This window comes from Vibrio sp. Isolate23, assembly GCF_022398095.1.
GTDB lineage: Bacteria > Pseudomonadota > Gammaproteobacteria > Enterobacterales > Vibrionaceae > Vibrio > Vibrio coralliilyticus_A.
Genome location: NZ_JAKEUV010000001.1, coordinates 403,266 through 460,936 on the forward strand (window position 1 = coordinate 403,266; position 57,671 = coordinate 460,936).

The following is a 57,671-nucleotide window of genomic DNA, read 5'->3' on the forward strand; positions in this document are numbered from 1 at the left end:
GTCTTTTGATGGCAGATCGAAGTAACGTAGACCACCTTCAGACTTAAAAATGTCCGCACCTACAATCCAGTCAACCGAGCCTTTCATGTAGAATTCCGCTGCTTCACCTGCGATATCAGAGAAAGCTTCGTTCATACCACCTGACATGTTGGAATACACTAACCCTGAGTTTTGCTCTGTAAAACCGTGGCTCACTTCGTGTGCACTTACGTTAATATCAACCAGCGGGTAGAATGTGTTCTTGCCATCACCAAATGTCATGGATGAACCATTCCAGAAAGCATTTTCGTAGTCAGTTCCATAATGAACACGCATGGTCAACTGGAAAGTTAACGGCGATGTATTCATCCAGTCTTGGTACATATCAAAAACAACTTTACCAAAGTAATGCGCATCATTGAGAGGCGAATACGCACCATTCACATATTTGTGGTCGTTGTAGTTGGTATCATCACTACATGGGTAACTAAATGCTGAGCTGCCTGACTTACCGCCATTCAAGTCCACCGTTTTTACCGCTGGGGTCTTCATCGTACAGGTTGTACCTGTTTTATCGACAATAAAACCCGGATAGTCCGTACCGTAGTTGTATTGACCTGTCTTTTCGTTACCACCAGGGCCTGTACCTGTCGCTTGAGCGTGGTTTATGCCTTCCCAATGTTTCAGCACTTCGCCTGTTGTAGCATCAACCAAGTAGAATGGGCGTCTTGGTACCTTTGCCGCAACAAAAAAGTCTACCATGTAAACGACTTTTGCGGTTTGAGAGTCATCAAGCCACACCATCAGCTTCGATTGGGAGTTTTCGAACGGAGCATCAGAAGTCCCGAGAGAGTGCTTCTTAAATGCGTTTTTCGCTGCTGCGAGCGCTTGTTTCTCATCCAGAGTGGGGGCAACAGTTGCCAAGTCACCACTGATTCCCTGTGCCATGACGCCGTAAACTTCACTCTGGCTGCTTTTTGTCTGAGTAGCGACCACTGAGGTGTTGAACACCGGAAGACCCATGTGGGTTTGTTGATAACGAACCTTCACTTTACCATTCGGCAAAACAACTCGTTTCACTTCAGCGAAGCCGGTTTCCAATGGGACGACGCTGTTTGATTGAGCGTTTAATACTTGCTGTAGTAATGCATCATTTTCAACTTTAACCATCTCTGCGGCTGTTGCTGGTAGGCTAGCTCCTAATCCAGCAGCAATCAGATAAAGCATTTGACGTTGTTTCATTTTACTTTCCTGTTATTGGTATAAAATCCTTCTCCCCAACGGCTCAATAGGAAGTATCTCTGCGATAAATCGCACCAATAACATGAGTGATAGCCACACATTCAAGCAAGTTACATACAGAAAAATAATTCATTAGGTGGCAACAAAAATCCACATTAATTACTCATTAAAATTTTAATTAAAGAAAATTCGATCAGAAAGTGACCATAAAAACAAACAGATAGCAACTAATGATAATTTTATGCAATCAAAATAGGACATATTTTTATCATTAGTGACACGTGATGTTCAGTCACTTTTTTCCTTTTCATTTCATAAATTTACAGAACATCAGATATAATAAAGGCCCTACACGCTGTAGAGCCTTAATGACATAACAAATTGTAGTTAGATTAGCGACTTAGTGTGTAGCAGCACTCCAAGTCATAGTCGTCACCATTCTTTGCCGTATACTCTTTTGCTTCAGTACATGCACGTGGTTTGCCTTTCTCATCCCCTTTCACCAAGCTGATCCAATGGCGCATCGCGGAAATTTCACTGCTTTCCTGAGGAAACATAGTGCAGGTCTCTAATTGGATGTCATCAATTTCAACCAACTCTACACAGCCTGTGCCTTTATGATTGCCGAATGTCAGTTCAACATGGCTTCCTGTACCATCTCTAAACAAGATAGATTCAGGGTCTTCTTTCTCACCAGTGTAAGCAACAAAGTGTTTAGAGTGCTTCAAACCACTGTGACTACCATCTTTGAAATAAGCCATTACATGGCGATAGTCGATAACATATGCAGTAACGTCTTTATGTGATCCACTCTCAAGTGGAAATAAACGATCTAGCAGTTGTTTTGCTTTTACTTGCTTCTCGGTGGTTTGATTTGAATTCATCTTTTCTACCGCGAAGACTGCTTCAGCGATAAATGGCTTGTCTTGTTTTTGGATTTCTGTTTTATCGAAAGTAAGCATATTCATAGTGTTTCCCTCGCGGATATTTCACAACTTTTCTGTCCTAGAGCAAATATTTCAAACTTGCGTTTAACTGTTTGCAGATTTGTGACTTTGCTTACTTTGTATACTAGTGAAATTTTGACTACAATTTCACAACAAAAATTTTACAATGTGAATTTTACAAAATGATGCTGTCAAAAAGTCTAATTCGTCAGTCCCACTTTTTAGGGACCAAGATTCGAAACCTACGTAAACGCAACCATTTAACCATGGAAGATCTCTCGGCTCGCTGTATACGGGTTAATCCAGAATACGCCCCTTCTGTCTCCTATCTATCAATGATTGAGCGTGGGAAGCGTGTCCCTAGTATCGATATGCTGGAAGTCATCGCTGAAGTCTTCCAAAAAGATCCGACTTGGTTTCTGGATGATGAACCTGAGCAGGCCGACATCACACCTGATAAAGGTAATAGAGGTGGCATTAGTGGAATGGCACTTGAACCAAGCTTCCTCTTCTCTAATGAGATTCTACAAATCGCTATTCCAGAAATGCTCTCTCAAACCGGTATTACTGGCCGCCAGTTTGCTCACTTATTGATCCGTGCCCATCAGGAAAGCAACCAAAACCACTTTCCTGATCTAGAACGTGCTGCGGAAGAAGTCGGATTGAAACGCCTTAATTTGTCTGCAGAAGATCTGATGGATATTGCTCGTAGTATGGGGCTAACAATACGCTGGGTGTCACGTCCACCGCAAGATATCGTCGATGAGCTTGGAGTCAGCGCAAAGCAGATCGTCACTTCTTTCTTTGAGCCACCCGGTTTTATCTATTTAAATGAGATTCTGAAACAATACCCGACTCGCTTGAAGTACGATTTGGCGGTCTACATCGGCCATTGTGTTCTGCATAGTAAAGAAGGATTAAAAAGTGTCTTGTCTGTTGGCCATGCCAATAGCTGGGAAGAACACAACCAAGCCGCCCCAACCTCAGACCTCAACTCTCAGGATATTTTACAAGCATGGCGAGATTTTGAATCGAGCTTTTTTGCTGGTGCTCTGTTATGTCCTAAGGTGCCTTTCCGCCAGTTGCTCGACCGTAGCGGCTACGAGATTGATGTACACCTCAAAGCAGGGGTCTCCCCTTCTGTAGCAATGCGCCGAATGACGGTGGTGTCACCTTATCCACATTGGCATTACTTTGATGCCTATGGGCAGAACAAGCTAAAAGCGGTTTATCGCGGTAATGGCATCCCGCTTCCTTGGGGAAACATGCGTAAGGTTAACGACCCTTGTCAGCACTGGGCGGTATTCCGAAGACTTTCTGAGCCTCAAAACGGCAGCTCAGCGCAAATCTCTATTCTCAATGTTGGTGACGAGCCAAGAATCTACTGCTGTGAGTCAGTCAACATGACAGACCCTGCGGGCAACAATCGAGTTCTCTGCGCGGGTATCGATTTGAACCCAGCGATAGATGCTCAAGGTGGTGATTCACGCAGTATCGCCGAAGAACTGAAATCTTTGTGTGTTGATAACGGCGGTAGTGCTTCGATTCCTCGCCATATCCAGAGAGAATTCACCACGATTGCCAAGATTCTCAATATTAACTGGATTGAGCGAGGTATTCAGACCGACGCAAGGGTGATCTGCTCCAGGGGCGCAGTGTGCCCTCGAAAACCAAGCTGCTATAACGGATGTCAGGAAAATGTATTGATGTGAGTTGTAAGGGCCTAAAAGAAAAAAAGCCAATCACAAGAATCGTGATTGGCTGTATATGAATGTGAACAAAAATAAGGTTCACTAACAACGTCAGTTGGCTAGGTGACCCTCGGCTTAATAAGGGTCACTTTCATTAAAGCATGAAGCGTGCCAACTTTAATTATCAATAAAAACCATTGTTTTTGTTCACTTCTGCATCAGATGCATGAAAACCATACGCATAATCCATTTCTAAATTGCACTTGATTGCAAAATGCAAATATCAAATAAATGCATTTTGCAAATCACAGACTTTCTCCTAATTCGATTTGATATCCCAAATCAATACTCGCTTTCCAGCTTTCAACACCTTTAAGGCGTTGAATTAATTGCTGTGCAGCAACTTGGCCGATCTCTTCACGTGGCGTAATCACTGTCGCTAGTTTTGGCGTCATTGCCTGACTGATATCATGACCATGAAATCCAGCAATCGCCATTTGCTCTGGGATCTTTATTCCACGTCTCTGGCATTCAAACAAAGCACCAATAGCTAAATCGTCATTAGTACAGAAGATACCGTCTACCTCAGGGTGCTTTTGTAAAAGCTCACCTAATAGTTTAGCGCCCAAGGTAAAAGACGAAGCTTCCTCCGTCTGGAGAGTAACTGGTACTTTTCCCTGCTCTTGAAGTGCCAACTGATAACCGTCCATCTTTAATCGAGTCCGTTCATCCATCCGCGCAGCAAAGTACGCAATGTTCTCTCTTCCCTGCGCTAACATGGCTTTTGTCATGTCACGAGCCGCAAGCCTGTTGTCAAACCCAACAGCCTGCTCAATGCGAGGCGAGAATGAATCCATGATTTCCACCACAGGGATTGATGCGGTTTCCAGCATCTTGCGGGCCTTGTCGGTATGAACATTCTCTGAGAGGATAATGGCATCGACGTTATACGACAGCAGAGAAGCAATGCTCTTTTCTTCAAGCTCTTCACTGTAGCCGTAGTGTGCGATCATCGTTTGGTAACCTGCTGGTGTGGTCACCGATTCAATACCACGTATCACTTCAGCAAAAACCTGGTTAGTTAAGGAAGGAACCAGCACACCGATAGCATTCGACTTCGCATTGGACAGAATATCCGGTGCGCGGTTGGGAATATATCCCAACTCTTCCACCGCCTGATTAACCTTTTCTTGTATTGCTTGAGAGACAAGAGAAGGGTCGCGTAAACAACGACTGACAGTCATTTTTGTCACCCCAACTTTATCTGCAATATCTTGCAACGTAGGGCGTTTTTTCTTATTGGCCATTGATGATGTTTCTTTCTGCTCTTAATGTTACTGGTAACATTTTACTCATAAAACAAAGCGAGTTTATTGTTTCAGATAACAAAAAAGCGCTCGCTTTGCAGCGAACGCTCTGTTTTTACACCGTGAGTTGCGTTTTTTTTGGCTCACTCCAAGTTAAATGAAACTTTTCATCTTCTGGTTTATCGACTCTAGAATAGGTATGCGATCCAAAGTAGTCTCGCTGAGCCTGAAGCAAATTCGCTGGTAAAACACCGCAACGGAGCGAATCGAAATAGCTCAATGCAGAAAAGATAGCTGGCACTGGTACGCCATGAATAGCCGCATTAGACACACTGCTTCGCCAGCCACACGATCTCAGCGCGATTTGCTCGATAAAAACATCGGCGAATAGAAGGTGTTCCAAATCAGGTTCATTTTGGTAGGCCTTGGTGATGTCCTGTAAAAAGATGGCGCGGATGATACACCCTGCTCGCCAAATTTTAGCAATATCACCAAAATCTAGATTCCAGCCTTCTTCAACAGAAGTTGTCTTCAGCAGGTCAAAACCCTGAGCGTATACTACGAGTTTGGCGCAGTATAATGCGTCGTGTAGTTCATCGAGCATAACTTGCTTGTCGAAGCCACCCGCAGGTCTGGTGTGCGTTTTTAGAACTGGTGCCGCATTCACTCTTAGTTCCTTTTGTGCACTTTGTGCTCGGGCAAATACCGCTTGAGCAATGGTCGGGGCAGGAGCGCCCATTTGTAGGCTGTTCACCGCCGTCCACAGACCAGTCCCCTTCTGGCCCGCTTTATCAAGCACCACATCAACAAACGGTTTTCCTGTTACTGGATCTTCTGTCTGCAATATCTCTGCGCTGATTTCCATCAAATAACTATTGAGGACGCCCTTGTTCCAACTTGAAAATACTGTACTGATTTCTCTAGCCGACATCTCAAGAACATCGGACATGAAGTGAAACGCTTCACAGATAAGCTGCATATCAGCGTATTCAATACCATTGTGAACCATTTTAACGTAGTGCCCAGCTCCCGCTGGCCCTAGGTAAGCTGCACATGATTCACCTTGTTCAAATTGTCCAACTGGCAGACCTTTTTCATCCACTTTGGCGGCAATCGCTTCCCATATCGGACGCACATATTCCCAAGCCGCTGGCTCACCACTGGCCATAAGAGCCGGTCCTGTTCGAGCCCCGACTTCACCGCCAGAAACCGCAGTACTAAAGAAACGCAATTTGCCTTGGTAGTGAGCCTCTCGGCGCTCAGAATCCGTCCAAAGGCTGTTGCCGGTATCAATCACAATATCTTCGCTATCGATACCAGCAATGAGTAAATCATCAATCACCTTATCAACAATCTCTCCGGCTGGAACAGACAAGGCCATCACACGTGGTTTTTCCAAAGTCTTCAGTAACTCAGAGAGATTAGACGCAGCAACAAATTGACCTTTGCTGGCAATGCATGAAACGAGATCCGCTTCGGAAACAGCCCGTTGACGGTTAGCTTCATCAATATCAAACCCAGTGACATTAAAGCCATGGTCAAGTAGATTCAACGCAAGGCTTTTCCCCATCACACCAAGGCCAATCATCGCTATGTTTGACTGGCTCATAACGCTCGCTCCTTCAGCGCAATAAGCGCTGATTCGACTACGGTATCGACATCCGACGCAATATCGATAAACAAAGCTTCATCGTCGCTTGGTTCAACTAAGGCTTCAAACTGACTTTTGAGCATCGCTTCGCCATTAAAATAATGGTTAGTACGTTGCTTATGTCGAGACCATATAGTATCGAAGTCACCTTTCAAATAGACGATAGCCAGTTGTTCATTGTTACGACGAAGAATATCTCTGTAAGCTGGTTTGAGTGCAGAGCAGGCAATCACTGCAGCATCATTCTCTACGTAAATTCGGTTCAGCGTTTCTAACCAGCCGAGACGGTCGCAATCATCCAGTGGAATTCCTTGCGCCATTTTCTCCACATTGGCTTTTGGGTGGTAATCATCACCATCATAAAAAGGCAGAGATAACTTATCGCCAATCTCTTTACCAATCAGGCTTTTACCACAACCCGAAACGCCCATTACTAATATTTTTTTCACTTTCATTGGGTAATACTATCCTTAGCCTTCCAATTATCAGAAGGCTGTGAATACCAATTTCAATACTTTACTAATTCAAATGCTTTGCGGTTATTTCCACCACATAGCAAGATCTGGGAACATAATCACTAGGCTTAATACGAAGATCTGTAGGCCAATAAATGGCAATAGTGAGCTGAAGATTTCCCCTAAACTGATGTCTTTTGGTGCAACGGACTTAAGATAGAATGCTGCTGGCCCAAACGGTGGTGATAAGAATGAAACCTGCATATTGAGACAGAACACCACACCAAACCAAACTGGGTCATAACCTAAACTGCTAATAATCGGCACAAAAATCGGCATAGTCAGCAGTGCAACGCCAACCCAGTCAAGGAACATACCAAGAACCAGTAGAACTACCATCATGATCAACAGTGTCGCGAGAGGGCTACCGCCACTCAGGCCAAGAATGACTTCTTCAACAAAGTCGATACCGCCCATTAAGTTGTAGATTCCAACTAATGCGCTCGCACCAATACCAATCCACATGATCATGCCGCAAGTGCGCATAGTTGCGATTGCACTCTCTTTGAGCATGTTGATATTCATTTCACCACGAATGATTGCTGAAATCATAATACCCACTACGCCCAGAGCAGAAGCTTCAGTTACAGAGGCGACACCGGTGTAAATGCTCCCAAGGACAACTGCTACAGACAACAGCGGGAAAAACAGAGCCTTGAAGTAGATAACTTGCCTTTCATCTTCTTCATCACCATCACTTGGAATAGGAGCTAATGAAGGATTGAGCTTACAGCGAATTAATACGTAAGCGATGTAACAGCCAGCCAGAATAAACGCAGGTAAGAAAGAAGCCTTGAACAAATCACCGATTGATACACTCGCGGTCATACCATAGATAATCAAAACAATACTTGGTGGCAGCATAGTGCCCAGTGCGCCGCCTGCACAGGTGGTACCAATCGCTAATTTTCGATCGTAACCAAGACGTAGCATCTGCGGCAGAGCAAGAATACCAAGCAGGACCGTTTCTCCACCAATCACGCCTGACATTGAAGCTAGAAGAACCGCCACCAGCAAGGTTTGTACAGCGACACCACCGCGTACTTTATGGCCGACAGATTTCATCGCGTCAAACAAGTCTCTGGCAATGCCTGATCGATCAAGCAGCGCAGCCATGAGAACAAACATAGGCACAGCAAGGAACACATAACCTGAGGCAAAACTGTAAGTGCGACTCGCGATCAAAGGCAGTGCATCTGGTCCGAACCAGCAAAGAGTGAAGAAAATGGCGACAAAGCCTGTGACAAAGGCCAACTGCATACCTGTGAGCAGCAAGGCAATCATCATCACCAGCATGAGTACACTACCCCATGCAATGCCAATAGAAGATAAATCAAACATCGTTATTCTTCCTTAGCCCCATAACTTCCTGAATGAGGTGTAAGACAAACTGGATAACAAGAATACAAAGGACGACAAAAATCAGGCCCTTGAGTAAAGCTGGGTAAGGTGCATTCAGTACAGAACCCGATGTTTCAAGGCGAAGCTCACCCCACGGGGCATACCAAGATTCTTTCGCCATCGCAAAAGACGCGTAAGCCAGCATGCCAGCAAATGCCAGCCCCACGAGATGGTGAACAATATTGAGGTATTTACGTGTCTGTTCGGACACAGAATCGTAAATTAATACCACTCGCACATGCTTATTAGCAGCAAAGGCATAGATACCTCCAACAATAAACAGTGAACCACCAATGAAGGACGCCGTTTCGTGAACCCAAGTTGTTGGCGCGTTAAAGGCATAACGCATCAGAACTTCATAAAACGAGATAAATACTGTGAAGATGAATAACCAGCTGAGCAAATTACTGATTTTTATAATGGCTCTGTCGAGAAAGTTTCTCGGTTGCTCATCCTGCTGTTGAGGTGGATGTGGGACGTTGTCATTCATACCAATCAATTCCAAAAAGAAGGAGGGCTACGCCCTCCTGAGAGAAGCTAGAACACATGTTCAGCTTAAAGAAGGCCGTTTTCTTCTAGGAAACCAGTCACTGAGTCATACACTTTTTTCGCATTTGGTGAACGCTCAGCAAACACTTTCCATTGAGACTTAGCAATTTCACGGAATTTCTTACGCTCTTCGTCAGACCAATGATGGATAGTGATGGACGGGTTCGCTTGCGCTTCTTTCACTGCAGCCTGATCCGCCATTTTCAACTGAGTTGTCATATCGTAAGAAAAGTCACGGACTGAAGTTTGTAGAATAGTTTGCAAATCTTCAGGCATCTTGTCCCATTTCTTCTGAGATACAGAAATATCGATCAGTGGTAATGAGTGGAAACCCGGTTGAACTGGGTGCGTAGCAATATCATTCATGCCCGCTTTTTGGTTGGTTGAAAATACCGTATAGTCTGCTGCATCAATAACACCTTTACTCAAACCAGTGAAGACTTCAGAGCCAGGTAGGTTTACAGGCGTTGCACCGGCAGCGGCGAACACTTGCTGAACCAAACCTTCTGGCGCACGTAATTTCAAACCTTTCAAGTCATCAACACCGTTAAGCGGCTTTTTCGAGATGAAGGATTCAACGCCCGTTGTTGAAGCACCAACAAACTTCACACCATACGGTGCATAAAGCTCAGTCATCAGTTCATTACCGCCACCGTAGTTCATGTACTGCAGAAGCTGGGTCGTATCTGACCATGCACCAACCATGTTACCAATTAGGCCAAAAGCAGGATCCTTACCCGAAAAGTAACCAGTTGCTGTCACTTGCCCATCTAGAATACCCATTTTTATCGCGCCCAAAGTTTCAGTGTGTTTCACCACTGCCCCTACTGGTAGAAGGTCGATGTCAATTCGGCCATTCGACATTTTCTCTACGCGCTCTGCCCATTTTTGTTGAACTTTAAAGTTCAAATCACCAGATGGGTCAGAAGACTGAATCTTCAGTTTAAAGTCAGCGGCCAAGGCCGAAGTCGCAAAAAGTCCTGTCAAAGTGGCAGCAAGCAAAGGTTTTGTCATCGCTTTCATAGTAGGGGTGTCCTTAGATTGTTTCATTTATTCCAATACAGCTTTTAAGCTGTCGGTATGAAACCGGCTTATTATTTTATGTTACCGGTAACTCTGACAACAATGTTACCGGTAACAGGAAAACGTTTTCCATGACAAAAGTCACAAGTTTCAATTTTGTTAATAGCAAGATGACTTAAGAGCAGAAGAAGTGTGAGCTAAAACACATACGCGCCCTCAACAGTTGAGGGACTGTTAGAGACAAACGTTTTGTTGAACAAGGGTGTGCTATTTCTGGCGAAATACCCAGACAGGGCCAATCAGAAGAAAGAGAAGATCTTCAAAGAATGAAGGCTTCTTACCCTCAATCTTATGGCCAATGAACTGCAACATCCATAATACGGCAAATAAGATCAGTGAAACGAGCAGCACGGGCGCCTGAAGAATTTCCAGAGACCAAATCAAAGAAATACACGCCAATGTAAAACCAAACATCATAAGAAATACGCTCAGCGACAGCTTAAAGTAGAAAATCATGACAGGTAGCATCGCAACCCAAACCCAGTTTAGGGTAAAACCAAAAAACGAAATCGATGGAATTGACCAGATTAAGCCAACAATGGATAAGAAAATCCCCGGCACTGCTACTTTGTGGATTTTCTGGTTCACTGGATTTTGATGGCTCTCACCATAATCGCTTAGCCACTGGGTCAGATCTCGCATTCTTATCTCTCTAAATCATGCTCTTATAGTATTGTCTATAGCACGAATTCAGAGATTCTGCTGACCTATACTGAGAGATTCGTGATTACATTCCGCTACGCTGAGCTTGACGGCGTTTTTCTTCATACATTCTGGCATCAGCGACTTTCAACATATCATCTACATTTTTAAACTCAGGAACATACATCGCATAACCGACACTGACGTGAATATTAATAAGGTGTTGCTCATAGATAACAGGTGTATGGCAAATGGCTCTCTGTAGCTCAATATTGAGAACATCTACATCACTAGCGACAGACATCCGAGGCAACATGATCAAAAATTCATCCCCTCCGATTCTGGCTACCACATCTGAAGATCTAAGCACGCTCTTAATCCTTTCTGCTACGGCAATCAACACCTTATCTCCTGCCACATGGCCATAGGTATCGTTAATCAGCTTAAATTTATCAAGGTCTACATTGAGGATGGCAAACGTCTCGCCTTTTTCAGAGTGAGACACAGCCTCAAAATGACTTTCAAGGGTGTACATGAAATACCTTCGATTAGGTAGAGACGTTAACTCATCATGCAAGGAACGCTGATCAGCGGCTTGGTAAAGGCGATAAATAGCGACAAAAGCAATCAAGAGAACTAGGACCATTGGGTAACCTAGCAGACGAACAACATGTACTCGGTACCATTCACTCTGTTGCAGCAAATCGTCCTTCGTCGAGGCTCCAATCGTCCAGCTACCATAGGGGAAGTGAACAGTTTCAGTCACAAAAGCATTATTAAAAGTACTCTGCGAACCATAGAAAACTTCCCCATCCTGCCCAGAGCTATCCACTCCGCGCATCGCTATATTGTACTTGAAGGATAACTCTTCCACGCCGGCATCAATAAACAAAGTCTCGAGGGAAATAACAACGCTGCATACCCCCCAATAGTCACGGTTATAAAGCGGATCGGTAAAAATAGGAATACGCGCTATTAAAGCCCTCCCTCCCTGTACCAGGTTGACGGGGCCAGCAATGAAGATTTCTTGAATTTCACGGGCTTTGTTTATTGTCCGCCATTGACTTGGCACGGTCCGATAATCAAGTCCTAATGCTTTTTCGTTTCCTTCTAACGGGTAAATGTATTTAATAACATCATCTGGTGCTAAACCAATAATCGTGATGTGACTGGCCTTACGCATAATACTGGAAGCGAGTAAATCCCACCCTGAATACTCGAAGCTAGGGTGACCTGCAACCAATGCCGTGAGATCATTCACAGCAAAAATATCGTACACAATAGCTGACTCTAATTCTGAGCGAACAATAGACAGCTCTTCTTTTGCTTTATCAAGTAGGCTGCCTCTAAGGAAGTTTTTTTGGCTACGGTCAGCCCACTCTATCAGTCCTGTTGCAAAACAAAGCAGTGTCAGTGCCATCAAAAAAACGGACCCACGACTGCTAAATCGATACTTCATTCCACCCCCAGATCAAGCTCTCCAACACATTGGTTGAACCATATTTCAATACTAATGAAAGTACTGCCTCTAGTCCTAACCTGTTAGAGGTATATAATTATTATTATGGCTATTGTTTTAGCACTTACATAAAAACTACATGAACTTGGGTAAGTTTTCATCGATTAAAGATAAAATTATTGAAAAGAGAGTGGATTTTGGATTTGTTTAATGCTCTACCTTATGAACAAAGGTGGATAGAACTGCGCAATGGCCGTTTGTTGTGGATTAACGACTTTATGCCGCCCAATGAAGCCAATAGTTTGATGTCCTGCCTTAAGCAGGTCACACCTTGGTCACAAGAAGAAATACAGCTGTTTGGACGTATGGTCAAACAACCCCGTTTGCAAGCTTGGTACGGCGATAAAGCTTACACTTACTCCGGCTTAACCATGCCAGCGATACCCATGACAGAAACACTAGACTCGATCAAATTACGATGTGAAGACGTTGCAAGTCAACCTTTTAACTCGGTATTACTCAATTTATACCGAGACGGCCAGGACTCGATGGGAGCGCACCAGGATAATGAACCAGAGCTTGGAAGCAATCCGACCATCGCATCACTTAGTCTAGGAGCCACGCGTCGCTTCGTACTGAAACACATTCACACAGGACAAACTTACCGTTTAGAGTTGTCTCACGGCAGCCTATTAATCATGGCAGGTGAAATGCAACACTTCTGGAAACACAGCTTACCGAAAACCAATCAACAGATTGGAGAAAGAATAAACCTGACTTTCAGGATGATCTACTAGTCCTTACTTTATGCGGCTTTTAAACTTTTACTTTTTAGCCACTTAGGTAACACAACACAGGTAATGTTGGCTGCAATAATCAGAGTTAACCCCAATACTTGGTACGAGTTATAACGCTCGTTATAAAACAGCACCTGCCAGGCTGCGGTAAACAACAGATTGGTAAAAATAAGTGGCGCAAGTTGTGAGCCTGACTCAGCCAGTTTGTACGCTTTTGAGCGAAACACCTGCGTATTAATGATCAGCACTGATAAAGTACCAAGCGCCATCACAATAAGCCAAGGACTTACGTCCGATGCTTGATACATAGCATGATGATTCACTAAGCTGAATGCGACTAACGGTGTGATAACAACAGCGGCGAATAGAAAAGTCCACAAATTGATTTCAAATGCATTCAACCGACTTTGACTAATACGATAAAGGCTGAGTTGGGATCCAGCATTAAACACGCCAGCTGCAAGTCCCACTAAAAGCTCAGCTCTGAAGTTGAATCCGCTGACATCTCCCGCCAGTAGAACCACACCAACAAAGGTAGTCAGTAGCCCTAACAGGTTCACTACTCCAATACTGATAGAAAATATAAGCTTCTCTAACAATGGGATAAACAACGGACCCGTCCCAAATAGAACCACACTTTCCACTAAGGTCAAATGCTGGAGTGAGTAAACAAAACAAACTTGGCATGCCCCGATACACAAGGCTCTCAACCAAATTGGTCTCTGTTCATTGCGGTCTGGCCAACGCACATCTTTGCCACAAAACGCTAGAATTAATATCATTGCAGGCAGGATAAACCTAAGAAAACTGAGTAGATTAGCGTCATAGTGCTCACTCAAAAACTTGGAAAACAATCCGGTTAATGACAAACTGAATGTAGAAGACAACATGAATAAAACTGGGTACAACTGACTGGGCATAACTCCTCCGTATTTAGCACTTAGTTTAAAAGCCGCCAGTACAAATTAAAAACGAGTAATATTGACAAAATAGGTAAGAAAAACTTACAAATGAGAAAATTAGCGCCTCTTAAATCAATTTATTCATTTATCGCAATTGCCGAGACTGGCAGCATGACGGAAGCAGCAAAAGCACTGAGTGTGAGCCACTCAGCAGTAAGCCAAGCGATTAAATCTTTAGAGACCCAGATTGGACAAGCGCTGTTTATTCGTACTGGACGAACAGTTACACTCAACGCGGCTGGTCGCCGTTACTACAAACAAGTCGCGCCAGCAATAGAGCAAATTATAACCGCCACTCAACACCTAATTGATGAGCAGCAAAGTCAGCGGCTAACACTTAACATGGTCAATTCATTAGCAATGCACTGGTGGATTCCGCGAGTGAACCGTTTTAATCAATACGCGCCTCAACTGGATATTCGTATCTCTAACTTAATTGGCCACTTTGTAATGGAAAATGAAGGTGTTGACGTTGCAATTATTCACGGCAAAACGGATGACTGGCAAGATTACTATTGCGAGTTACTGGCTCATGATGAGTTAGTGATGGCCGCCAGCCCTGAACTGGTCCGTACGGGCACAACGCCAGAGTCGCTTCTCGCACACTACCCCGCAATTATTGCTGCAAATGATAGAAGAAAGTATGACTGGCAAGTATGGTGTGAGAGCCACCAACTACCAATACCAAGCTCCGTCAATAACTTAAGCTTTTCGGCTTCCATTCAGGCGGTTCAGGCAACAATCCGTCAGTTAGGGGTATTTGTGACCCACCGACAATTCATTCGTGACGATGTTCATCATGGTTCTCTAGTCGAAGTCGGAAACCCCGTACTCAACCCTCATCAAGATTTTTACTTCGCTTGTCAGCGAGAAAAGCTTAAAAATGAACACGTCCTTACATTGCGTAACTGGCTGAGAAATGAATTCAGTGCTTAGTATTTTCTATAGACTATTTTATTATAAGGAACAGACCTAGCATTTTATTTTTTCAATTTAATCATAGATTTAAAAACGACAAAATATTAGCGCCTTGTGTATTTAAGCATCAAATACAATTAGTTACATAAGCGCCAAAGTTTAGTGATTAATTCTAGCTAGCCATATAATAAGAAATAGTATTCATATAATTATTTCTTGTCACTAAATTGCCTTGAATAATACCTTCATTCAAACTTCATTTTTTCTTCTAGACTTTAATTGCCGGATTGTGAATTTACAGACAGGCAGGGAATTAAATGGCGGGATTTGTAGGACAACATTTAGAAGAAATGGCCGATATGCACTCAGCTCGTAAGTGTAAAGTCGTTCTTCTTTGTTCGTTCGTCACACTGGCGATTCTTGCCTATTATGGTTTCATGCACATCACAAATCAGAATTACCTGTTCGGTACACTCAATATTTTGTGTGTGGGTATCTTAATTGCCAATCTTTGGTATTTGAATTTCAACCAATCAGACAACCTTTCAGACTTAATACTCTCAGGTGTTTTACTCTTTCAGGCAACCCTATTATTGGTATATGGTGACAACGCATCTGATCGGCTGTTTTGGTTATATCCAATACTTGCTGCCGTGATTTTTGTATGTGACTTTCGTACTGGTCTAATACTCAGCTCTGCTTTTTATTTACTTACTTTTTCGACTTGCTTGTTTACCAATATCATTATGGTTCCCCTACCGATTTCCATCGACCGCTTTCTCATCAGCCTATTTGCTCTCTATCTATTATGTAATACATCATCATACTTTTACGCAAAAGTCGTTAACTATATTCAATCTCTCTATAAGGAAGGTATAGAGGATCTCGCTTATCGTGATCAGTTAACTGGCCTTGCTAACCGTTGGAGTTTTGAAAGTTGGGCTCTGGAGAAACTAGAAGAAGTGCGAGATAATAACACTATCACTGCAATGGTCTTTCTCGACATAGACAATTTCAAAGCTATTAATGATACATACGGGCATGAAGTTGGTGACCGTGTTTTACAACACTTTTCCAAAAGGTTAAGAAATAACATTCGCTCCAAAGATAGGAAAACAAAGAAGCACGATTATTCAATCGCACGTTACGCTGGAGACGAGTTTGTTTTGCTCCTTTATGACGTACGCAGCATCAAAGATCTTAATGGTATTCTGAATCGTATTTGTCATTTATTTGAAGATAGTTACCAAAGCACGGAAAGAATCAACAAGCTCACTGTCAGCGCTGGGGTTGCTATTTTTCCTGAAGATGGGGATTCGTTACCCGAACTAACTCGCTGTGCTGACAAGGCAATGTACGCGGCAAAACACGGGGGTAAGAATCAGTATCGCTACTATCAACTTGACCATGCGGACATGGTTAAAAGCGTGGAAAACCCTGACCCAGATAAAGTAACGCCAATAAAAAAGTTTAACGGCTCATAAACATGAGCCACAGGCAGAAAGCCATTACAACGAGCATCCACGCTGCATAACGGGTAGAGTTAGGTTTGTCTTTCTTGGGTACCACAACAGGTTTCATCGCCGTTTCTTTAGCCGCTCTCGCTGCGGTTCTAAGTGAACTGCGCTGAGAAACTTCATCTCGGCGTTGTTGTGCTTTATTCGCTACTTTACCAAATCGGTGCAACTGATCTGCAGTAAGCTCCTGACTGGGATCGTAACGAGCATGTGGGTCTTTGTGTTTAGGTACTACAGCCATCATCGACCTCCTCTCGAACCGGTTCCGTCAGATTAAGTATAGTCAACGGCCTAAATGATAAACTTGTTTATTACTGCTAGACATTTCGGGATTCCCGAACAATAGACCGACAAAAACCTCACGTTCCCTTATATTCATGCCCAAATTAAAAACAATTTAAGCAAACTCTTTGCCAATTTATTACCTATCGAAGCAAGATCCAAAGAAAATCACCACGTGTATTATCACACGTGGAGTTGGGATTTATAGATACTCACATAAATAAGCCGTCGTTAGAGACACTCTTAAATCAAAAGAAGAATCTCCGCTAACATCAAATGATTCACCACTAGAATAAGTCGTCCAAGCATCTTCTCCTACACGCTTAATCGTCAGGCTACCTTTCACCACTGTCATACGCTCTGGAGCTGCAGTACCAAACGTATACTCACCTGGAGCCATAACACCGACACTCGATTGCTTACCTTCTTGCTCAAATCCTAGCGACTGAACATTACCTTCAAAATACTTATTTATTTTGATCATGTATCCTCCATGAAAATTGCTTTATGTATCTGTAACCTAGGACTTGTTGTAACGGAATCATTCTCCCCAATCAAGCTCGAAATAGCTTCCCGTATTAGACGGCAAGTTTATAAAGTAATACAAAAGCCATGAGTCACCATATAAACGTCCATAGGCAAGAAGGAACTTGATATCTAAAGATGAAGCTTAGATCCCAACCAAGAGATTATCTCGTATAGATGGCTAATCGAGCGCTGCACAAACAGGAAAGTAGAACTCTTATCAGTCTCTTAAGCACCTTGTAGATCTTATCATCCATTGTATTTTGCAGCATCACAAGACTGACAGGCTATACTTACTGGCAGAAAATAGAATATAAGGCATTGGTAAAACCTTATATTAACGTAAATAAACCGTGCATTTTTTGGGCTTAAGATCAAACTTATCATTGATAGTAAACATCAATGCTTAAACTCTTACACCAGACCCAGCGAAATACAGGTAAACTTCTCAACCAGTTTACTGATCAGAGCAGTTGAGTGTGGCGTTAAACAGAGCGGCAACCAATGCACCAAGATGGAAAAAGCGCTCTTATATGGAAAAAGAAGCTTTTCTAAAATTGTCTTTTGTTACGCTACTAGTCACTTTGGCGGTAGCTTTCTCGTCTCTTCTTTTCTTCAGCTATCAAGATTACGTCCACCCAAAACACGTTTATGGGCGATGGATAGAAATTGGTACACCTGAATATAATACCGAGGTTCTAACCTTTAATGAGAGAGGTGTTTATCGTAACGATCGATTGGTCACGACCAACTTTGATTTTGACGGTAAGGTTATCAAAGTGACTACAGGGGGAGGCATTTCTATTTATCAGGTTGCTGGCACATTCAAATCTCCACAACTTCGTCGCTTAGAACCCAACAGCCCAACTCAACGTTTCATCAAAGCGGGTTACGAAAATACTGTCGATATGGGGGGTAGTAGTGGTTCAGCGAAAAACCGTCGAGCAGCCCTATCAGAGCACTTCAGCAGTCAAAAGTAACAATACCAGTCCAATAACAAGCCACATACACTCTTACAGTTGCCATCTCATAAATTGACGGTAGTTTCCCTACCTTCAAGCCTTTATACTGGACTCAGTGAAATTAACAATAAGAACTGTTTAATGAATGAGTTAGTTGCATTTTTGCCTAAGAATTTTGTCGCCTTACTGCAAAGCTGGGATACCAATGTTTTATTTATTACCGCTGCCAGTTTTTTTGCTTGGGTAGCTTGGCGCATTATCTATAGCCGATTAGATATTCTTGTTGAAAAAACCCACTTCCATTGGGATGACTTAACTCTCCACGCTCTAAAAACCCCTATCAGTACTCTTATCTGGTGCTGGCCTGCGACCGTTTCACTCGGTTTCATTCTCGAAGACTACTTGGATTCCAAATTAAATTGGCTTAGCACGCTTAAGCTTCTTCTTGTGATTGCCATTTTCATCTGGATTATCATGCGGTTGATCAACAATGTTGAAGAGTACGTACTAAAGCAGCATTCTCGTGATGAAACAACGGTTCAAGCGATCGCTAAAGTATCAAGGCTGTTCTTCATCATTATAGGTATGCTAACCATCATGCAAGCCTTTGGCCTGAGTCTATCTGGCTTGTTGACCTTTGGTGGTGTCGGTGGCTTGATTGTGGGTTTAGCCGCGAAAGATCTGCTCTCGAATTTCTTTGGTGGAATGATGATTTACTTCGATCGCCCATTTAAAGTCGGGGATTGGATTCGCTCTCCGGACCGTCAAATCGAAGGTACCGTAGAGCGTATTGGATGGCGAATGACCATCATTCGTACTTTTGATAAACGCCCTCTATACGTCCCAAACTCAGTGTTTAGTCATATCGTGGTAGAGAACCCATCGCGTATGCTCAACCGACGAATCAAAGAAACAATCGGTGTCCGCTACGACGATGGCGAGAAGGTTGCTCAAATCGTAAAAGACGTCAAAACAATGCTCAAAAATCATCCTGACATTGATACTAAGCAAACCTTAATCGTGAATTTCAACGCTTTTGGACCCTCTTCATTACAAATGATGGTGTATACCTTTACTAAAACCGTAAACTGGATTCGCTATCATGAAGTAAAAGAAGATGTATTACTTAAAATCATGTCTATTATTCACCAACATGACGCTGATATCGCCTACCCAACTCAAACCCTGAAGTTTGATCCACCCATTTCAGGCGAAGATCTACAAGACAAAGCCTAATAAGAAGCCCACAACCTGTGGGCTTCTTATTAAATATCATTATTTTTTAGAAAGTTAAAATATATTACTTTGCAAGCTTAAGTCAGACTTTGCCAAGATTTCATCATGGTTTTCCCACCAGAATGATGTATTAATCTCATTATTAAGTTCAATCGTTTCTCCAACCATAGGAGTGACTAAATCCGCTCCTATGTCATTCGCCTCGGCAATCAGATCTGTCATCGGCTCATCCCATTTGTGAGCAAACAATTCAAAAGTAGACCAATGCACAGGGAAGAGCTTTTCCGCTTCTAGGTCCTTAAAGGCTTGCATCGTATGACGAGCCTGCATATGACCCCAATTTTCCACCGGGAAGCCCTCGCCACCTTTCACGTTCGCGGCGACTTCAATAAATGCCATATTAAAAGGGCCTAACCTCTCACCTATCTCTTTAAAATGTGAATCATAAGCAGAGTCACCACTGTAGAACATAGAGCCAGACTGGCCATGAATGGCCCAAGAAGACCATAGAGTACTATTCGAATCCAGCCCCGTTCTACCAGAATTATGGTTAGCTGGCGTTGCCGTAAGTGTGACACCATTAATTGAAGTGGACTCCCACCAATCAAGCTCTTGAATCTTGTCTGGGTTAACTCCCCATTTTTCAAGGTGTCGGCCTACAGCCAGCGGAACCATAAACATTACGTCTTTATTGGCATAGTAGCGGACCGTCGATTCCTCTAAATGGTCATAATGATCATGAGAAATAACGATAGCGTCCGGAAGCGGTAAGTTATCGCGCTCAGCAGGAGCTTTTACGTTTCGTGAAAATAGCTTCTTGGCAATCCAGGGGGATGCATATTCAAACACAGGGTCGATCAAAATTCGTGTTCTGTCGATATCAATAAATAAGCTTGAATGACCCAACCAGGTTACGCGTATCTCATCACTACGATGAGCCAATTTATCAGCATCGACAGGTATATGTGGCAAGGGTGAATTAGGCTTCAAGGCTGCTCTTTCAAAGAAAAATTTCCACATAACCGAAGACATACTTTCGGTGCTTGGGACGTTCGGCATTCGAGCGATAGCCTTACCGTTCTGAAATTGCTTTGAGTTGACAATCCGTTCAGCTCTTAAACGCTCACTTTGTCGCAACTCAACACTGTTCTCCGCTTTAAGAAGCTGACTGAACCCCATAACACCAAGTGCTGAAACTATCGATGCTTTGATCATATTGCTCATTTTCATGACCTACTGGCTACCCAAGAAAGTAAACGATGGTGTATACTTTGGTTATTGCAGCATTAAAAGTAAACACCATCGTTTACTTTAAGTATTTTGAGATGAATGCATGATTAAACGAAGCGATATAAAACAAGAAGATATCATCAAATCCGCCATTGAAGTTTTTTCTCAAAAAGGCTTTGAGCAAGCGAGTATGGAAGGTATTTCTAAACACGCTGGAGTCTCCAAGCGCACGTTATATAAATATTATCCAAACAAGGATGCTCTGTTTGAGGTCATTGTAGATAAGCTAATGTGTCGCTTTAATGAACAATGTGAGCTGAAATTTGAACCTTCTGTGTCAGTGGCGGAGCAGCTTGTTGATATCACGCTCAAGCAGATGTGTTACATCAACACCGAAGACTTTCAAATGACTGCTCGCTTAGTGATGGCCGAGTGCATTCGCTGCTCTCATACTTCTCAATTACTGATGAAACAGTTTGCAGCCATAGAGGACTCGTACGGTTTGAATCAATGGGTGCAGCAAGGAATTAATGCCGGTGCTCTTGAGGTTGAGGACATCCCCATGGCTATCGAGCAATTCATAGGCAGTATCAAGGCCATCGTTTTCTGGCCACAATTATTGGGACACCAACCACCCGCAAGCTGCGAACAGCTGAAATCAACGGTTGAGTACGCAGCACAAACTTTTGTTGCCAGATACACCAAGAAATAACCCTAAATTAGGCAAGAGTATTAACCATTGCTCTTGCCTAGCACCTCTCTTAGAGCACTCATTAGGCATTACCGACCCTAAAAACCAATACTGTATTTAATAAAAAGTAAACACCAATCAATCCAAATTCTTATAAATGAGAAAACAAAACCTCCATTTTTGTCTTCAATTTAAGAACAGGAGAAAAATTTTAAATAAAATTCTCTCATTAAAATAACCCGTAAATTATTGAGTAAAAAGCCTAATATTGTTCTAAGTGATTATTTATTAGTAACTATCCTATCCATTTCCCTCTATACAAAAATAATACATCGCCAGTCTTAATAATGAGCCACCTTATATCATTGCAACATATATAAAGATGTTATAAAAATGCGCCTTGCTATTTTCACATCAATAAAACCTTACAGAGGTTACATGTATTTCAGGAGCCCCAATGAGTGAACGAGGCAGGATACGTATTACCAATTATCACGGTAAAGTCTTTTACCGTTTGATTGACTGCTTGGTAATACTCAGCGCGTTGTATATTGCAATAAAAGCCAACGATCACATTGTTACTTTAGGCTACATTTCTGCTGGGCTGTTAGGTGTCATCATCTACTCTTTCATCGCTGAAAGCCTAGATATATACAGCCATTGGCGCACAGCTAAGCTTCGTTCCCTTGCGCTTTACACCTCGTTTTGCTGGTTCTCGACCGTTGGTGGGCTTACTTTACTTAGCTATTTTTCGAAAACGGGCCCCGACTTTTCTCGCCTGATCATTGGTTATTGGATCGTACTGACCTTTGCCACTTTGCTTATTTGGCGAACGTTCGCTTTTATGGCTCTTTATTATCTTCATCAGAGAGGGGTTCATACCAAAAAAGCCGCTATTATTGGCTTGACGCCTCAAGGTTTGGAATTATCGAAAAACCTGAGTAGTCACCCAGAGTTAGGCATTAAACTTACCGGTTTTTATGATGACAGAGAACCTAAAAGACTCTCTAGCGATTTGCCTATACTAGGGACAATAAAAGATGCGTTGGCATTAGCAAAGAACGGGGAAGTACAAAATATCTATATCGCTTTACCTATGCAGGCACAAAAGCGCATTTCCGATATCTTAGAAGCTTTTTCGGATAGTACCGTTAACACCTATGTCGTACCGGACTTCTTTACTTTTAACTTGCTCCACTCTCGCTGGTATACCATTGGTGACGTCAACGCTTTCAGCATATTTGATACCCCATTTAATGGTTTATCAACCTGGCTTAAACGCCTAGAAGACCTTGTCCTAAGCAGCCTGATCCTAGTGCTGATAAGCCCAGTACTCACTGCCGTTGCGATAGGCGTCAAAATCTCATCTCCAGGACCTATCATATTCAAACAGCTTAGATATGGCTTAGATGGAAAACCAATCAAGGTTTGGAAATTTCGCAGTATGAAGGTCATGGATAACGGAGAAAAAGTGGCTCAGGCGACGAAAAACGATCCACGTGTCACTAAGTTTGGGGCTTTTATTCGTCGTACATCACTGGATGAACTACCTCAGTTTATCAATGTCCTTCAAGGACGCATGTCTATCGTTGGTCCCCGTCCACATGCCGTGGCGCACAATGAAGAATATCGTACGATCGTGAACCGATACATGCTACGTCATAAGGTTAAACCGGGCATCACTGGCTGGGCTCAGGTTAATGGTTGGCGCGGCGAAACGAATACTATCGACAAAATGGAGAAGCGAGTTCAGTTCGATCTCGACTACATCCACAGGTGGTCACTATGGTTCGACATAAAGATCGTTTTCCTCACTGTTTTTAAAGGTTTTGTCGGCAAAAACGCCTACTAAGTCATGGACATGATTTTATTATGAATAGATTCAACAAACTCATCTCACCCACTAGCGGTTTTCTGACGATTGCGATGTCTTATTCCATCTGTGCTGCACCAACACCAGTGCCGTTCAAAACAGAGTCAGGCATCGCTATTGTGCCTTATCTGAACCTATACAGTGGCCATAACAGCAACGTAGCGAAAGAAGAATTCAATGAAACCAGTTCTTGGTTTAGCGTGTACGAACCCGGCGTTGGGTTCGAGCTTGAAAATGGCAAGCAAAAGCACAACCTAGGATACCGTATTCAACGCGGTGAATTCTTTAGCTCTCAGCGAGACAACTACACCGATCATTTTCTAGATCTCACCAGTTACTGGGAAGCAAATTCAAGAAATGCACTCGACCTGCGTTACAGCTTAGCAAAAACGCATGAAAATCGTGGTGATAACGACACAACGACTGACCTTGACTACAACAAGTATGTCTCGAATTCTTTCAATCTTGGTTATCGTTATGGTAGTACCGAAGCTAAGGGACAAATAGAGGCCAATGTCGGTTGGGGGGACTTGTCGTACAAAAATAACCGCAATGTAACTCGTTACCAGGATTGGGATGAAGGTCGATTCAGTACCGCTTTCTTCTACAAGGCATTTCCAAAAACCTCTTTATTAGCACAGTACATTGTCAATGACAGAAGTTACAACGAAGTCGCTCCTGGCTCTAGTGAACGTGATAGCTTGCATCACTTCATTTATCTAGGGACATCTTGGGATGCAACAGGAAAACTTCGCGGGAGTGTGAAGGTAGGTTATCAAAATAAAGAGTTTGATGCCTCGCAACGAAAAGATTTCGATTCTTTCTCTTGGGATATTGATGTCGCTTACTTGTTAAGAAGCTACTCAGCACTAGAACTGAAAACCAGCCGTAAGTCGACCGACCCTAATGGACTGGGCGGTGCAATTGATACCTCAGTTTACAATGCGAACTGGTCTCATAACTGGACGGAGATCATCTCAACAAACACTGAGCTTTCTTATATGTCAGAGGACTATACGGACAGCACGCGAGAGGACGATACCTCGAAAGCCAGCGTTTATCTTGATTATGATTTCCGTCGTTGGTTGACGTTCAAAGGCGGAGTGTCTTATGAATCACGTGATTCAAATCTAAACAACTTTAGCTATGACCAATCCGTCTATTACATAGCGCTAGAAGGTGTAATGTAAGCTCATGAAGTCTCTATTTTCAATTCTGCTGCTATGTCTTTCATTTCAAGCTATGGCTAGCGATGAGCTTTATCGTCTTGGCGTTGGTGATCTGATCAAAGTTCAGGTCTATGATGAACCTGAACTGTCACTTGAAACTCGAGTCAGTGACAGCGGTTCCATCGATTATCCTTTTCTAGGCAGCATCGCTCTCAAAGGCCGTACGCTCAGAGAAGTAAAACAATCGATCCATGATGGCCTACTCGATGGTTATTTAGTGAACCCTAACGTTTATGTCAGCGTTGTCGAGTACCGTCCTTACTTTATCAATGGTGAAGTCATCGCATCCGGTGGCTATCCATTTCATCCGGGGTTAACCGTCAACAAAGCGATCACTATTGCCGGAGGCTTCACCGAGCGTGCGTCAAAAACCAAAATTTTTGTCTCATCCAGTGATGAACCCAACTCTGAGCCGACTCGTGTTTCCCTACTTCACCGAATCCAACCTGGTGACATTATCACCGTTGAAGAAAGCTTCTTTTAATTGAATATTATGGAAAATACCCAGAATTCTCCGGTGAGCAAAGAAGAGCTCATTGATATCCGCCAATATTTCAAAGTGCTGCTTAACTACAAGTGGCGCATCATTGTTTTTTCACTATTGGTGACTGCTATTGCGGTATTGGTTGTATTGTCTTTGCCATCAAAATACACCGCTCGAGCCACATTATTAATTGAGTCCAAACAGGCTAATATTATCTCAATCGAGGAGTTTTACGGCTTAGATACCAAAAGCCAAGAATACTACCTCACTCAAATCGAGATTCTAAAATCGGATCGCGTGTCTGAAGAGGTGATCCGTCGCTTGAATTTGGCTAACCATCCTGAGTTTGATCCTCGCGCACAAGAGGAATCTGACACTTCACTGAAAGACAAGTTAATTGAATGGTTTCCTGTATTACAAGCCTTTAGGAAATCCCTACCAGAGCAAGATCTTGAAAAGTCGGAGTACGCCAGAAACAAATTAGTCTTGTACAAATTCAAACGCGGTTTGGCGATCAATCCGATTCGAAAGACTCAGCTCGTACAGATCTCTTATACCAGCAGAAATCCAGAATTATCAGCACAAATTGCCAATGAAATTGGCCGTGTGTTTATGGATAGCAACATAGAAGCCAAAATCGAGGTCACTCAACAAGCTTCCAGCTGGCTTAATGAGCGTATTGGTGATTTGCGTGAGAAGTTGCGCCAATCGGAATCTCAGCTCCAAGCCTTTTTGCAGGCTGAAGGGCTAGTTGATATCCAAGGGGTCGAGAGTCTGGCTTCGCAAGAACTCGCAGAGCTGACGTCCCAGCTCAACAAAGCTCGGGATCGCCGAGTCGCTTCGGAAACCTTATACCAAGTGGCCAGAAATTATAAATCTGATTCAAGTCAGCTATCAGCACTTGCCTCGGTCCCTGAAATCTCAAATCACCCGACGATTCGTGACGTCAAAGTGGCGGAAGTACAGGCAGAGCGAAAGGTCTCTGAGCTTTCAAAGCGCTACGGGCCTAAACACCCAAAACTCAAAGCTGCGATCGCCGAGCGAGAGTCCGTGAAGAAAAACCTTCGTTCAGAATTAAACCAGTTACTGAACGGCATCAATAATGAGCTTAAAGCTGCAAAGCAGGCTGAGCAAACCATTCGTCGAGAACTCGAAAATCGCAAAGTCGAGTTTCAGGCACTAACGGTTAAAAATGCCAAATATTCAGAGCTTAAACGTGAGGTACAGACCAACCGTGAGCTGTTTGATTTATTCTTAAGTCGCCAAAAAGAAACCAGTGCATCAAGCGATTTCAACGCCAATATTGCACGCTTTACGGACTACGCTAGCCCTCCGTTAGCACCAAGTAAGCCAAATCGTAAAATGATCGTGATTCTGGCGTTTTTGGCCTCTCTGAGCTTTGGTTGTGTAATGGCATTTGTCGCGGATGCAGTGAATGATACTTTCACAGATATCAAGCAGGTGTCCAAGCAACTGTCTCTGGAGATTCTGGGAATTGTGCCGTCACTAAAAACCAAACGTCCACTGGATAGCAAAGCTTATTTTGATGAGCGTAATCGCCAGTTAACAGAAGCTATACGTACTGTTCGTACGGGTTATCTACTGGCAAACTCAAATAAGCCTAGCTCTGTAGTCATGGTAACCTCGTCGCAGCCTGATGAAGGGAAAACCACCTCTGCACTAAACCTTGCGCTATCTCTGGCTCAGATGGAAAAGACTTTATTAATCGACTGCGACTTGAGAAAACCCACCATCGCACGTCGATTTGGTTTGCCATCAGCGCAGCCTGGGGTGACAAACGTATTGACGAAAACCCACGCCATTGAAGATTGTGTATATCGGGATGATGAGTCAGAGTTGGATATACTCGCTGCGGGCACATACACCAACAACCCGCTTGAGCTGATCTCTTCTACCAGCTTTTCTGACTTTATCGAGCAATTAAAAACGAAGTACGATCGCATTATCATCGATACACCACCATGCCTCGCCGTCAGTGACGCATTTATGCTGTCTCGCTATGTCGACTCTGCTGTTATCGTTATCAACGCCTCTCAAACCCGAACCAAGACAGTACGTGATGTCGTCGGTAAGCTCGCTCAGCAAGGAACAAGAATCGATGGCGTTATCCTCAACAAGCTTAATGTAAAGAAAGCTTCAGCCTATAGCGGTTATAAACAGTACCAATCATACTACGGGGTCGAGAACGCCTAATGAAAGGTAAGTTGGCTGCTTCTTTGTCTAAGTTAGGATTAGCATTGTCCGCTATATTTGTCCTTTATCTCTCATATCACTTTGGCGTAGCATCTCTCTACGCCAAAGCGGTATCGAACCAGATTGAACTATGGGATAAATCAGCCGATAAACCTAAACTCAGTGACATCGAGCAGGCTGAAATGCTCATTGAATCGAGCATTAAGCACCACTCTTCACATCCACACTATTTCGATTTACAAGGAAAAGTGTACGAGTGGAAAGCTTACATCAGCGATGATGCAGAGAAACAGGCTTATCTTGAACTCGCGAAAAGTGCTTATCTTATTAGCGCTGAGCTTCGACCTAACTGGCCCAATACTTGGGCCGATTTAGCGACTTTAGAGACTCAGCTTCTAGGAGCTAACCGAGAACAATATCTGCATCAAGCGGATATAAAAGGCCCATACATACCTCAGGTAAACTTTAAAATCGCCACTTTAGCTTTGTCCAACTGGCAACAGTTCTCACCCAATGAGCGCAAGCTAGCGATGCCCCACATCTATAGGGCGATTAAGCATAAAGATGTCCGACAGAGATTTCGTGACTACCTGACACAAAACAAGAAATTCCGCTTCGCTTGTATCGTAATGAAGCAAATGCCGGATATCGACTACGCATCTTTAGCCTCATGTCGCTACCTAAACATATAGGTGTTTCAAAAATGAGTAAGCAACAGAATCATTTTTAAGAAAAACAGAATCTTAGTTCAATATTTGTCGATTAATCAGCGTAAAGCCATATACTGGCTGGATTGTCGCCTCACTGTGAGTAAGTAGGAATTAGCATAATGAACCACAAAATATGGATGTTGATAACCAGCATAGTGTTTTCAACACACAGCATGGCAGAAGAAGTCTCTAACGTTGCCTGTTCAGATATTGATGCCATTGAGGCTTCATTAAACGACACGACAGATGTCACCTCGACACTGATTAGCTTACTCTCGAGCTGTCCTGAACAATCAACTGATATTTTGGCAATGGCTTCACAAACACACACAAGTGAGAGCCTTGCGGTTCTGGATGCAGCCATTCAAACACTCGCTCCAGAACAAATGGCTAAAGCGACAGCAATTATTGTCAGCCATGCAGCGCCTGATGCCTACGAACAGCTTATCCAGCAAGCTGTGCTGGCTGCTCCAGATTACGCGCAAGACATTGTGGATGCCGTTGCAGAGCTCAACCTTCTTGACCCAACAGACATTCTTGTCGCTGCTATTTCAGGTGGTGCCGACCCGGCGTTAATCAGTGAACCAACCGCAGCAGGTATTGCGACAGCTCCACCTTTGGCTGTGAATCCGGGTGCTACGACCGCACTTGGCACGGGCAACGGTAGTGGCGGTGGTACTGCCTCGCCTAATTAAGTTGAATTTGTATTGTTAAGGCAGGCCTTGAGCCTGCCTCTTTTTTGTGCTTTTTATATGACACATTTCCTTGAACGACTCATTTTTCCTGCGTTTCTTCTGTTTGTATTTTGGCTACCAATTCCTTTGGGAGGTAACCGTCCATGGGCATGGTCGATTAATGAATTTATCATCGCGGGAATGCTGCTTCTCTGTGTGATTTGTTATTCCAGCGATCATTGGCGACATAGCCTTAAACGAACTCAATCGCTGTTAGTACCATTAACTATTTTTACGGTATGGGCCTTTGCTCAGCCTCTACTCCCTTTTGGGGCTTTTGAAGACACAGGGCTGGCACTCGTTTCATCCGTTAAAACACTGCATTATTTACAGCTTTGCTTAGTCGCATCTGTGGTCATTACTAGCATGCCACGACTCAAAACCCTGCTCATCGTCATGGTCAGCAGTGGGGTGTGCCAAGGTTTTTATGCGGGTGTCATTCAATTGCTCGACCTACCTCTCTCACCCATGTTTGATTTACCCGTGGGTCATCGAGCCTCAGGGAGTTTTGTTTATCACAATCATCTGGCAAACTTCTTATTGATCAATCTTTGTATCGGCTTTGGCTTGCTAATCTCACAATTGCAAGATAGCCAAAAGCAAAGTATTCGCCTGTCTGCACAACGCTTTTTCGCCGTGTTCTTATCCGATAAGGCTTTTATTCGTTTGGGCTTGATCATTATGGTCATTGCTTTAGTTTTGACCCGGTCGCGAATGGGGAACGTCGCTTTTTTTGTTGCTTTAACAACGGGCAGCTTACTTCTATTGCTGCTGTATAAAAATAAACCTAAAAGTATGTATGTTCTTATTGCCAGCCTATTCGTGATTGATACTGTGATCGTGAGTACATGGTTTGGTTTAGACAAGGTCAAGCAGCGTTTAGTCGAAACCAGCCTGAGTAATGAGTCGCGAGACGATGTGATTTATGCTGCCTTGGAGGCCATTCAGCAACAGCCATGGCTTGGTTATGGTGGAGGAAGCTTTTACTCTTCATTTCAGGCATTTAATAATGGAAACATCCAATTATTTTATGACCATACCCATAACGACTATGTACAGTTTGTTTTTGAATATGGCCTAATTGGTAGCTCAATACTAGCTCTTATCATTATTGCCTCTCTTCGTAAATCTATAGTGGCATTTAAACAACGTCGCAGCCGTCAAATGAAAGGGGCTGGGCTAGGGGCTTTTATGGCTATTTTGGGAATGTTGATCCATATGAGTGTCGACTTTCCATTGCAAGCACCTGCTACTACTCTCTATTTCTTACTTTGTCTACTCATCGCTCACTGGGCTTTTACCATCCCTGCCGTAAAGCGTAAACGCCCAAATGATTAGCGAGTAAGTGAACACTCCTTTTCAATGAAGGAGTGTTCCTTTTTTAATTACAGGTGTTTTTCAATCACTTCTTCTAACTTTTGGTATGGTACGTACCCTGGGATGACATCTTGTCCGACGATCAATGCAGGTGTTCCTCGCAAGCCAAAACCATTGAACAAAGCGTAATTGTTCTCTAACTGTTGTTCGACGTCTTTAAGATTATTTAAGTATTGCTCCGTGCCTGTTTTCTTGGCAATTTTAGCCAGAGAAACCGCATCATGAACTCCGGGTTTTGCAACCAACAATTCATGCACCTGCGGGTATTTCTCCCGTGCGTTATGCCAGACATTTAAGGCATAGCCTGCTGAATTGACGTTAGACATCCCTTCCTTTAGAGGGACGTATAAGTTAATGATTTTAACCTGAGGATAATCCTCAATTAACTTCTCCAATTCAGTATCAAGTTTTTTGCAGTAAGGGCAGCTGTAATCCGTCACATTGATTAATGTCAGCTCAGCGTCTTCTGCCCCCATAGAAGTGTGTTTCGGGTCATTAATATACGCTTTGCTGCTCGACAAAAGTTGATCAAACTGCTGCTGTTGTTTGACATACAAACCCAAACTTTCATGAAGCCCATCGACAATACTCGGATTGGCGTTAAGCATTTCGACAATCTCACTGATCTTCTCATCCTGCGTTTGTGCTTGGACTAAGGGGGCGATAGCAAAAGTGCTCATCGCTAAGATAATTGCTAATTTTTTCATCACTTTTTATTCCTATTGATTTAGCCAAAGCCTGACCAGCATTCCTGGTGGTGTAGTGATTCCTGTTGTAATACTTTCCACCTTGCCCTCTTTGACTATAAAAATGCTTGGGGTCACAGAGATATTCCAACGATTGAATATCTCCCCTTTTTGATCATTAATATTGCTAAATTGATAATCTTTTGCCTGCATGAACTGCTTAACACGCTCTGAAGGACCTGACGAACCGGCAACACCGACCACTGGATAATACTGGCTGAGCCAATCAACCGTAGGGCTGACAAACTTACATGCAGGACACCATGTTGCCCAGAAATAAACCACTACAGGTTCTTCATAGCTCATCGCAATAACGTCGACGAATTGATCATCCATAGTCCTCTCCATAATCGGTGGCGCAGACTCCGTAGGGAGACTCTGACTACGAAACCAATCCATAGCAGAGGTAATGACAATACCCAATACCACCAGAATCAGAACCTCTTTAAGCCAGTAACGTACAGAACGTTTCACTAGCGGTTTCCCCCTGCAGTTGCAATCGCTTCCATCACCGCGTCACTTGATAAAATGACGGGCAGAGGGATACCCTGAGGTGCTTCAGGGCCATAGACGATATTGAAAGGAACACCAAAGCGACCATTCGCTCTTAGGTAATCAGTGACTGAGCCATCAGGATGTGTCCAGTCTCCCTCAATCAGAGTCATCGAAGGATGCTTCAGTGCAGAGTAAACTGGATCCTGAAGGATGACTCCAATCTCATTTGCTTTACAAGTGACACACCAATCTGCCGTGACATTCACAAATACTGTTTGCCCCTGTTCCACGGCTTGATGAATGCTTTCGTCAGACAGAGGCTGCCAAACAAGATCATTGGGTAATGGTGTCGCCCAATGTTCGGTCGTAATGCTGGCTAGTACAAATCCACCTGCCAGCAAGAGTACGGCTGCAGCGCCAGAAATTGCCATCGCTTTGTCGCCATAAACCTTCTTAACGCGGGCCAGAATCAGCACTACTGAAAGCAACGCTATTAAGACGATCCAGAACGAAGGAATATGGTTGTTTAACAGTGATAGTAACCAGCCACTGGTCATTAGCATCATGATGCCAAACAAAAGTTTGAGCTTGTTCATCCATGCGCCAGGCTTAGGCAGTAAGTTGGCGATTCCAGGGAAAAGTGCAACACCAATCCATGGCAGCGCCATACCCAACGCTAATGCCGTAAAGATAGCCAATAACTCCAACGAGCTGGCGGCTAAAGCAAACGCAACCGCTGTGCCTAAAAACGGAGCCGAGCACGGAGTTGCCAACAGAGTGGCAAACATACCTTGGGTAAAGTGTCCGGTGTAGGAGTTATCCCCTTTTGATGCCGCCCAAGTGTTGGCTTGTGATGAAAGACGAATTTCGAACAGACCCAGCATATTGGCACCGAACAGACCAGTAACCAGCACCATAGTGGCAAGAAACCATCCACTTTGGAATTGGATTCCCCAACCGACGGCATTGCCCGTCAGCTTGAGCACCAAAAGAAATGCCGCGAGTAACCAGAACGAAGTAAGAATACCTGCCGAAGACGCCAAGAATTGCCAGCGAATCTGGCGTCGCTCTACCCCCTGAACCGCAACGATACTGCTCAGCTTCATCCCCAGAACAGGTAATACACAGGGCATTACATTCAGGATTAGGCCACCAAATAAGGCAAAGCCGATCATCGGCAACAGAGATATATCTTCCTTAACGATGGTACCATTAACGACAACAACATCTTGCTCAGCAAGAAAGTTTTTGTCCTGAACTGTGACAAACACGCTCTGATCATCAAACTCAATCTCCCCGAGCCAACTCGACACTTCAAACGTAGCAATGACCGTGTTTTCATCAACATTAACATTGGTTAACTTGTAGCTATACTCTTTAGCCTCATCGGTATGCCCATCCACAATTAGCTCAGGTTCTTGCCAGCCCAGCGCCTTAGTCATCTTTACCTGAAGAACATTCGCGCTCGTATCCCAAGTCGCTGTTGCATTCGATAATAAAGGAGAAGACTTAGGTACCTGACTGATCGCCTGAGCATGTTTATAGAGCGCTTCTTGATTAATCATTAAGTCACTTGGCATAAACGTGAGCGAGAAAGGATAATCGGTAAGCACGCAGATCGTCGTACAAGATGACATCGTTAAATTAGCATCGATCGACACCGGCTGAGAGAAATCTTCAACCTGCAACGTCATCGGTATGGTCACCTTTTCCTTATAACCGAGAGTGTTGATACCCAATAGGCTGAACTGTTCGGGGTAAGGCCAATGCCATTTCACATTGGCTAAATTCGTTGATTCACCCCAGTCAATGGAAGGTGCTATCCCCCCTTCACCAGGGCTACGCCAATAGGTTTTCCAGTCATCATCAAGCTCGACCTCAAGTAACCCCTCAACTGTTTTTGCCGATTCGTCAATTTGACCCGTAAGAACGAAGCGGGTTTTGAGTGGCGGGTGCTCTTCCTTACTCATCCAGCCTGTATCGACTGGTGTTGACGCATAAGCCATAGACAGCACCGCACTCAGCGCAAGCAACAAAGATATTATGCTGACAGCGGTGCCTTTAAATAAACTTCTCATGTGTATTTCCAAAATAGTCACCATTTTATTCAATGGTTGATGTAACAGACGTATTGAATCCTCTGACAAAAGTCAGAAATCAGTGACTAAATTTATTCTCTAAAAACACACAAGGTGAGGTGAACCCTAGACTTGGGAATAATGGGTTCAGTAAAGGAAGGAGTCTCTGGCCGTACCTGAGTCAGCCAAGCAACGATAATCACAAAGAGCAAAAACATCGGTACCATCATGTTATCAAGGTTAACCTTGGCACTACTGAGCAGTTTTTCTGTCAGATCGCATTGTTTTTGAATCTCGTCACTATTATCGTTGAACTGGATAGTGTCTGTAACCACAGACTGCTTAAACGAGCACATACTGATGATACTGGTGTTCTGCATAAAGCAGATAGCAAAAACCCACCCAACTAAAAGTAGGGTAATTCTCGCCATTGCAGCAGATTTCAAACGCTTGATCATCAACTCTTTTAAATCCGAGTATTAAACCGCCCCATTATCGGTGTGCGGTCAAAGTGAGTGTTAGTGTAGTGTCAGAACTTTACTAGACAACTTTCTTTTGTAAAAAAATCTTATCAACACCAGCGGTAGGGAAGCCGTCATAACGTCCAACCTCTTTAAATCCTAACTTAAGATAAAAATCTGGCGCCTGAAACGAGTAGGTATCCAGATAAATATCCGTGACACCGTAAGCTTTGGCTTCTTGCTCTACACGCGCCATCAGCTTTGAACCAGTCCCAGCAGAACGTTTGACTTCATCAACCCACAAAAATTCAACAAATAAAGTATTCGTGAATATTTCTCCCGTTAAGCCACCAGCAAAATTGCCACTTTCATCTTCTGCAATACAAGCCAATGAGACAATATCTTCATCTGGAAAATGCTTAAGATTAAATGACTTCAAACCATTGTAGATGGCATCTTTAATATTTTTCGGCGGGTTTAGCATAAAACTAATGTGCATAGAATTCCTTTCCTAACAATAAGTAAGGCCAGCTAAAGCCGGCCTTACCTTACAAATCTGCGATAAACGAGCTTAGCATCCAAATTGCTAAAATGACAAAGATCATTCCCATAAATTTATGCTGATAAGTCCTGAACTTTGCATTTTCCAGCAAGGGTTTGCCCAAGGTACCGACCAACGCCACGAGCAGGAAATTGAAAAGCAACCCCAGCACATTGAGCAATAATCCCAAGACTAACATTTGCTCACCAGATGATGCTTCAATCTTAGCCGAAACAAATTGTGGCAAGAACATAACAAAAAAGACTAACGCTTTCGGGTTGAGTAAATTACTGACCAGCGCTCTTTGATAAAAAGCCCCTGCCATTTTAGTTGATGACTCTAGTTCAGTGTTTCCACTGTCATTGGCACGCAAGCAATCCCAACCCATTTTTAGCAAATAGCTCCCACCTAAAAGATGGAGTGCTTTGAGCGCTAAAGGGCTCATTGCTACCAAAGCAGAAACACCCGCTGCTGCGAGAAGGGTCAGGATCACGCCTGATGTAGCATTCCCCAAACTGGCAAACACACCGACCCTGCGGCCATAACTCATACTTGAGCTAGCTATCAAAAGCATATCTGGGCCAGGCAGTAACAAAAGTGCCACCACCGCGGTTAAATAAACAGGAAGCACTGAAATATCAATCATAGTTATTATATTAGCCAGAAAAGAAAAGGCGGAATTTTATAGCAACCTAAAATCAATAACCAGATTTTTAATTCATAAAATGCCCAAAAAATCGACACATAAATTAACAATGAAGCCTTCATATATCCTTAGTCAGACAGCAATTTTGTACAAAAATAAATGAAACTTATAAGCTAGACTGGTGAGGGATTAATAACAGGGTGTCTTCATGGCTGAGAAGAACAAAAAGGAATCGGCACGTTTTCAACTTGCCTCTGAGCTTGGCGGGCTTGAATTACTAGACGCAAAATACACGAATCAAAACTTTTCTCGTCATAGTCATGAAGGCTATACCGTGGGTGTCATAGAAAGAGGAGCGCAAAAGTTCTATCGAACTGGTGGCAATCATATAGCTCCACAAGACAGCATCATTTTGGTAAATGCAGATGAAGTTCATAACGGTCAGACAGCCACTGAAGGAGGGTGGGAATACAAAGCCATGTACCCTCTTCCTGAACAATTCACACAATTAACAAGCGGCTTAGCTTCAAATTTGTCTACTCCCTACTTCCCTGATCCCGTCGTCTACGACCCAGAGATGGCGCAGCAGCTTAGGCTTGTATTTGATGTTTTGGAGAAATCAGATAATAAACTTCTCCGAGAAACCTTAGTTTATGGCACTCTTATTAAGTTGATGGCTCGACACAGTAAAAACCGTCATTCCAGTGATTTGATCACATCAAGCTCTGCCAGCCTCAGCTTAGTGAAAGAATTTCTTGATGATTTTCCCCAAGCCGATGTATCTCTTGAGGACTTAGCAACACTCGCCGAGTTAAGCCCGTTTTATTTGGTTCGAAGTTTTCAAAAGCTGTATGGTTTGCCTCCGCATTCGTACCAAATTCAGTCAAGGCTGAGATACGCAAAACGGCTTCTCAGGCAAGGGATGAAAATTTCCGATGTCGCTCAGGAATCCGGGTTCCACGATCAGAGCCACTTCCATCGCCACTTCAAACGAGCGATGGGCGTCACACCAAAGCAGTACTCCAGCAGCATTTAACTGAGCAATTTTATACAAGGCACACGCTTCGACGTATGCCTTAATAAATAGCAAGTCTAACAACTAATCTGATTTTTATGAGTAGCACAACATTGACCCCTTCTTACTCGCCAAGCAAACCACGTTTATTCATACAAGGGGCCTTGGCTATGATGCCATTGAGCATTGCCGTTATTCCTTGGGGACTACTGGCCGGCTCTTTTGCGATAGATGCTGGACTGAGTGTGGCAGAAAGCCAAGCGCTATCAGCGATTCTTTTTGCCGGCTCCGCTCAACTCGTCGCTACTGGCATGTTAAAAGCTGGGGCTGGGCTCACCACTATGCTTTTAGCCACATTTTTTATCACCTCACGCCACTTTTTATACAGCGTCTCTATGCGCAGCAAAGTCAGTCCATTACCACTCAATTGGCGCTTAGCGCTTGGTTTTTTATTAACAGATGAACTGTTCGCTATATGCGGTCAACAATCTGAGAAACAATTTGATCCTTGGTATGCACTTGGGGCGGGGCTGAGCTTTTATGTCTGCTGGAACCTAGCGACATTGGCCGGTATTGTAGCTGGAAGCCAAATACCCGCAATGAATGAGCTTGGGCTGGAATTTGCAGTCGCCGCAACCTTCATCGCAATCGTGACACCAAACATTAAGAGCTCGCCAACACTCATCGCCGTCCTAGTTTCGCTGGTTGTCTCTGTTCTGTGTCACTATTTGATGATCGATTCAGGTCTTATGGTCGCAAGCGTTTGTGGCATGGTAGCAGGCTATAGCTGCGAGACGTTAAGAGGGGAAAATTAATGGTTATGCTGTCCATTTTCGCAATGACAATGCTGGTTTTTCTCAGTCGTTATTTGTTTCTTGAACCTAAATTACCCCTTAGATTAAATCCTAAAGCACATCGCTTACTCAGCTATTCAAGCCCGGCTGTCTTAACCGCCATTTGGGCACCGATCGTATTCATGCCCGAAAAGCAACTCTGGCTAGCACCAGACAACCCTTATCTAATCTCAGCTATGTTAGCGGCAATATTGGCATGGAAGACAAAAAATGTGCTGCTGACAACCTTAGTAAGCATGGTTGTGTTTGTCGTTCTGCAATGTATTTAACCCAACATCGAGGCCAGCAATACAATTAAGCTCAATGTTATCATTCAGGTGACGAGAAACCCTGCGACTGACTGCCACCTTTTGGTAGCGAGTGACAACATTCCATAATGATAACCTCTGAGTGCATTTCCTTCAGAGGCTATCCCCCCGATGGCTTAACGGTAGAGAACTATTGCGCTACCCACTCAATTTCTATCAAAGTCTTGCCGTTAGCGATCAAACGGCCAAGAAATACATCACCCAAGTGAACTTCTCCCACCCCTTGTGGTGTCCCCGTCATGATAATGTCACCGTCACAAAGCGTCGTGTAAGTTTTCAGCTCTTCAAGAATCGTTTGAGGAGGATAGAGCATCTGTGTTACCGCCCCTTTTTGAACACGGACACAATTAATGAATAACTCAAGCTCAAGTGATTCAATCGCAATACCATTTAATGGAATAAATCGGCTGAACACCGCAGAACCATCAAATGCTTTAGCACGCTCCCAAGGTAAGCCTTTGTCTTTGAGTTTGGATTGCAACCCACGCTTAGTTAAATCTAACCCTAAACCGACCGCACTGTATTGACCATTGCGTACAATAAAGCAGATCTCCCCTTCGTAATGCAGAGTTTCACCATGATGAGCCATCAACTGAGAAGAGATAGAGGAGGAAGGTTTATTAAATATCACCATTTCATCAGGAATCGCATTATTCAGCTCTTTGATGTGTTCAAGATAATTTCGTCCCACACAGAGGATCTTAGTCGGGTGGATAGTTTTCTCGCCAATTTTAACCGAATGCATGCTTCTTCCTTGATGATTAACGCTGACGGCCATATTAATTCAACCGATTGATGAATTGACCAATTGCGTATCGAAACTAAGATCCAATACCCAATATTGATGTACTCGAAGCCTAAATAACAGAAAAACGCCTACCCAATACAGAATAGGCGCTAACACAAGTATGTGTTGAGGCAGTAGATGTTATTATTTTATAGGAAGTAACGAGCACCAATAGTCCAATTGTCTTCCTCTTTCACGTTGATATCATTGCCTAGATCAAACTGATAACCCACAAACCCCATAAACTTAGGTGTGAAGGTATACTCCGCCTGCAATGCAGACTCACTGTACTGCGTTTTACTGGTCTTATCGTTAATCTCTGCTTCATAGTTAGCACTTAAATTCCAGCCGTTACCGAATGCATAAGCCAATAAAACTTCATATTGATCGCTTTCAGCCATGGTTCCGCTACTCACTACATCATCGTTCATGTTTTCATTCATTGCATAAACAACGGCCGAATATAGTCCATCACCATATGAGCCTGAGCTAAATGCAAACACATGCGAATGCGCGTCTACATTTGCAACGTCACCGCCATTGTATGAATAGCCTAGGTTGAAACCATACACGCCCATTGATAGTGCAATTTGCCCACGAGCATCATACAGCGTGCTAGACGTCGAGTCAGTGTGCTCCCCTTGCCAAGCTAGACCTAAGTTTAAGCTTCCCATGTCACCAAGCTCGATCGCCTTGCGGTAACTGACCATGTCCTCGCCCCGAGCCGTACCTAGATTGTTGTGATCGTCATATAGATATTCGTTGGCAAACGCGATAGGTAAATCCGCAACACCTGCTACGTCATAGTATGGAGACCACTGTGTCCCAACAACAAATCGGCCAAACTGATCATGAGTTGCACCTATGTAACCCAGACGGGTAGTAAAGGAAGTATCACCACCATCCAAGTAATCGAGTGCCCATTCACCTTTTGCATCGACTGTCACACCATTACCCAGATCTTGTGTACCCGAGATGTTGATTCGAGGAGAGACATCATGCACTTCAACCTCATCTGCAGAGTCATACTCACCAATACCTACATCAACGTAGCCACCGATAGAGATTGTTGAACCTTCGCTATTGTAAATTTCTGCAGCGAAAGCGTTAGTACCACATGCTGTTGCCGCAATGACAGCGGCTAATAATTTAATTTTCATAACTTAACGTCCGTTTAGGGTTGTAACCTCTGTCCGTGTATGGCCTGAAGGGCCAAAGCATCACGAACATTTAAAACGTAGTACGAAATATTCAAAAATTAAGTGCAATTAATTGCTTATAATGAGATTTTATTAGCAAGTACTCAAATAATAAAAATATGAACAACTTTTAACTATATGAAAAACCTACCTTTTTTAAGAGAGGTAATAAACTTTCACCTTGGGCGATCAACTTCACATTTTTTAAAATTTAATCGGAACTTTTTTGAAAAAAGTAAAAAGACCTCTATCAATAGAGGCCTTTTTAAGCTAAATCCAGTCAAATTGACAGGATAACGACTAGACGAAATGTAACGACAAGAAGCAAGCTTTGTTATCCATTAATAGACTATCTGAAAATGGTATTCGCCCAACGTGCAAGTCCCGCTGTCACGGAGCTAAAATAGTTGCCACTGACCAAAGGTATCTCGGGTAATACTGATCTTACTGCTCCTGCTAGAATAGGTGAGCGAGCAGAACCTCCTGTCATATAAATCACGTCGGGTTTTGTACTGCTTTGTTTAATAGCTTCAACCACCAACGCTTTAATTTTTTCGGTCGGATTCAAGATCGCTTGCTCTATTTGTTCGCGCGTCACAGAAAGAGAAACGACTTCAGAAAGTAGATCTAAATTTGCGTCATACGTTTCAGCATCAGCCAGTGCTATCTTGGTTCGCTCTGCTTCACGAATCACTGAATAGCCAAGCGTCTCTTGATGCACTTGTACTAGTCGAGCCAGCTTTTCAGGCTCTCGTGCTTCCTTCCACATTTGTCGTAGTAGCTTGAGGTTGTCATGCGCGTAAAATTTTCGCTGTGCCTGAACATCATTAATCGCAATGGGGTTCCAAAACTGAGTAGTGGGTATATCCAGACCAGACTGACTAGTAGACCCCATCCCAAACGCCTGCATAAAGCATTTAAAGGCAGTAAAAATATCTAGGTCATTACCGCCTATTCTTTGACCTGAATGCGCAATCAATGACTGGGTTCGATCTTGTTTACCACACCAAGTTGGTCCCATTTGAACAAATGAACAGTCTGTCGTTCCGCCGCCAATATCTACAACCAGTACATTTTTGTCGGTTGTTAGACTCGCTTCGTAATCCAAGCCAGCCGCCAAAGGCTCAAACTGGAACTCAATATCTCTGAAGCCTGCTCGTGAAGCAGCACGACGCAAAATGCCTTCCGCTTGAACATTCGATTCATTACCCCCTCGGCCAAGAAAGTTAATCGGACGCCCAATAACGGTTTGTGAAACCTCTTTTTGTAGTGCGAACTCAGTCTGCGTCTTGATATTGGCCATCATGGCACAAACCAAATCCTCAAAGAAAGCCAACTGCATATCGCGTAAGCCAGTGACACCAAGAAAAGATTTTGGTGATTTGACATAATAGACATCTTTCGGGTCTTCCAAATAAAGCTCTAATGCTTGCTGTCCAAATCGCACATCATCAAAACGTACCTCCAGTCCTTCTTCACGGTTTAGCTTAATCGCCCGACGCAAAACACTTTCGCTGATATCACTTCCAGGTGAAATATCCAAACAGCGAAACAAATACTCGGATACCACTTCTGCCGTTGGTGCGCACAGTGTTGACGAAATATAGTAGTTATCTCCAACAAGAGGGATTTGTCTGACCTCGTCATTGACTAACTCTGCCACCGAACAGTTCGCCGTTCCGTAATCGAATCCAATCGCCATTAATCACCTCTCTATGCTTCTGCCAAAATGGGGCCGCACAGTAAAGCCTACCCGCATAAACAGGTCAACCCGGTTTGGTTAAATCTTTTTAACTTGTTCTGTTTGTTTTAAAGTGACGCTAAGTTATTCACGTTCTTAGAGGGAAGTTGGCTGTGAACCTACGTCAGATAGAAGTGTTTTATGCCGTCATGCAGACTGGTACGGTTTCCGGCGCAGCGAAGCAGCTTCATGTTTCACAACCCAATGTAACCCGAGTACTGGCGCATACTGAGCAACAACTTGGTTTCACCTTATTTGAGCGGATTAAAGGTCGACTAATACCAACTCAAGAAGCACAATTTCTGATTGCAGAAGCCGAAAAAATATATCAGCAGCTCGGACAGTTTCGACGCTTAACCAGTAAGCTCAAACACGGTCAATATCATCTTCGTATTGGTGCTCCGCCCATCCTAGCATCGGGGTTTCTTTCTCCAGTGATCGCCCAAGTGTGTATGTATACCGATTATACCTTAGAGGTGTGTACAGCAAACAGAGATGAGCTCATTGAAGGTTTGGTCAAAAATGAATGGGATCTCGCAATATGTTTTGGAGAAGAGACAGCATCCCCCATAGTCCAAAGCACACTATATAATACCGAAATGAAAGCATTACTTCCCACAGGAACATGCGAAAACACTTCGGTCACACTCGCGGATTTACTTGAAAGCTCGTTGCCATTAGTCACCCTCGACACAAGAGACCCACTTGGAATTCAACTACATCAAAGTATCCTTGCCACTTCCCCCAGCTTTCATCCCAAAATCAGTGTGAGAAGCTATAACGTTGCCGCAGAAATGGTAGTACATGGCGCTGCAAACGCCGTTGTCGATCCTTGGACGGCTCAGCATTATCAATTCAACCCTCAGGTTCATTGCGCCTCACTTACCCCTGCTATACCAGTGACGGTATCGTTACTCTATTGCCAACACTCGCCACTGTCGGTGTCTGCCAAGTGGTTCGCAGAGCAACTTAAGAAAGATACGATTTAAACGTATAACTTGATGTTATACCCTATGAACGAATAAGTATTCGGCTCTAAACACTGGTTTTAATAGAGTGAGAGAATCTCTAACCCGATAATCAGGATGCTTATGTCTATCACTCAACCCTACTTACTCTTCCTAGGCGATGTCACTGACCCTATTGCCGCCAAAACTGCACGAGGTATCGCACTCTGGAGACCGGAACAGTGTGTCGGTGAGCTCCGCCTTACGGATGACACTGTCACTCTCAACCTACCCAATCTATCTCTACAAGAAGCCAAAAATCAAGGAGCAAAAACTCTGGTGATTGGTACTGCCAACGCTGGTGGTTACATACCCAACAACTGGCTAACTTGCCTAATCCAAGCGGCAGAACTTGGTTTTGACATTGCCTCAGGCATGCATCAGAAGCTAAAAGAGATCCCACCGCTTGCTGAGCTGGAAAAGCAAGGAATAACTCGCCTTCACGATGTCCGTCATTACGATCAAAGCCTTGAAGTGGGCAAAGGCATTCCACGTCAAGGTAAGCGATTATTAACGGTAGGTACTGACTGTTCCGTGGGTAAGATGTTCACAGCACTCGCATTAGAAAAAGCATTAAAAGACATTGAGGTCTCAGCACAGTTCAAGGCAACTGGACAAACCGGCATCCTCATTGATGGCCAAGGTATCTCAATTGACGCTGTTGTTGCGGATTTTATTTCAGGCGCCGTAGAAAAAATCAGTCCGGAATTTGTCGATCATGATTGGGACATCATCGAAGGCCAAGGCTCCTTGTTCAACCCTTCTTTTGCTGGTGTCAGCCTTGGTTTACTTCACGGTGCACAAGCCGATGCACTTGTGTTGTGCCATGAAATAGGCCGCCCGCACATTCGCCACTTACCTCATTGCCAACTACCCAGTATTGAAACCACGATCCAGGCGAACCTAGCCGCTGCACGATTAACCAACCCTCAGGCACTGCTTGCGGGGATCAGCCTCAATACATCAGCAGTAAGTGAAGAAGAAGCAAAAACACTATGTGCAGACTGGCAGGACAGATATCAAGTGCCTGTCACCGATCCGGTACGCTTTGGTATAGCAACCATTGCCGCCAATATTAAAACTCTGAGAGGGTAACATGGACATTATCGCTTGGAGTGAATCGATCCCTCTCGCAAAACCGTTTGCTATTTCACGTGGTGTCAGAACCCACTGTGACATCGTCAGAATCAAGATTTGCTATCGTTCACATGTCGCATTAGGTGAGTGCACGCCTTACCCAAGGTATGGCGAAAGTGTTGAATCAGTGTTAGAACAAATTCAACAGGAGATCCCAAAACTCAATACGCTTCCACCTAAAGAAGCAAAAACTAAACTGCAAGGCATGTCTGCAGGTGCAGCGAGGAATGCGCTCGACTGTGCACTATGGGATTTGATGGCAAAAGAGGACGGATTACACTTTCCATCTCCATACTTTGATATTCGCTCTAAAATGGAAACAGCGATGACAGTTTCGATCGACACACAAGAGAAGATGGCCCAGCAAGCCAAAGAATACGTCTCTCAGGGCGCGACTCTACTGAAAGTCAAACTGGATAATAGGCAAATTCTGCCAAGGGTCACAGCCGTCAGGCAAGCCGCCCCCAAAAGTAAAATTATTCTTGATGCCAATGAAGCGTGGCAAAATGAATCCCTAACGACTCTATTTCAAGCACTCCATACGCTCAACATCACCATGATTGAACAACCCGTGCCTAAAGGCTACGACCATATGCTCAAAGGGATACCTCACCCTATTCCTCTGTGCGCTGATGAGAGCTGCCACACTAGTGACGATCTTACAAAACTAGAAGGCTGCTATGAGATGATTAACATTAAGCTTGATAAATCAGGAGGCCTGACTGAAGCGATAGCTCTGGATCAGCAAGCCAGAGCCAGGGGGTTCCACATCATGGTGGGCTGCATGCTGGGTACTTCTCTAGCAATGAAAGCCGCTCTGCCTATTGCCACACGTGCGGACATCGTGGACTTAGATGGCCCTGTTTTATTAGGTACTGATATTCTTGATAGCTTGAAATACCAATCTGGCACTTTAGGTCTAGACAAAAAAATCAAATAATTTATTTTTTAGAAATTATAAGCTCTCATTAAATATTATTTGTTTTTTGCGAGGTTATTGTCCACTTATTGATCAAGCAATAACCCAAAGTAACTAGGTAAAACTAATATTAAAGTACTAGAAAAACAATTATAAAAAATTCATACGATACATTATTCAAATATAACCCTAAATTGACAAAACATTATTCTAAAGTTCATAAAATCCCTGTCGATAACAGTGAAAAAGTCATTACTTATTTAATAGATATACCTAAAAACTTAGAATCTAAAAATTCCTTAGTAATATATCTAATACTATAAGGTTAAAATGGCTCTGCTTTGATAGTGGAGGTACTCACTGCATGACCAGCCCATTACCTAGAAGGCTAAGAGACATAAGAAAGAAAAGAGGGATCACTCAAGAAGAGCTGGGACAAAAACTAGGAATGGAGTCAGGAAGCGCTAGCGCTAGAATTAGTCAATACGAAACTGGTAAACATGCTCCTGATTACACGACTGTAAAACGCATATCTGCGGTATTAGATATAACCGTCGCTTACTTCTACTGTGATGACGATACACTAGCAAATATCATAATAGAAGCATCCAGCCACAGTGAAACAACAAAGCTTGATATTCTTAAAATACTAGAAGGGATTCAAAAACAATAAGTTAGCATCTTTGCGGTTTTGGATAGACACAACAATGATTTCTGAACTCGACCTCGCCATACAACTGATAAAAATCATAATTCTTCTCTACATTTCCTACCTTTTATTGCGCCATCAAGTGAGCAATAAAATATTATATGGATGTGTATTAGCTATGGTCTCGATGATCATTGAGCTATGCATCAACTATTATCAGTTATCGTGGCCAACGATTACTTTTGAGCATCAAGATGTCATCTTACTGATTTCATCGACAACGCTGCTTATAGCTCATGCATTGATGCTATCTGGAGTATCTTCGTTATATTTTAAACTCAAAGAAGAATCTGAGAAAGATCACCTTACTCAACTTCATAATCGAAAGTTCATGCCTAAGATACCAGAAAAAAACTACGATGTGATCTATTTGGATATTGATAACTTCAAGACGATTAACGACACATTAGGGCACGATTATGGAGATGCTCTACTGGTACTCTTCGCACGATATTTGTCACACTGTGTTTTGAAGAATGAATATTTAGTTCGTTACGGAGGTGATGAGTTTATTGCTTATGTCCGGCCAGGTCGCAGTAGTGATTTTATTGAGCGTTTACTAGATTATGTAGCAAACTCCGAGATTGAATTCAGCTATGGCGTTTCCGGCAGCAAGAATGGTGAATTATTTTCGGCAATTACACGAGCAGATAAAAACATGTACCTGATGAAAAGGCGCAGGTCGTCGTCAAAAGAACGCCGACCTGCACGAGCGAATGAATCATGAATGCATTTCGCTACCTCCTGAGCGACTTTTACTGTTAGCAAAGTAATATATCTCATTGCCTTACAACACTTTACTTAATGCGCTTTTTAAACTTTTATTAATAGAATACGAGAAAGGATTCTCAAGGTAGCTTATGGTGATACGGATTAGGCATAAGATAAAACTGGTTGCTACAGCATTGATTTTGCTGTTCACCGTCAGTTGCCTTCCCCAGCAACCCAATATCAAACTTGGTGTTGTTTTACCCCTAACAGGAAGCTTTTCCATATATGGTCAACAAGCATTAAAAGGCGCCCAACTGGCAGTAGACCAAATCAATGCACAAGGTGGGGTACTCAATCGCCAGCTGGAGCTTGTTATCCGTGATAATCAAACCGATCCAGCGAAAACCGTGAAATACAGCCGTGAGCTTGTACAGCAAAATCAAGTATTTGCCTTGTTTGGCCCTGTAAGCAGTGCAGCCCGTTACGCGATGGCAGAAGTTGCAGAAACTTTTTATACGCCCCTTTTTTATGGGATCGATTACGAAGGCCGTCATTACAGCCGATATTTGATTTGCTACAGCACAATACCTGAGCACTACATTGAACCTATTGTCCCTTACTTGATAGAGAATATCGGTAAAAACTTCTATATCTTTGGCTATGACTACATTTGGCCGCACAGGATGGCTAAGAGTATTGTAAAGTCAGTCAGTACACATCAGGGAAACGTCACCGATATTGAATTTACCCCATTTGGTATAAAAGACTTCACTCCCGTATTCGAACGTATAAAAGAATCTGGTGCTGAAACATTGATGCTCACCCTGCCAGGGGCTGACGGTTTTACGTTCTTATCACAGATGAAATCTTTTGACTTTGGCCGCGATGTTCAGGTTGTTGCTTTCGCTGCTGATGAAACCTATCTATCCAATCTCGATAACGATTCACTGGAAGGCATACTGACAGCTCTGCACTTTTTCAGTAGCAACGACGATCCCATTCTGCAAAAATTCGTCAATGACTACAAAGCTCATCATGGCGCCGAATCTGTTGTGACCTACTCTAGTAAAGCTCATTATGACCTAATTTACTTGCTAAAAGCCGCGATTGAGCAAGCTGGGGTTGTTGATAAAGAAGCCGTCATCAATCAGCTACCGGGATTAACCCTATACGAAAAAGATCTAGCAATTAAACTCAGAGATGACCATCATTTTGAGCTACCAATGTACTTAGGCCAATTTGCGGCTGGACAGCTTAACGTCATCGAGCGACTAGGGACCATTAAACCTGAGGATCAAAGATCTATAGGCAATGAATAAACTCAGCGTAAAGATTTTCATCATACTTTTGCCTCTAGCAATTTCATTGCTGATCTTCAGTTACGCCTATTATAACGCGAGAGAAAAGCTCACCATTGACCATATTTATCAATCTGTACAGCTTTCTGCTTCGTTAGGAGCGAATGAAATTAGCCATTATGTTGAGGGTCGTTTCACTGAGTTTGATCGACTCAGTAATGAAATAAGTACCTGTAAAGAAGGGGAAACGTCTCTATCTTTATCCGCTTCAGACGCTCTAAGTTTCACCAGCGGTTTTTCCGCACTCGCGATTTCCGATTTATCAGGTCAAGTGACACACTTTAGCCTGTCATCAAATAAAAGTAATCGCTACGTGCTGCGTAAAAATATCAAAGGACTGATTCTCCTTCCCGAACATGTCCTAGCCTTGCTACACACTTCTTACCAAGAATGGCAAACCACCTACCCTGAAAACCTCAGGCTGGAAAAAGAAACACTCGAACAATTACTCGCCCTAAACAAACGTGGCGAAATCAACTCTCAGGCAAGCCGAAATTTGAGTAACTTATTGGTAAAGATTCGCGAAGGACGGAGCCTTCCTCGCCAAGTCATCAGCTTAGCCAGTGCAGAAACCATTTCAAAGCTTGGTCTAATCTTTGATACTGCAAGTTACTTCTACTCTCGCCCCCTTATTGACTGTAATCAACAAATCATCGGCTTCTATACCGCCGTGTTGGATCGCACTATTGTTGAAGACCATCTGTACCAAATAAAAAATACTCTTACCCAAAGTGGACTTGAACATGTGGATGTTCTTATGGTTCGCAACCAAGGTCTTCGTTCATTATCCTCTGTCAACCACTTACCGCTGGACTCTCTTGCCACAACGGGGCTGAATCCAACCAATAAGCCACAGATGAGAAATGACCTTGGAGGAATTCTCATCAATCAACCAATTGTTCTCCATACTCAGAACCACCTCATCTCGGTCAATAACCATCTCCCAACGGTTCCCAACAGCCAAAAGGGTGTCAGTTTGATAGTATTTGTATCCATGGACGAGCTGAAATCGAGAAATCTATTGCTACTACGTGAAGTGTTACTTTACTTAATGATTGCACTGTTTTTATTCGTCTCTTTGACACTTTTTCTCTCCAGTTATATCGCATCACCTATTGTTGACCTGCGCCGCCGTATTTCCATACTATCGAGAACAGGAAAAGCGAAGACTGACTTTTCAGTCCGTGATGATGAGATTGGCCAACTTTTTAGTGCCTTTTCCGACATGGCTTACAGCATCAAGACTAAAGAGTCTCAACTGGTTAAACTGGTACGTGAAGACCCTCTGACTGGCATTCTTAACCGACGTGCATTAGTCGACCACGCAGAAGATATCAGCCGCCATAATGCACCTTCTTGTATTTGTATGATGGATCTTGACCACTTCAAGCAAATTAATGACAGCTACGGCCATGCTATTGGCGACTCGGTGCTGAAAACCTTCTGCACTTTGGTTACGAGCGAACTTCGAGAATCAGATATCTTTGGCCGACTCGGTGGCGAAGAGTTCGCATTAATCTTACCGGAGACCCAGCTTGAAGAAGCAGTAAACCTAGCTGAAAGAATTCGAAGTCGAGTAGAAATACAGCTTGTCGCCAGCTTAAGCTCGATAGTAAGTAGCCAAGTAACAGTAAGTATTGGGGTTGTCGAGTGGCTGGATGATGACTTTGACAGAGCACTCTCGAGAGCTGATAAACACTTATACATGGCTAAAAAGGAGGGGAGAAATCAAGTTAAGGTTCAAGAAACGATAAGCCCGCACTAATACTATGCGGGCTTTTGTAGAATCACAATAAATCTGCCCCTAACATGACTTACTCATCAAGCGACATCCCTACCTGGCCGAGTTTAGTCTTAAACTCTTCAATACTGTCCGCCTGATAAGTGGGCGAGCCATTAAAATATCGTGGTTTTTCAGGCAGCATGGCATTTTTCAACGCGTTCTCCTGATCAAGATCATCATGGTAAACGGTAACTCGATGTGGAATGTCCTGTTTAAATGTCGCCATTTTCTATTCTCCTTTTCGTCTTACGTATACACGAGTTTAAGCGTAGAAAAGAAAATCAATCTGTCAAAGCTGGTAAAACGCTCATCAATCACCACCAACAACCAATGCCCACCAATAGAAAACAACACACATATCAAATAGCGATACATCACGAAATTACCGATACCAAATATATCAATTAAAAGACCTTATAATTTATGCAACTAATTGAAAGTGTTGATTTTGAGATCTAGAACATTAGCTCTAGCTATGAATTACATCTTTCTCATCTTTATTATTTGATATGCATTCATTTTTATAAAAAATGTATTTTTTAACATTTTAATAACTTAATCTTTTATGAAGAATGGAATGGATTGTTTAACAAGGAGTCACACATGCAAGTAAGCATAACAACAAAAAAATCCATTCTCGCAACTGTTATCAGTACCACCATGTTATCAGGGTGTTTCTGGGATGACCCACGTGAGGTGGCAAAATACGTCAGTGAAAATATCGACAGAGATGAAGTTGTTAGCCACATAGTCACACTTGAAGGCTTAGCTTCTACGACTACCGATGGCAACTCTATTACTCGTGCAGCAGGCACACAAGGCTATGCTAACTCTGTTGAGTTTATTGTTGAAACCATGAGAAAGCATGGTTACATAGTTACAACGCAAGAGTTTGACTTCCGTGCTTGGGAAGAGCTGGCTGGTACGAAAGCCAATATCGATGGTAAAGATCTTATTAGCGTACGTGAGGCCGATGACGGTGTTGAACCCGATTTTGCAGTCATGTCTTACTCAGGTAGTTCAAATGGGCCAGTGAGCGGTGAGATTGCCTTCGTGACACCAGACTTCCGTTTTGATGCCCCTGATTACGACAGCACTGATGGCTGTGAAGCCTCAGATTTCACAGGCAAAGATATGGCTGGAAAAATAGCGGTAATACAACGTGGTGGCTGCTCATTTGACGCAAAAGTGGTTAACGCCGAAAATGCAGGAGCAAAAGCGGTCATTGTTTTCAACCAAGGTAATGATGAAGGCAGAAAATCTGTCGTTAACGGCACGCTCGGTAGTGATACTAAAGCGACTATCGCCGCTTTGGGTGCGCGCTTCGATCTTGGCCAAGAGTGGTACAACAAAACACAATCTGAAGCGGTATTGGCAAACCTGACGGTCAACGTGCAAGATGAAGACGTAGTAACACAAAACATTCTTGCGGAAACTCCTCGTGGTAACGCTGATCAAGTGGTCATGCTCGGTGCACACCTTGACTCTGTTCCAGAAGGCCCAGGGATCAATGATAACGGCACGGGCACAGCGGGTTTGCTTGAATACGCGGTCACACTGTCTGAGCTTAAAGTACCTGTTAAAAACAAAGTTCGCTTCGCATGGTGGGCGGCTGAAGAAGCAGGTCTAGTAGGTTCTGAGTACTACACCAATGACTTATTCCAACCAATCTACAATGATGCACAGGCTCAAATTCTTGAAGAATTAGGTTTAGAGGATCCTAGCCAGCTGACTGAGGAGCAGATTGAGCTGGTTGAAGCCCGTTACACTGAACTCAACAAAGTTAAGCTGTACCTCAACTTCGATATGATCGGCTCACCTAACTACATCTATGGTGTGATGGATGGTGACTTGTCTGATACCAAAGATAGTCCAGATAACGCTTACACTGGCGATTTCAAACCGCCATATGGCACCTCTGACATCGAGTCTATCTTCCAAGAGTTCTTTAATGATAAAGAAGAAGCGACCATTCCTCAAGCTCTGTCAAAACGTTCAGACTACGCTGGATTTGCAGATTGGGGCGTAGCATTTGGCGGTCTGTTCACGGGTGCTGAGAAAGTAAAAACAGCTGAAGAAGTTGAGAAATTTGGTGGCGACATCGATGTCGCTTACGATAAGTGTTACCACCAGAGTTGTGATGACGTGAACAACGTCAGCCAAACAGCACTGTTTACCAACACTCAATCACTTGCGTATGTAACCACTTACTACGCAATGAGCAAGCAATTGTTCCCAGAGCAGCCAGAAGAGCCGGAAGTGCAAGCACTACGTGCTTTCTCTACAGCTGAGGCGCCAAAAGAGAAACTACGCATTGGCGAAAGACTCAAAGCGGCAGACAGCGTCTCTGACCACGATCACTTCCACGGTGACTTTGATCAAGACCTGAAATAATCACCTTTCGTAATACAAACGCCGTGCCTCGCACGGCGTTTTTCGTTCTATCTCACGTTTTCATCACTGAGAGTCTTTCTACGCCCCACACTCTCGCCAAAAGGAGGAGTCAAACCCCATCAACTTCCACTAGCCTTAAATCAACCTCAATAAGAATGGCTAGATTGTTGAATGAAGAAATACAATATTTATCAGGTCTTTACCCGTCTGTTTGGCAACACGAATACCACCAATCAGCCATGGGGCAACATAGATACCAATGGGGTTGGCAAGTTCAGTCACTTTACTGAAAAGGCTTTAAATGAAATTCGTGATTTGGGCATCACGCACATCTGGTTTACTGGCGTACCACATCATGCTCTAGTCAATGATTACACGCATGTAGGAATCGACAATGACCACCCTTCGGTTGTCAAAGGCCGCGCAGGCTCTCCTTACGCGGTAAAGGACTACTACTCGGTTAACCCAGATCTAGCTGATGACCCCAGTCGACGAAATCAGGAATTCGACGATTTAATCTGTCGCACCCACAATGCTGGCCTCAAAGTGATCATCGACATCGTACCTAATCATGTGGCTCGGGTTTATAAAGGATTAAACAATCCTTCGGGTGTGGAAGATTTTGGTGCTCACGATGACACCAATGTCTGTTATCACAAAGACAACAACTTCTACTATATTCCAGATGCTCCTTTTGAACTGCCAAGCGAATTATCGCCTGAAAAGATCCTTGGAGGAGAGGCACATCCTCACTTGAAGACGCCTTATCAGGAGTTTCCAGCGAAATGGACAGGCAACGGCTCAAGGAAAGCTCAACCGTCCATTGATGATTGGTACGAGACCGTAAAAATCAATTATGGTGTTCGCCCTGACGGCAGCAAAGACTTTCCTATATTACCGGAAGAATACCGCTTTAAGCCTCATTCGGAGCACCATCAATTCTGGCAGGATAAATCCGTTCCAGATTCATGGAAAAAGTTTCGGGATATAGCACTTTACTGGCTTGAAAAAGGCGTCGATGGCTTTCGCTACGATATGGCCGAAATGGTGCCTGTTGAGTTCTGGAGCTATCTCAACTCTTCGATAAAAATAGCTAACCAAGATGTCTTTCTGATAGCTGAAGTCTATCAGCCGGAACTTTATCGCGACTATATCCAGCTCGGAAAAATGGATTACCTCTACAACAAAGTCGATCTCTATGACCAGTTGAAATCAGTTATACAAGGTCACGGTTCTACGCGAGAAATTGGCCGCATTGAGTATCAGCTACGCGATATTGAACACCATATGCTGCACTTTCTCGACAACCATGATGAACATAGACTTGCCTCGCCTGAATTTGCGGGATGTGCTCAAAAAGGCAAACCCGCCATGTTGGTGTCTACTTGCCTATCAAGCTCTCCTAGCATGATCTATTTCGGTCAAGAAGTCGGTGAGCCCGGGGCGGAAATCGGTGGATTTGGTACACCCAGCCGCACGTCAATATTCGACTATGTGGGCGTCCCTCACCATCAGCGTTGGATGAACCATGGTGCTTTTGACTGCGGCCAACTGAGTGAGGATGAAAAAGCGCTCAGAACGTTCTACCAAAAGCTGCTTAACCTGACGTTAAAAAGCCCTGCGCTATTGGGAGGCTATCACGACCTTTACGCCGCGAACTTTGACAATTTCGGCGAAATGCAAGATCAGTTGTTCGCTTTCGCCAGATCCAGTGAAGAACAAAAGCTGATTGTTGTTGCCAATTTCAGCACGCAACAAGGTAAAAAAGTCGAACTGATTCTCCCTTACTCACTCATTACTGACTGGCAGCTGCTTCCCGGACAATATCGTTGGATAGATAGGATGAGTAACTCGGAGTACACCCTGAATGTGACTCAAACGTCAGCTTCCATTTTTATGCTGCTTTCCCCACTGGCAAGCCTGTTTCTAGAGCTTACATCACACACTTTAGAATAAGGCGATCGCTGTTCCTCTGCTCTAACCTGTATTAAGACTTAATGCGCAATACTCTAGGCTATTAAACGATGAATCTGCTCAATGGTATCTTGGGCAGATTCATAATCAACGGGCAACTCGACCACACGATTGGCCGTCTCTACAAACAAGGATGGGAAGCTATTACCACCGATAGAGCGAGCGAAACCCAGTTCCTCCATAAATTGTTGGTTCAGAGCTTCAGACTGAAAATCTTGCAAGAACTGCGCTTCATCGAGCCCAATCTCCGCAGCAATCGCAATCAATACTTCACTGTCACTCGGGTTTCGCGCTTGAAGGTAATAAGCGTGCTGAATAGCACGTAGCATCTCTTTCTCCGCTCCCTGCTTACGTGCCGCTAGAACTGCTCGACAAGAAGGATAAGTTGAGCGCTTAGGAGTGTTTTTTGTCCAGAAGTCATAGTTGAACTCAGTGCCCAGAAAGTTTTCGATCTTTTTCCAATATGAGGCAATTTGTTCACGCATGGCGATGGGCATAGGCTCCATGGAGTCTGGCGCCAATCCACCCACCACATACTGCACCGTCACCTCATCAGCTAACGCACTCTGGATCTTTTCCCAAGTGGGCTTGTAACCCCAACACCAAGAACACATAGGGTCGTAAACGTAGTAGAGTTTGGCTGCTTGCATGAGTTCATCCTTATAATGAGTAGCGAATCAAGGTCTACATCACCAATTCGTCTATTTCCTTTAACCCCATAGAGGTAATTGTACCCTCTGCTTGATCGAGATCATTTTAACAAAGTGATTACATCACTTATGTTGACATAATGTTACGGAGATTAACAAGAGGGATGCCCATGGAACTGAAAAAAGACCCAAGATGTTACACTGACGTTTGTGTAGGTGGTAAATGGTTTCACCATGATCACTGTACCAGTAAAGCGTATATGCTCAAGGGCGGCGCAGACGTGAGTGTGGAATTTAACAAAATACCTGAAACAGAAGACGAACTTATTGAACTTTTAGTTCAGAGTGTTTAAACAACAAGCGCTTAGCAACCCCCATTGCTAAGCGCTTGCTTTTATCTGTCTATTTGTTGATTGCGAGGTAAGTACCAGCCGCAATCATTACGCCACCAGCCCCTTGATTCAGCTTGCGCTGAGCACTTGGAGTTTTCAGCACTTTAACCAGTCGCCCAGCACCAATCGCGATCATCATTAACCCTGTCATCAGAGCAACAATGCTTAATACCGCAGCCAGTGCAATATCCTGACTATTAAGAACGGTTAAGTCCATAAACGTTGGCAGGAATGAAATATAGAATAGGATCACTTTAGGGTTTGAAGCCGAGATCAGAAAGCCCTGTACAAATCCGGCGATATGAGACGGTGCTTTTGGTGTTTGATCTTGGTGAATCGCTTCACTGGCCTGAGGCAGTGCTTTGATCATCTTATAGCCGAGATAGATGAGATAAGCCGCACCGACATAGCGAATCACGACAAACAGTGTCGCCCAGTTTTCTGCTATTGCGGCCAAGCCCAAGCAGGCTAAAAGGAGATAGATAACATCGCTGGCAACCATTCCAGTAGAAAGAGAAATACAGTGTTTTGCACCTGAAACCATCGCACGAGCAACAATGGCAAATACGCCCGGCCCAGGTGTGATGCTAAAGATCAACATAGCGATAAAAAAGGTGATCGCACTTTCAACGGTCATGGTTCTACCTCAATCAATTTTCATCACAGAAAAATAACATTATTGACTCAAAACACAATGCCTAAATAGACAACACAGTGACTAAGCCTCTACCCACTTTCTCCTGACATGATTACCACATACTGGTAAATTTGCTTTGCATCGCTCTGCTGATGGGAATGCTGTCGTCACCAATTACCGCCACCATTTTGCCGGTAAAATCCTTCTTCACTTTGTCTATCATCGAGACATTAACCACACTCGAGCGGTGTACTTGCCAAAATAACTCCGGATCCAACTGAGCCAGTAGTTCCTTAAGTGACGTTCGCAGCACATACTCGACTTTGTTGCCCTGCTCTCGCTTGTACAGAGAAACGTATTTGTCTTCCGCTTTGAAGTAAAGCACCTCAGACAAAGCAATGAGGTGGATCTCTTCGCCTTTGCTGGCTCTAATCCAACTTAAATATTTCGGCTGAGCAGGCGCGTTGAGCTGCTGAATCTGATTCAGCAAAGTGCCAAGTTCCGTCGCGGGTTCAGCTCTATGTAACCTCGCTTTCAGTTTTTCAACGCATTGAGTAAGACGAGCATCAGAAACAGGTTTAAGCAGATAATCCACCGCATTAGTTTCAAAAGCTTGGACAGCGTATTCGTCATACGCCGTCACAAACACAATATGAGGTTGGCAATCACGCTTAGAGAGCTTCTTCGCCAGTGACATACCATCCAGCCCGGGCATTTTTATATCCAGAAATACCACTTGAGGCCGATGTTGCTCGATCATTTCAAGGGCTTGCTCACCATTCGCAGCCTGCCCGACAATATCGAGTTCTGGCCAATACTCAGCTAGCGCCTGATTAAGATGACGACGCAGCAACGGCTCATCGTCGGCAATGACGGCGGTAAGAAGATCAGTTTGCATCCATGTTTTCCTCAAGTTTCTCTAATGAGCGACGTTGTACAGACAACTGAGCAATCACACCACCCGATGCATTCTCTTTCAGCTTCAGTGACGCATGTTGATCAAACAAAGTGGTGAGCCGATGACGAATATTCTCCAGCCCAATACCTTGCCCCGCATGACTAGGCGTATCGCTAAAACCAATCCCATTGTCGATAACAGAAATGGTCACACTATCCTGATTTTCAGCAACCTCTACTGTTATTTTTCCACCGACAGAGCTGGGTTCAATGCCATGTTGTACTGCGTTCTCCACTAGCGGTTGAACCAACAGAGGCGGTATATTGAGGTCACCCAAGCAATGGGCAGAGATTTCATAATTCAAGCGCTCTCCGAGCCGTATTTTTTGAATGGCAAGGTAAGCATCCACCAACTCTAGTTCGCCTTTCAAGGTCGTACTGTTCTGGCGATTTTGCTGCAACGTCCCGCGTAATAGCTCGGTCAGTTTCTCCAGCATCAGCTTGGCACCTTTAGTGTCGTCATCAATCAGCACCATAATGTTCGCCAATGTGTTGAACAAGAAATGAGGTTCAATCTGGCTTTGCAGCTGTTTCAGTTGGCTTAGTAGCAGTGCTTTCTCCTGCTCCGTTTGAATACGACGAGCCCGTTCGAGCTCCTTTTGAGCCTGTAATTTTTGCTCATGCATATAAAAGTAAAGCAAACACGCCGTGGAGAAGATAAACCCAAGGATAATCACTGGCTTCATCTGACTAAAGTCAGCAAACTTATCGTACCTACTCAGCCAGTAGTATGCGTTTAGTGTGCCAAATACCATTGAACTACCAATGGCCATTATGCTGAGTTGACGCCGAGTCCAACGCTCACTTGACCACTGTAACAAATGCGAGCTCAAAACCGCACTGTACCCGTAACCAAAGCTAATCAGAATATGCTCCCAAAATGGGCTCGGCCAAATCGTTTGTGTCGCAAACGCAATAATCAGGCAAAACACCGAGGTGAAGACAAGACTTTTTAAGAAATCAACCGTACGAGTAGTAACGTCAGTCATCAAAATTTTCCTTTTAGATTTATAAAAATCATACGCTTATCAGCTAAATTTGCATATACAGATTCATGGCTTCCCGTCATAAAACGGGCAGCAAGTTCAACGTCGACCGAAGTCTGTCCCGAGTCATAAGCACTGTAGTTAATCCACTGTGTTGCAATGACACCGCCGTCTTGTGGCGATAATAAGAGATCAAAAGTAGGCTCTACATTCTCCAGCCATAAGGTATTTTTACTCCATTGCCACTGACTCCAGCTAGTAGGATTCAAACTCCAATGAAACATGATGTTATGCTGCACCAGATTGATATGGTTGAGCCCCTGAGCGTACGAATGTGACAGACCAGCGGTGCTGGAACTTTCTGATAAAGCAGCCGCTCTTTCCAGTCCCTGACGCCAATCCTCTTTGCTCCATGCCCGATTGTCATACCAATATTCGACAATGATTTGATTGCCGGCTTGGCTAGCCCAATTAAGCCCAACCAAACCTTGAAAGCCACTACTTTTGTTAGCCAGAATCACTGGTGAGTAGAGGCCTTGCTGCTCAAACCCTAGGTAGTCTCTCTGGTACACAAAAGAAGCGTGGTACGCCCATGACGCATCATAAACAGACACCATGGAGCCGCCAATTAAGCCTTGTCTTACATCGTCATAGTAAGCAATGCCCTGCCATTCCGTCTCGTCTGTCAGCCAGTAACGACGCAGACCAATGCCCTGTTGCTCAGTTCTTTGTTCAAGCTCGCTAGACTCTTGCTTTGTCCAACTGGAATCGCTGTAAAGCAAACTCCACTCTCCCGAAAGATCAAAGTATGACGCCATTGCGACACCTGCGCCCTCCTCTACCTGAATTCCCACTGGGTTACGCCGATAAGGTTTGAACAAGTCTAAGGGGCGATATCCATACCCTACTCCCCAATCGAGGCGGATTTTACCCAGCGTCATATCAAGCGGTAGTACGCCTGTCTCCCAGACGCCTTGCC

Annotated in this window: 56 protein-coding genes (2 of these 56 cut by a window edge); 27 read left to right on the forward strand and 29 right to left on the reverse strand. The window is 43.7% G+C overall.

From position 1 onward, the window contains the following. Positions 1-1,221: the 5' portion of a M4 family metallopeptidase gene (locus L1D31_RS01810; protein WP_239835387.1), read on the reverse strand. 594 nt of this gene lie to the left of the window's left edge; only the first 1,221 of its 1,815 coding nucleotides appear in the window; its start codon is at positions 1,219-1,221; its stop codon lies off the left edge, out of view. 392 nt (positions 1,222-1,613) lie between these two features. Then, positions 1,614-2,189, reverse strand: a complete 576-nt coding sequence (locus L1D31_RS01815; RefSeq protein ID WP_006960573.1) for a malate synthase — start codon at positions 2,187-2,189, stop codon at positions 1,614-1,616. Between the two features lie 161 nt (positions 2,190-2,350). Between L1D31_RS01815 and L1D31_RS01820 the strand changes: the two genes are divergently transcribed. Continuing rightward, a complete protein-coding gene (locus tag L1D31_RS01820; protein ID WP_095664237.1) occupies positions 2,351-3,880 on the forward strand; it encodes a DUF3612 domain-containing protein in 1,530 nt (509 codons plus the stop codon). A gap of 284 nt (positions 3,881-4,164) precedes the next feature. Here the strand turns inward: L1D31_RS01820 and gntR are convergent, their stop codons facing one another. The 8 genes from gntR to L1D31_RS01860 form a co-directional block, all read right to left on the reverse strand. Continuing rightward, positions 4,165-5,166 (reverse strand): gluconate operon transcriptional repressor GntR, encoded by a 1,002-nt coding sequence (gene gntR, locus L1D31_RS01825; RefSeq protein ID WP_239835388.1) that lies wholly within the window; start codon positions 5,164-5,166, stop codon positions 4,165-4,167. Positions 5,167-5,281: 115 nt separating this feature from the next. Beyond that, positions 5,282-6,775, reverse strand: a complete 1,494-nt coding sequence (gndA, locus tag L1D31_RS01830) for an NADP-dependent phosphogluconate dehydrogenase (RefSeq protein ID WP_239835389.1) — start codon at positions 6,773-6,775, stop codon at positions 5,282-5,284. Continuing rightward, positions 6,772-7,272 carry a gluconokinase gene (locus tag L1D31_RS01835; protein ID WP_239835390.1) on the reverse strand — a complete coding sequence of 167 codons (501 nt, stop codon included), beginning with the start codon at positions 7,270-7,272 and terminating at the stop codon, positions 6,772-6,774. Before L1D31_RS01835 ends, gndA begins: the two co-directional genes overlap by 4 nt. 84 nt (positions 7,273-7,356) lie before the next feature. Then, positions 7,357-8,673, reverse strand: a complete 1,317-nt coding sequence (locus L1D31_RS01840) for a TRAP transporter large permease subunit (RefSeq protein ID WP_239835391.1) — start codon at positions 8,671-8,673, stop codon at positions 7,357-7,359. After that, on the reverse strand, positions 8,666-9,223 hold the full coding sequence (locus L1D31_RS01845; RefSeq protein WP_019274236.1) for a TRAP transporter small permease subunit: 558 nt from the start codon (positions 9,221-9,223) through the stop codon (positions 8,666-8,668). Before L1D31_RS01845 ends, L1D31_RS01840 begins: the two co-directional genes overlap by 8 nt. A 65-nt stretch (positions 9,224-9,288) precedes the next feature. Continuing rightward, a complete protein-coding gene (locus L1D31_RS01850; protein ID WP_239835392.1) occupies positions 9,289-10,305 on the reverse strand; it encodes a TRAP transporter substrate-binding protein in 1,017 nt (338 codons plus the stop codon). Between the two features lie 267 nt (positions 10,306-10,572). Beyond that, positions 10,573-11,007, reverse strand: coding sequence for an Mpo1-like protein (locus L1D31_RS01855; RefSeq protein ID WP_239835393.1), 435 nt, complete (start codon positions 11,005-11,007; stop codon positions 10,573-10,575). Between the two features lie 85 nt (positions 11,008-11,092). Further along, entirely contained in the window at positions 11,093-12,466 is a 1,374-nt protein-coding gene (locus L1D31_RS01860; protein WP_239835394.1) for a diguanylate cyclase, read from the reverse strand. Between the two features lie 197 nt (positions 12,467-12,663). On the opposite strand from L1D31_RS01860, the gene L1D31_RS01865 reads away from it, so the two are divergent. Continuing rightward, complete coding sequence (locus tag L1D31_RS01865; RefSeq protein WP_239835395.1) at positions 12,664-13,263, forward strand: alpha-ketoglutarate-dependent dioxygenase AlkB; 600 nt, start codon at positions 12,664-12,666, stop codon at positions 13,261-13,263. An 8-nt stretch (positions 13,264-13,271) separates the two neighbouring features. Here the strand turns inward: L1D31_RS01865 and L1D31_RS01870 are convergent, their stop codons facing one another. Beyond that, positions 13,272-14,183, reverse strand: a complete 912-nt coding sequence (locus tag L1D31_RS01870; protein ID WP_239835396.1) for a DMT family transporter — start codon at positions 14,181-14,183, stop codon at positions 13,272-13,274. Between the two features lie 90 nt (positions 14,184-14,273). Between L1D31_RS01870 and L1D31_RS01875 the strand changes: the two genes are divergently transcribed. Together L1D31_RS01875 and L1D31_RS01880 are read left to right on the forward strand one after the other, a co-directional pair. Continuing rightward, positions 14,274-15,161 carry a LysR substrate-binding domain-containing protein gene (locus L1D31_RS01875; RefSeq protein WP_239835397.1) on the forward strand — a complete coding sequence of 296 codons (888 nt, stop codon included), beginning with the start codon at positions 14,274-14,276 and terminating at the stop codon, positions 15,159-15,161. 299 nt (positions 15,162-15,460) lie between these two features. Further along, positions 15,461-16,627 carry a GGDEF domain-containing protein gene (locus L1D31_RS01880; protein WP_239835398.1) on the forward strand — a complete coding sequence of 389 codons (1,167 nt, stop codon included), beginning with the start codon at positions 15,461-15,463 and terminating at the stop codon, positions 16,625-16,627. Here L1D31_RS01880 and L1D31_RS01885 read toward each other — a convergent pair. Together L1D31_RS01885 and L1D31_RS01890 are read right to left on the reverse strand one after the other, a co-directional pair. Further along, a complete protein-coding gene (locus L1D31_RS01885; RefSeq protein ID WP_239836357.1) occupies positions 16,614-16,901 on the reverse strand; it encodes a hypothetical protein in 288 nt (95 codons plus the stop codon). The genes L1D31_RS01880 and L1D31_RS01885 overlap by 14 nt on opposite strands. 243 nt (positions 16,902-17,144) lie before the next feature. Beyond that, a complete protein-coding gene (locus L1D31_RS01890) occupies positions 17,145-17,426 on the reverse strand; it encodes a pyrimidine/purine nucleoside phosphorylase (RefSeq protein ID WP_239835399.1) in 282 nt (93 codons plus the stop codon). A 574-nt stretch (positions 17,427-18,000) separates the two neighbouring features. Here L1D31_RS01890 and L1D31_RS01895 point away from each other — a divergent pair. Together L1D31_RS01895 and L1D31_RS01900 are read left to right on the forward strand one after the other, a co-directional pair. Further along, positions 18,001-18,447, forward strand: a complete 447-nt coding sequence (locus L1D31_RS01895; protein WP_239836358.1) for a DUF2850 domain-containing protein — start codon at positions 18,001-18,003, stop codon at positions 18,445-18,447. 123 nt (positions 18,448-18,570) lie between these two features. Then, a complete protein-coding gene (locus L1D31_RS01900) occupies positions 18,571-19,665 on the forward strand; it encodes a mechanosensitive ion channel family protein (protein WP_239835400.1) in 1,095 nt (364 codons plus the stop codon). Positions 19,666-19,719: 54 nt separating this feature from the next. Here the strand turns inward: L1D31_RS01900 and L1D31_RS01905 are convergent, their stop codons facing one another. Further along, entirely contained in the window at positions 19,720-20,889 is a 1,170-nt protein-coding gene (locus L1D31_RS01905) for an MBL fold metallo-hydrolase (protein WP_239835401.1), read from the reverse strand. 109 nt (positions 20,890-20,998) lie between these two features. Here L1D31_RS01905 and L1D31_RS01910 point away from each other — a divergent pair, with 109 nt between their 5' ends. From L1D31_RS01910 to L1D31_RS01945, 8 genes are all read left to right on the forward strand, one after another. Then, a complete protein-coding gene (locus L1D31_RS01910) occupies positions 20,999-21,607 on the forward strand; it encodes a TetR/AcrR family transcriptional regulator (protein ID WP_239835402.1) in 609 nt (202 codons plus the stop codon). Between the two features lie 436 nt (positions 21,608-22,043). Further along, entirely contained in the window at positions 22,044-23,438 is a 1,395-nt protein-coding gene (gene vpsL / locus L1D31_RS01915; protein WP_239835403.1) for an exopolysaccharide biosynthesis glycosyltransferase VpsL, read from the forward strand. A 20-nt stretch (positions 23,439-23,458) separates the two neighbouring features. Then, on the forward strand, positions 23,459-24,649 hold the full coding sequence (locus tag L1D31_RS01920; protein WP_239835404.1) for an outer membrane beta-barrel protein: 1,191 nt from the start codon (positions 23,459-23,461) through the stop codon (positions 24,647-24,649). Positions 24,650-24,653: 4 nt separating this feature from the next. Continuing rightward, on the forward strand, positions 24,654-25,172 hold the full coding sequence (vpsN, locus tag L1D31_RS01925; RefSeq protein ID WP_239835405.1) for an exopolysaccharide export protein VpsN: 519 nt from the start codon (positions 24,654-24,656) through the stop codon (positions 25,170-25,172). Between the two features lie 9 nt (positions 25,173-25,181). Next, on the forward strand, positions 25,182-27,386 hold the full coding sequence (gene vpsO / locus L1D31_RS01930) for an exopolysaccharide regulatory tyrosine autokinase VpsO (protein ID WP_239835406.1): 2,205 nt from the start codon (positions 25,182-25,184) through the stop codon (positions 27,384-27,386). Then, complete coding sequence (locus tag L1D31_RS01935; protein WP_239835407.1) at positions 27,386-28,078, forward strand: VpsP family polysaccharide biosynthesis protein; 693 nt, start codon at positions 27,386-27,388, stop codon at positions 28,076-28,078. Before vpsO ends, L1D31_RS01935 begins: the two co-directional genes overlap by 1 nt. Before the next feature lie 137 nt (positions 28,079-28,215). Then, positions 28,216-28,791, forward strand: coding sequence for a hypothetical protein (locus L1D31_RS01940; RefSeq protein ID WP_239835408.1), 576 nt, complete (start codon positions 28,216-28,218; stop codon positions 28,789-28,791). A 57-nt stretch (positions 28,792-28,848) separates the two neighbouring features. After that, positions 28,849-30,168 carry an O-antigen ligase gene (locus L1D31_RS01945; protein WP_239835409.1) on the forward strand — a complete coding sequence of 440 codons (1,320 nt, stop codon included), beginning with the start codon at positions 28,849-28,851 and terminating at the stop codon, positions 30,166-30,168. A gap of 47 nt (positions 30,169-30,215) precedes the next feature. On the opposite strand, the gene L1D31_RS01950 is transcribed toward L1D31_RS01945, so the two are convergent. The 6 genes from L1D31_RS01950 to L1D31_RS01975 all read right to left on the reverse strand — a co-directional run bounded on the left by L1D31_RS01950 (position 30,216) and on the right by L1D31_RS01975 (position 35,174). Beyond that, a complete protein-coding gene (locus L1D31_RS01950) occupies positions 30,216-30,917 on the reverse strand; it encodes a DsbA family protein (protein ID WP_239835410.1) in 702 nt (233 codons plus the stop codon). A 9-nt stretch (positions 30,918-30,926) separates the two neighbouring features. Further along, positions 30,927-31,427, reverse strand: coding sequence for a protein disulfide oxidoreductase (locus L1D31_RS01955; protein WP_239835411.1), 501 nt, complete (start codon positions 31,425-31,427; stop codon positions 30,927-30,929). Next, a complete protein-coding gene (locus L1D31_RS01960; RefSeq protein ID WP_239835412.1) occupies positions 31,427-33,526 on the reverse strand; it encodes a protein-disulfide reductase DsbD domain-containing protein in 2,100 nt (699 codons plus the stop codon). Before L1D31_RS01960 ends, L1D31_RS01955 begins: the two co-directional genes overlap by 1 nt. 92 nt (positions 33,527-33,618) lie before the next feature. Next, complete coding sequence (locus tag L1D31_RS01965; RefSeq protein ID WP_239835413.1) at positions 33,619-33,984, reverse strand: hypothetical protein; 366 nt, start codon at positions 33,982-33,984, stop codon at positions 33,619-33,621. An 82-nt stretch (positions 33,985-34,066) separates the two neighbouring features. After that, positions 34,067-34,486 carry a GNAT family N-acetyltransferase gene (locus L1D31_RS01970; protein WP_239835414.1) on the reverse strand — a complete coding sequence of 140 codons (420 nt, stop codon included), beginning with the start codon at positions 34,484-34,486 and terminating at the stop codon, positions 34,067-34,069. Between the two features lie 49 nt (positions 34,487-34,535). Then, complete coding sequence (locus tag L1D31_RS01975) at positions 34,536-35,174, reverse strand: LysE family translocator (RefSeq protein WP_239835415.1); 639 nt, start codon at positions 35,172-35,174, stop codon at positions 34,536-34,538. Positions 35,175-35,382: 208 nt separating this feature from the next. Between L1D31_RS01975 and L1D31_RS01980 the strand changes: the two genes are divergently transcribed. The 3 genes from L1D31_RS01980 to L1D31_RS01990 all read left to right on the forward strand — a co-directional run bounded on the left by L1D31_RS01980 (position 35,383) and on the right by L1D31_RS01990 (position 37,312). Beyond that, complete coding sequence (locus L1D31_RS01980) at positions 35,383-36,210, forward strand: AraC family transcriptional regulator (RefSeq protein WP_239835416.1); 828 nt, start codon at positions 35,383-35,385, stop codon at positions 36,208-36,210. Between the two features lie 77 nt (positions 36,211-36,287). Next, complete coding sequence (locus L1D31_RS01985; RefSeq protein WP_239835417.1) at positions 36,288-37,004, forward strand: AzlC family ABC transporter permease; 717 nt, start codon at positions 36,288-36,290, stop codon at positions 37,002-37,004. Then, entirely contained in the window at positions 37,004-37,312 is a 309-nt protein-coding gene (locus L1D31_RS01990) for an AzlD domain-containing protein (RefSeq protein WP_239835418.1), read from the forward strand. The genes L1D31_RS01985 and L1D31_RS01990 overlap by 1 nt, the downstream gene beginning before the upstream one ends. A gap of 169 nt (positions 37,313-37,481) precedes the next feature. Here L1D31_RS01990 and L1D31_RS01995 read toward each other — a convergent pair whose 3' ends face one another. The 3 genes from L1D31_RS01995 to yegD form a co-directional block, all read right to left on the reverse strand. Further along, the gene (locus tag L1D31_RS01995; RefSeq protein WP_239835419.1) at positions 37,482-38,096 is read right to left on the reverse strand and encodes a fumarylacetoacetate hydrolase family protein; all 615 of its coding nucleotides are present in this window, start codon (positions 38,094-38,096) and stop codon (positions 37,482-37,484) included. 191 nt (positions 38,097-38,287) lie between these two features. Next, positions 38,288-39,298, reverse strand: coding sequence for a porin (locus L1D31_RS02000; protein ID WP_239835420.1), 1,011 nt, complete (start codon positions 39,296-39,298; stop codon positions 38,288-38,290). 388 nt (positions 39,299-39,686) lie between these two features. Further along, positions 39,687-41,039: a molecular chaperone gene (yegD, locus tag L1D31_RS02005; protein WP_239835421.1), complete on the reverse strand. Its 1,353-nt coding sequence runs from the start codon at positions 41,037-41,039 to the stop codon at positions 39,687-39,689. 152 nt (positions 41,040-41,191) lie between these two features. On the opposite strand from yegD, the gene L1D31_RS02010 reads away from it, so the two are divergent. The 7 genes from L1D31_RS02010 (at position 41,192) to L1D31_RS02040 (ending at position 48,684) form a co-directional block, all read left to right on the forward strand. Further along, on the forward strand, positions 41,192-42,067 hold the full coding sequence (locus tag L1D31_RS02010; protein WP_239835422.1) for a LysR family transcriptional regulator: 876 nt from the start codon (positions 41,192-41,194) through the stop codon (positions 42,065-42,067). Positions 42,068-42,169: 102 nt separating this feature from the next. Next, positions 42,170-43,180 carry an N-acetyltransferase DgcN gene (gene dgcN, locus L1D31_RS02015; RefSeq protein WP_239835423.1) on the forward strand — a complete coding sequence of 337 codons (1,011 nt, stop codon included), beginning with the start codon at positions 42,170-42,172 and terminating at the stop codon, positions 43,178-43,180. 1 nt (position 43,181) lies between these two features. Continuing rightward, positions 43,182-44,162: an N-acetyl-D-Glu racemase DgcA gene (gene dgcA / locus L1D31_RS02020; RefSeq protein ID WP_239835424.1), complete on the forward strand. Its 981-nt coding sequence runs from the start codon at positions 43,182-43,184 to the stop codon at positions 44,160-44,162. 343 nt (positions 44,163-44,505) lie between these two features. After that, positions 44,506-44,814, forward strand: a complete 309-nt coding sequence (locus tag L1D31_RS02025; RefSeq protein ID WP_239835425.1) for a helix-turn-helix transcriptional regulator — start codon at positions 44,506-44,508, stop codon at positions 44,812-44,814. 154 nt (positions 44,815-44,968) lie between these two features. Continuing rightward, positions 44,969-45,577 carry a GGDEF domain-containing protein gene (locus L1D31_RS02030; RefSeq protein ID WP_239835426.1) on the forward strand — a complete coding sequence of 203 codons (609 nt, stop codon included), beginning with the start codon at positions 44,969-44,971 and terminating at the stop codon, positions 45,575-45,577. Between the two features lie 133 nt (positions 45,578-45,710). After that, positions 45,711-46,880, forward strand: a complete 1,170-nt coding sequence (locus tag L1D31_RS02035; protein ID WP_239835427.1) for a substrate-binding protein — start codon at positions 45,711-45,713, stop codon at positions 46,878-46,880. After that, positions 46,873-48,684: a diguanylate cyclase gene (locus L1D31_RS02040; protein ID WP_239835428.1), complete on the forward strand. Its 1,812-nt coding sequence runs from the start codon at positions 46,873-46,875 to the stop codon at positions 48,682-48,684. The genes L1D31_RS02035 and L1D31_RS02040 overlap by 8 nt, the downstream gene beginning before the upstream one ends. Before the next feature lie 49 nt (positions 48,685-48,733). On the opposite strand, the gene L1D31_RS02045 is transcribed toward L1D31_RS02040, so the two are convergent. Continuing rightward, positions 48,734-48,928 carry a hypothetical protein gene (locus L1D31_RS02045; RefSeq protein WP_239835429.1) on the reverse strand — a complete coding sequence of 65 codons (195 nt, stop codon included), beginning with the start codon at positions 48,926-48,928 and terminating at the stop codon, positions 48,734-48,736. A 377-nt stretch (positions 48,929-49,305) separates the two neighbouring features. On the opposite strand from L1D31_RS02045, the gene L1D31_RS02050 reads away from it, so the two are divergent. After that, positions 49,306-51,096: a M28 family metallopeptidase gene (locus tag L1D31_RS02050; protein WP_239835430.1), complete on the forward strand. Its 1,791-nt coding sequence runs from the start codon at positions 49,306-49,308 to the stop codon at positions 51,094-51,096. A 171-nt stretch (positions 51,097-51,267) separates the two neighbouring features. Continuing rightward, on the forward strand, positions 51,268-53,052 hold the full coding sequence (locus L1D31_RS02055; protein WP_239835431.1) for an alpha-amylase family glycosyl hydrolase: 1,785 nt from the start codon (positions 51,268-51,270) through the stop codon (positions 53,050-53,052). Between the two features lie 53 nt (positions 53,053-53,105). Here L1D31_RS02055 and L1D31_RS02060 read toward each other — a convergent pair whose 3' ends face one another. Then, on the reverse strand, positions 53,106-53,720 hold the full coding sequence (locus L1D31_RS02060) for a DsbA family protein (RefSeq protein ID WP_239835432.1): 615 nt from the start codon (positions 53,718-53,720) through the stop codon (positions 53,106-53,108). 170 nt (positions 53,721-53,890) lie between these two features. Here L1D31_RS02060 and L1D31_RS02065 point away from each other — a divergent pair, with 170 nt between their 5' ends. Continuing rightward, positions 53,891-54,073 carry a hypothetical protein gene (locus tag L1D31_RS02065; protein WP_006960472.1) on the forward strand — a complete coding sequence of 61 codons (183 nt, stop codon included), beginning with the start codon at positions 53,891-53,893 and terminating at the stop codon, positions 54,071-54,073. Between the two features lie 49 nt (positions 54,074-54,122). Here the strand turns inward: L1D31_RS02065 and L1D31_RS02070 are convergent, their stop codons facing one another. The 4 genes from L1D31_RS02070 to L1D31_RS02085 all read right to left on the reverse strand — a co-directional run. Continuing rightward, a complete protein-coding gene (locus tag L1D31_RS02070; protein WP_239835433.1) occupies positions 54,123-54,749 on the reverse strand; it encodes a LysE family translocator in 627 nt (208 codons plus the stop codon). Positions 54,750-54,861: 112 nt separating this feature from the next. After that, a complete protein-coding gene (locus L1D31_RS02075; RefSeq protein WP_239835434.1) occupies positions 54,862-55,647 on the reverse strand; it encodes a LytTR family DNA-binding domain-containing protein in 786 nt (261 codons plus the stop codon). Further along, a complete protein-coding gene (locus L1D31_RS02080; protein WP_239835435.1) occupies positions 55,637-56,695 on the reverse strand; it encodes a histidine kinase in 1,059 nt (352 codons plus the stop codon). The genes L1D31_RS02075 and L1D31_RS02080 overlap by 11 nt, the downstream gene beginning before the upstream one ends. Continuing rightward, positions 56,695-57,671: the 3' portion of a hypothetical protein gene (locus L1D31_RS02085; RefSeq protein ID WP_239836359.1), read on the reverse strand. 256 nt of this gene lie beyond the right edge of the window; only the last 977 of its 1,233 coding nucleotides appear in the window; its start codon lies beyond the right edge, outside the window; its stop codon occupies positions 56,695-56,697. The genes L1D31_RS02080 and L1D31_RS02085 overlap by 1 nt, the downstream gene beginning before the upstream one ends.

What these genes read in the sequence shown, in the direction of transcription:
- L1D31_RS01815 (WP_006960573.1), bottom strand. Translation starts at nt 2,189, where the DNA reads ATGAATATGCTTACTTTCGATAAAACAGAAATCCAAAAACAAGACAAG.
- L1D31_RS01820 (WP_095664237.1), top strand. Translation starts at nt 2,351, where the DNA reads ATGATGCTGTCAAAAAGTCTAATTCGTCAGTCCCACTTTTTAGGGACC.
- gntR (WP_239835388.1), bottom strand. Translation starts at nt 5,166, where the DNA reads ATGGCCAATAAGAAAAAACGCCCTACGTTGCAAGATATTGCAGATAAA.
- gndA (WP_239835389.1), bottom strand. Translation starts at nt 6,775, where the DNA reads ATGAGCCAGTCAAACATAGCGATGATTGGCCTTGGTGTGATGGGGAAA.
- L1D31_RS01835 (WP_239835390.1), bottom strand. Translation starts at nt 7,272, where the DNA reads ATGAAAGTGAAAAAAATATTAGTAATGGGCGTTTCGGGTTGTGGTAAA.
- L1D31_RS01840 (WP_239835391.1), bottom strand. Translation starts at nt 8,673, where the DNA reads ATGTTTGATTTATCTTCTATTGGCATTGCATGGGGTAGTGTACTCATG.
- L1D31_RS01845 (WP_019274236.1), bottom strand. Translation starts at nt 9,223, where the DNA reads ATGAATGACAACGTCCCACATCCACCTCAACAGCAGGATGAGCAACCG.
- L1D31_RS01850 (WP_239835392.1), bottom strand. Translation starts at nt 10,305, where the DNA reads ATGAAAGCGATGACAAAACCTTTGCTTGCTGCCACTTTGACAGGACTT.
- L1D31_RS01855 (WP_239835393.1), bottom strand. Translation starts at nt 11,007, where the DNA reads ATGCGAGATCTGACCCAGTGGCTAAGCGATTATGGTGAGAGCCATCAA.
- L1D31_RS01860 (WP_239835394.1), bottom strand. Translation starts at nt 12,466, where the DNA reads ATGAAGTATCGATTTAGCAGTCGTGGGTCCGTTTTTTTGATGGCACTG.
- L1D31_RS01870 (WP_239835396.1), bottom strand. Translation starts at nt 14,183, where the DNA reads ATGCCCAGTCAGTTGTACCCAGTTTTATTCATGTTGTCTTCTACATTC.
- L1D31_RS01875 (WP_239835397.1), top strand. Translation starts at nt 14,274, where the DNA reads ATGAGAAAATTAGCGCCTCTTAAATCAATTTATTCATTTATCGCAATT.
- L1D31_RS01880 (WP_239835398.1), top strand. Translation starts at nt 15,461, where the DNA reads ATGGCGGGATTTGTAGGACAACATTTAGAAGAAATGGCCGATATGCAC.
- L1D31_RS01885 (WP_239836357.1), bottom strand. Translation starts at nt 16,901, where the DNA reads ATGGCTGTAGTACCTAAACACAAAGACCCACATGCTCGTTACGATCCC.
- L1D31_RS01890 (WP_239835399.1), bottom strand. Translation starts at nt 17,426, where the DNA reads ATGATCAAAATAAATAAGTATTTTGAAGGTAATGTTCAGTCGCTAGGA.
- L1D31_RS01895 (WP_239836358.1), top strand. Translation starts at nt 18,001, where the DNA reads ATGGAAAAAGAAGCTTTTCTAAAATTGTCTTTTGTTACGCTACTAGTC.
- L1D31_RS01900 (WP_239835400.1), top strand. Translation starts at nt 18,571, where the DNA reads ATGAATGAGTTAGTTGCATTTTTGCCTAAGAATTTTGTCGCCTTACTG.
- L1D31_RS01905 (WP_239835401.1), bottom strand. Translation starts at nt 20,889, where the DNA reads ATGAGCAATATGATCAAAGCATCGATAGTTTCAGCACTTGGTGTTATG.
- L1D31_RS01910 (WP_239835402.1), top strand. Translation starts at nt 20,999, where the DNA reads ATGATTAAACGAAGCGATATAAAACAAGAAGATATCATCAAATCCGCC.
- vpsL (WP_239835403.1), top strand. Translation starts at nt 22,044, where the DNA reads ATGAGTGAACGAGGCAGGATACGTATTACCAATTATCACGGTAAAGTC.
- L1D31_RS01920 (WP_239835404.1), top strand. Translation starts at nt 23,459, where the DNA reads ATGAATAGATTCAACAAACTCATCTCACCCACTAGCGGTTTTCTGACG.
- vpsN (WP_239835405.1), top strand. Translation starts at nt 24,654, where the DNA reads ATGAAGTCTCTATTTTCAATTCTGCTGCTATGTCTTTCATTTCAAGCT.
- vpsO (WP_239835406.1), top strand. Translation starts at nt 25,182, where the DNA reads ATGGAAAATACCCAGAATTCTCCGGTGAGCAAAGAAGAGCTCATTGAT.
- L1D31_RS01935 (WP_239835407.1), top strand. Translation starts at nt 27,386, where the DNA reads ATGAAAGGTAAGTTGGCTGCTTCTTTGTCTAAGTTAGGATTAGCATTG.
- L1D31_RS01940 (WP_239835408.1), top strand. Translation starts at nt 28,216, where the DNA reads ATGAACCACAAAATATGGATGTTGATAACCAGCATAGTGTTTTCAACA.
- L1D31_RS01945 (WP_239835409.1), top strand. Translation starts at nt 28,849, where the DNA reads ATGACACATTTCCTTGAACGACTCATTTTTCCTGCGTTTCTTCTGTTT.
- L1D31_RS01960 (WP_239835412.1), bottom strand. Translation starts at nt 33,526, where the DNA reads ATGAGAAGTTTATTTAAAGGCACCGCTGTCAGCATAATATCTTTGTTG.
- L1D31_RS01965 (WP_239835413.1), bottom strand. Translation starts at nt 33,984, where the DNA reads ATGATCAAGCGTTTGAAATCTGCTGCAATGGCGAGAATTACCCTACTT.
- L1D31_RS01970 (WP_239835414.1), bottom strand. Translation starts at nt 34,486, where the DNA reads ATGCACATTAGTTTTATGCTAAACCCGCCGAAAAATATTAAAGATGCC.
- L1D31_RS01975 (WP_239835415.1), bottom strand. Translation starts at nt 35,174, where the DNA reads ATGATTGATATTTCAGTGCTTCCTGTTTATTTAACCGCGGTGGTGGCA.
- L1D31_RS01980 (WP_239835416.1), top strand. Translation starts at nt 35,383, where the DNA reads ATGGCTGAGAAGAACAAAAAGGAATCGGCACGTTTTCAACTTGCCTCT.
- L1D31_RS01985 (WP_239835417.1), top strand. Translation starts at nt 36,288, where the DNA reads ATGAGTAGCACAACATTGACCCCTTCTTACTCGCCAAGCAAACCACGT.
- L1D31_RS01990 (WP_239835418.1), top strand. Translation starts at nt 37,004, where the DNA reads ATGGTTATGCTGTCCATTTTCGCAATGACAATGCTGGTTTTTCTCAGT.
- L1D31_RS01995 (WP_239835419.1), bottom strand. Translation starts at nt 38,096, where the DNA reads ATGCATTCGGTTAAAATTGGCGAGAAAACTATCCACCCGACTAAGATC.
- L1D31_RS02000 (WP_239835420.1), bottom strand. Translation starts at nt 39,298, where the DNA reads ATGAAAATTAAATTATTAGCCGCTGTCATTGCGGCAACAGCATGTGGT.
- yegD (WP_239835421.1), bottom strand. Translation starts at nt 41,039, where the DNA reads ATGGCGATTGGATTCGATTACGGAACGGCGAACTGTTCGGTGGCAGAG.
- dgcN (WP_239835423.1), top strand. Translation starts at nt 42,170, where the DNA reads ATGTCTATCACTCAACCCTACTTACTCTTCCTAGGCGATGTCACTGAC.
- dgcA (WP_239835424.1), top strand. Translation starts at nt 43,182, where the DNA reads ATGGACATTATCGCTTGGAGTGAATCGATCCCTCTCGCAAAACCGTTT.
- L1D31_RS02025 (WP_239835425.1), top strand. Translation starts at nt 44,506, where the DNA reads ATGACCAGCCCATTACCTAGAAGGCTAAGAGACATAAGAAAGAAAAGA.
- L1D31_RS02030 (WP_239835426.1), top strand. Translation starts at nt 44,969, where the DNA reads ATGGTCTCGATGATCATTGAGCTATGCATCAACTATTATCAGTTATCG.
- L1D31_RS02035 (WP_239835427.1), top strand. Translation starts at nt 45,711, where the DNA reads ATGGTGATACGGATTAGGCATAAGATAAAACTGGTTGCTACAGCATTG.
- L1D31_RS02040 (WP_239835428.1), top strand. Translation starts at nt 46,873, where the DNA reads ATGAATAAACTCAGCGTAAAGATTTTCATCATACTTTTGCCTCTAGCA.
- L1D31_RS02045 (WP_239835429.1), bottom strand. Translation starts at nt 48,928, where the DNA reads ATGGCGACATTTAAACAGGACATTCCACATCGAGTTACCGTTTACCAT.
- L1D31_RS02050 (WP_239835430.1), top strand. Translation starts at nt 49,306, where the DNA reads ATGCAAGTAAGCATAACAACAAAAAAATCCATTCTCGCAACTGTTATC.
- L1D31_RS02055 (WP_239835431.1), top strand. Translation starts at nt 51,268, where the DNA reads ATGAAGAAATACAATATTTATCAGGTCTTTACCCGTCTGTTTGGCAAC.
- L1D31_RS02060 (WP_239835432.1), bottom strand. Translation starts at nt 53,720, where the DNA reads ATGCAAGCAGCCAAACTCTACTACGTTTACGACCCTATGTGTTCTTGG.
- L1D31_RS02065 (WP_006960472.1), top strand. Translation starts at nt 53,891, where the DNA reads ATGGAACTGAAAAAAGACCCAAGATGTTACACTGACGTTTGTGTAGGT.
- L1D31_RS02070 (WP_239835433.1), bottom strand. Translation starts at nt 54,749, where the DNA reads ATGACCGTTGAAAGTGCGATCACCTTTTTTATCGCTATGTTGATCTTT.
- L1D31_RS02075 (WP_239835434.1), bottom strand. Translation starts at nt 55,647, where the DNA reads ATGCAAACTGATCTTCTTACCGCCGTCATTGCCGACGATGAGCCGTTG.
- L1D31_RS02080 (WP_239835435.1), bottom strand. Translation starts at nt 56,695, where the DNA reads ATGACTGACGTTACTACTCGTACGGTTGATTTCTTAAAAAGTCTTGTC.